The sequence below is a fragment of the Asanoa iriomotensis genome (assembly GCF_016862515.1).
GTDB lineage: Bacteria > Actinomycetota > Actinomycetes > Mycobacteriales > Micromonosporaceae > Asanoa > Asanoa iriomotensis.
On record NZ_BONC01000060.1, the window covers coordinates 1 to 49882 of the forward strand.

A 49882-nucleotide genomic window follows, 5' to 3' on the forward strand; every position below is an offset into this window, starting at 1 on the left:
TCCGCCGCAGCCCGGCCAGGACTTCGACACAGATCCTAGGGTGGGGGTGAGGGGGTGTTTACATGCCGAAGACCTGGCTTGTCACCGGGAGTTCGCGCGGGATCGGGCGGGCGATCTGCCGAGCCGCGCTCGACAACGGCGACAACGTGGTGGCCACCGCCCGCCGACCGGCAGGTCTGCGCGATCTGGTCATGGAGGATCCCGATCGGGTACGCGCGGTCGCGCTGGACGTCACCGACCCGGTCGCGGCCGAGAATGCCGTAGGTGCGGCGGTCGAGGCGTTCGGCCGCATCGACGTAGTGGTCAACAACGCCGGCAACGCGAACACCGCACCGATCGAGCACACCTCGCTCGACGAGTTCCGCAGCCAGATCGACGCCAACCTGTTCGGCGTCATCCACGTCTCCAAGGCCGCCCTGCCCTATTTCAAGGCCCAGCGTTCCGGCCATTACCTCCAGTTCTCGTCGATCGGCGGCCGGGTGGGCGGCACACCGGGCATCGCGCCGTACCAGGCGGCGAAGTTCGGTGTCGAAGGTTTCTCCCTGGTGCTGGGCGCGGAACTGGGGCCGTTCGGCGTCAGGGTGACGATCGTCGAACCGGGCAGCTTCCGCACCGACTGGGCGGGTTCGTCGATGCGGATGGACGACGGCGGGCCGGACTACGCGGAGACCGTGGGTTTCATGGTGCGGTACCGCGACGAGAACGCGGGCCGCGCGGCCGGTGACCCGGCCAGGGCCGCACAGGTGCTCGTCGACGTCGTCGGCCTCGATGAGCCGCCTCAGCGGTTGCTGCTCGGCTCCGACGCCCTCGGGATCGCTGAGCGACACAACACCGCGCTCGCCGAGGAGACCGCGACCTGGGCCGAGGTGTCCCGCTCCACCGACTTCTGAAACAGTCGTTTCGCAAGAGCTGTTGCGCAACATCTCTTGCCGTGCCACGCTGTCCGCATGACAGAACGTCAGGTCCGCCAGGTCACGGACTCCCGCGTGCTCGCCGCGATGTCGCACCCGCTGCGCCGGCGGCTGCTCGACGTCCTCGCCGTCTACGGCCCGCAGCCGGTCGGCGCGCTCGCCGAGCGGACCGGCCAGGCGCCGGCCAACATCAGCCACCACATGAAGGTCCTCCGCGACTGCGGCCTGGTCGAGGAGGCACCCGAGCGGGCCCGCGACAAGCGCGAGCGGTGGTGGCGGCCGGTCTCGGCCGGGTTGCGCTGGTCCGGCCGGGACTTCGCCGACGACCCCGCCGAGTCCGCCGTCCTGCAGGCCGCCGAGTCGCTCAACCTCGACCGCCAGGTCGCGCTGGTCCGGGAGTGGTACGCCGCCGGCGACGACGAACAGGCCGTCTGGGGTGAGTCCGCGTTCGCCGCCGACCGCTGGCTGCACCTGACCCCGGAGGAACTGGCGGAGCTCAACCGCGAGATCCTCGCCGTCTTCGACCGCTGGTCGGCACGGGACGCACCGGACGGGCCCGAGCGCCGCCCGGTCTTCGTGTTCGCACACGGCGTGCCGGCCCAGCCATGACCGTCACGCGGGCGAGAAGCGCACCGGCCGCCACCGGCGGTCGCGACTTCCGCCTCTTCTGGCTCGGCCAGACCACTTCCAAGGTTGGCAGCAGCGTGACCGCGGTGGCCCTGCCGCTGGTCGCGGTGGCCACATTGGACGCCAGCACGTTCCAGGTAGCCGCGCTGGCCGCGTGCTCCTGGCTGCCCTGGCTGCTGATCGGCCTCCCGGCCGGCGCGTGGGTGGACCGGCTACCCCGCCGCCCGTTGATGATCGTCTGCGACCTGCTCTGCCTCGCGGTCTTCACCAGCGTCCCGCTGGCCTGGTGGCTCGGCACGCTGACGCTCACCCACCTGTTCGCCGCCGCCCTGCTGACCGGCACCGCGGGCGTCTTCCTGCAGACCGCCTACCAGGTATACCTGCCGACGCTGCTGCCGCCGGCCGAGCTGCCCGCCGGCAACGCGCGGCTGCAGAGCACCGAGGCCGCGGCCAACGTGGCCGGGCCGGGCGTGGCCGGCCTGGTCACCCAGCTGGCCGGCGCGGTCATGGGCCTGCTGGTCGACGCGGCCAGCTTCCTGGTCTCGGCGCTCTGCCTGCTCCGCATCCGCACCCCGGAACGACTCCATCGTGGACCCCGCCGGCCGCTGGGCACCGAGGTGGCCGAGGGCCTGCGGTTCGTCGCCCGGGACCCGTACCTGCGGATAATGACGGTTTGGGGCGCGACCAGCAATCTGGCCCTGACCGGCTACCAGGCGGTGCTCGTCGTCTTCCTGGTTCGCGAGGTGGGTGTGGTGCCCGGTGTCGTGGGTGGACTGCTCGCGGCGACCAGCCTCGGTGGCGTGCTCGGCGCCGCCACCGCTGGCGCGCTCGCGCGGTCGCTCGGCAGCGCCCGCGCCCTGCTCGTCTGCGCCGCCCTGACGCCGCCGTTCGGTCTGCTGCTGCCACTGGCCGAGCGCGGGCCGCGGCTCGCGCTCGGCGTCGCCGGGCTCGCCGTTGTGTCCGCCGGCGTCAGCGCCGGCAACGTGATCAAGGGCAGCTTCCGCCAGGCGTACGCGCCGCATCAGCTCCTCGGCCGCGTGACCGTGAGCATGCAACTGCTCAACTACGGCACGATCCCGCTGGGCGCGCTCGTCGCGGGCGCGCTCGGTGCCGCCATCGGCGCGCGCCAGACGATCTGGCTGACCATGACGGCCGTGGTCGCCGCGGGTCTGATCCTCCTCGCGGGCCCGATCCGCCGCACCCGAGACCTGCCGACTCACCCCGGATAGGCGCTCGACACCGTGGCCGTTGACCGCCGGGCCACACCGACCCCGAGCGGACCCTGCCGACTCAGGCCGGATAGGCGTTCGTCTCGGTGGCCTTGACCGCTGCCCAGACCCGTTGGCCGGCCGTCAGGCCGAGCTCCGCCGCCGCTGGCGGGGTGATGTCGGCGGCGGCTTCGATCGGGCCTTGCAAGCCCACCCGCAGGTTGTCGCCGTGCCGTTGGACCCCGGCCACCGTCGCCTGCCACACGTTGCGCGGGCTGCCCTCCGGCCGTTCGCTGAAGATCGCGACAGCGGACGGCCGGAACGCCACGAAGGCCTCGCCGCTGACCCGGTCCGTCACCGCCAGGGTGAGCCCGTCCGCGACCCGGACGCCGCCGTCGGCCGCGTGACCTCGGTAGAGGTTGAGCCCGACGAGGCGGGCCACGTAGTCGGTGCGCGGCCGGGCGGTCACCGCCGCCGCGTCGCCCTCCTGCACCACCGCGCCGTGCTCGATGACGACCAGCCGGTCCGCGAGCACCAGGGCGTCGAGCGGGTCGTGGGTCACGAGCAGGGTCGCACCGGGGTGCTCGGCCAGGTGGCGTTGCAGCTCGACGCGGGTGTCGAGGCGGGTACGCGCGTCCAGCGCCGCCAGCGGCTCGTCAAGCAACAGCAACTCCGGGTGGGTGGCCAGCGCCCGGGCCAGCGCCACCCGCTGGGCCTGGCCCCCGGAGAGCTGGCGCGGCTTGCGCTTGGCGAACTCGGCGAGGCCCACCCGGGCCAGCCAGTCGGCCGCCTCGGCCCGGGCCTTGCGCTTGTCGACGCCGTGCCGGCGCGGCCCGAAGGCCACGTTGTCGAGGGCCGACAGGTGCGGGAAGAGCAGGTAGTCCTGGAACACCACGCCGATCGGGCGGCGTTCCGTCGGCGTCCACACCCGAGCGTCGGGGCGGTCCAGCTCGCGCTCGCCGAGCCGGACGTGCCCGGCGGTCAGCGGCTCCAGGCCGGCCAGCGCGCGCATCGCCGTGGTCTTGCCGGCGCCGTTGGGCCCGAGCAGCGCGAGCACCTCGCCGGCCGCGATGCGCAGGTGCACGTCGAGCCGGAAGGTGCCTCGGTCGACGACGAGCCGGGCGTCGAGCAGGTCGGTCATGCGCTCGAGATCCATTTGTCGCGCAGGCTGGCCAGGATCACGACGGAGACGAAGAGCAGCAGCAGGCTCAGCACGATCGCCGCCTGGAGATCGGTCTCGAGCGCCAGGTAGACGGCGAGCGGCATCGTCTGCGTCTTGCCCGGGAAGTTGCCGGCGAACGTGATCGTCGCGCCGAACTCACCGAGCGCCCGCGCCCAGCAGAGCACGGCTCCGGCCGCCACGCCCGGTGCCACCAGCGGCAGCGTCACGCGGGTGAACGTGGTCCACCGCCCCGCGCCCAGCGTCGCGGCCGCCTCCTCGTAGCGGGCGTCCGCGCCGCGCAGCGCGCCCTCGACCGCGATGATCAGGAACGGCATCGCGACGAACGCCTCGGCGACGATCACCCCGGCCGTGGTGAACGGCAGCGTGATGCCGAAGGTGCTGTCGAGCCACTCACCGATCAAACCGCGCCGCCCGAACACGAGCAGCAGCGCGACACCGCCGACCACCGGCGGCAGCACGAGCGGCACCGTCACCAGCGCCCGCACCAGCCGCCGGCCCGGGAAGGAGACCCGGGCCAGCAGCCAGGCCAGCGGCACGCCCAGCACCAGGCAGCCCAGCGTCGCGACGGTCGCGGTGAGCAGCGACAGGCGCAGCGCGGTCAGGATGCCCGGCTCGGTGAGCCGGCTGGGCAGCGTGGTCCACGGTGTGCGGTAGAGCAGGCCCACCAGCGGAAGGATCAGGAAGAGCAGCCCCAGCAGGGCGGGCACGATCAGCGCCAGGGGAGCCCGGCGGCGTCTCACGGTTTCTGGAAGCCGGCGTTCGTCAGCACCTGCTCTGCCGCGGGAGACAGCACGTAGTTGACGAACGCCTGCGCGCCCGCCTGGTTGGGTGCGTTCTTGAGGACCACGATCGGGTACTCGTTGACGGCGCTGGCCGACTCGGGGAACTCCACCGCGTCGACGTCGTTGGCCGCGGCCTTCGCGTCGGTGCGGTAGACCAGCGCCGCGTCGACCTCGCCGAGGGTCACCTTGGACAGGGCGGCCTTCACGTCCTGCTCCTGGGTGACCGGAGTGACCTGGACGTTGGCGGCCTGCAGCGCCTTCTGCGCGGCGGCGCCGCAGGGCACCTGCGGCGCGCAGAGCGCGACCTTCACGCCGGGCTGGGCGAGCCCGGAGAGCGAGGTGATGTTCTTCGGGTTGCCCTTCGGCACCGCGATCACGAGCTGGTTCTTGGCGAAGTTCTGGGGGGTGCCGTCGGCGTTGCCGGCGTCGGTGACCGTCTTCATGTTGGCCGGCGCCGCCGAGGCGAACACGTCGGCCGGCGCGCCCTGGTTGATCTGCGTCGCCAGGGCCGAGCTGCCGGCGAAGCTGAACGTCACGGTCGTGCCGGGGTTGGCCGCTTCGAAGTCCTTGCCGATCTGGGTGAAGGACTCGGTGAGCGACGCGGCGGCGAACACCGTGATCGGGCCGCTGACCCCGCTGCCGCTGGTGCTGCCCGCGGTCGGGGCGGTGTTGGCGGTGTTGGCGCTGTCGCTGCCGCAGGCGGTGAGACTCGCGGCCGTGACGGCGGCCAGGACGATGCTGATCCAACGTGCTCTCACGGGCGCACCCTTTATCTCAGGCCCTCGCAGCTGCGATGGCGATCCAGGCATCAGGATGGCATTTTCCCCAGCCACTGGTCAGGATAGGCCAGCAATTGCAGGATAGAGTAGTGACCAGGTGGGACGAGATGATCGACAACCTCGTCGATCTGCTCCCGGCGGCGGCGACCGTGGTCGTCGATGGGGCCGGCGAGCGCAACGGGCTGGTGGCCGACCGACTGGCGGCGCAGCGGGTCTCGGTGACCTCAGGCCCCTGCTGGCGCGAGTCCCGCCCCGACGTGCTGGTCTGGTTGCGCGTCCCGCCCGCCTCCGTCGACAGCCCCGAGCACCAGGCCGACGTCGTGATCGACCTGCACGATCCGCAGTGGCCGGTCATCCGGCACGTGGACCCTCGGCTGGCCGACCGCACCCGGTGGTACCTGCCGGAGAGCCGCGCCTTCTTCGCGACAAGGGCGGCGACCTGGGACGCCAAGTTCGGCGACGACCTGCCCGCCTACGCGGCGGCGGTCGCCGAGGCCGCACTGGCGGCCGGCGGCGTCGCGGTCGACGTCGGCTGCGGCACCGGCCGGGCGCTGCCCGCGCTGCGCGCCGCGGTCGGGCCGACCGGTCGGGTGCTGGGCATCGACATCACGCCCGAGATGCTGGCGGTGGCCGCCGAGCGCGCCGGCTCGCTGCGGGCGTTGCTGCTGCTGGCGGACGCCCGCCGGCTGCCGCTGCCCGACGGCGCGGTCGACGGGATCTTCGCCGCCGGTCTGGTCGCCCACCTGCCTGACCCGACCGCCGGCCTGCGCGAACTGGCCCGCGTCACCCGGCCCGGCGGTCGGCTGGTGATCTTCCACCCGTCCGGTCGCGCGGCCCTCGCTGCCCGGCACGGCCGCCCGTTGCGCGCTGACGAGCCACTTTCACCAGGCCCGCTGGCGGCGTCGACCCACGCCAGCGGCTGGCGCCTCGACACCTACTGCGACGACGAGCACCGGTTCCTGGCGCTGGCCACCCGGGACTGACTCAGCGGCCGGGGGTGCCCGCCAGGGTGGTCAGCAACGCGTCGAGCGGCTGCGGCCGGCCGACGTAGAACCCTTGTGCATAGTGGACACCGAGGTCGAGCAGGGCGGCGACCTGGGTCGCGGACTCGACCCCCTCGGCCGTCACGCTGATGCCCAGGCCCGCCGCGAGGTCGGCGAGCAGCTTGACCACCGTGTGGTCACCGGCGTTGTGCGGCAGACCGACGACGAACGCCCGGTCGATCTTGAGCCCCTGCAGCGGGAGCTGGGACAGGTAGCGCAGGCTCGTCGAGCCGGTGCCCATGTCGTCGAGGACCAGACCGACGCCGGCCCGCCGCAGCGCGTCCAGCCGGGGCATCGCCTGCGACAACGTGCCCAGGTCGGCGTCCTCGGAGATCTCCACCGCCAGCCGCTCGCCGGGCAGGCCCGCCGCGGCCAGCGCGGCGGTCACGGAGTCGTCGACCGACAGCGCGAGCGTCGCGGCGGAGACGTTGACGTAGACGCGCCGCGGCGCGGTGTCACCGTGCCTGCCCAGCAGCGTGGCCATGTCGGCACAGGCATGATCGAGGACCCAACGATCGAGATCGGGTACGTGGCCCGCACGGTTGGCGTCCGCGAGGAACCGCCCGGGCTGCAGCAGGCCGAACCGCGGATGCAGCCAGCGCACCAACGCCTCGACGCCGACCACGCGGCGGTCCCGCAGGTCGACGATCGGCTGGTAGAACAGCCGCAGCTCGTCGTCGCGGATGGCGTCGAGCACCGAACGATCGCTCTTGGCGGGGCGCATGGCCAGCTCGGCGCCGACCCCGGTGACCACGGCCGTGCGCCCGCCACCGGTCTGCTTCGCCTGGTACATCGCCATGTCGGCCTCGCTGAGCAGGCTGTGCGAGTCGGCCGTCGGGCCCGACGCCGCCACGCCCACGCTCGCCGACACGGTGGTGCCCCGGGGCAGGTGACCGTCGCGGGCCGTCACCGCGAGCACGAAGCGGTGGCCGAGGGCGTACGCGGCGGACTCCGCGGGTTCGTTGCCCGACAGCCGCGACAGCACGGCGAACTCGTCGCCACCGAGCCGGGCGACCAGCTCGCCGGGCAGCGCGGCCCGGGCCATCCGCTGCGCGGTCACCACCAGCACGGCGTCGCCGAGCTCGTGGCCGTGCGTGTCGTTGATGCGCTTCAGGCCGTCGAGATCGACGTACGCGAGCAGCACACGCTCACCGCCCCGACCGGCCTCGGTGCACGCCGCGGCCAGCCGGTCGAGCAGGTGGGAACGGTTCGCCAGGCCGGTGAGCTCGTCGTGGGTGGCCCGGTGCGAATACAGGCGGGCGAGGCCGTCGAAGATCTCGGCGGCCGACACGCGCCCGGCGACCTCGCCGTCCTCGTCGACCAGCACGTCGTCGTAGGTCTGGTGCGCGGACCGGGCGCGGGCCATGAAAGCGGCCGTCTCCACCGGAGTGTCAGCCGGAAGCCGGAGCGGTCGCCAGTCGGCGGCCTCGACGATCGGCTGGCGGGACCGCAGTGCCCGGCCGAACCCGAACGGGCCGGCCATCATCGTGCCGAACGGCTCCCGCATGATCAGACCGCGGTGCGGGCCGTCGACCACCACCACGCAACGCAGAAGCGGGTCGGCCCGGAACAGGTCGTCGACCTGGCCGCAGGTGTGGTCAGCCGACACTGTCGAGACCGCTCGCGCGAGGCCCCGCAGCGTAGCCGATGGTGGGGGAGCGCCCCCGAAGCCGTCCACCGAGGCAATTTGTAACACCTCGCGGGTGCGACACGCTAGCGACTCTCACCTCAACCAGCGGCGCGATTTGCGGCGGCGGGCCTTGGCCTGCGCGGCGGGCAGCTTGGCGACCAAAGAACGGCCATGCGCGGCCTGCTCGGCATAGAGGACCCCGTAGGTGAACGCGTTCGCCCGACGCGCATAGGCCCGCTCGCCCAGGTCCCGCAGCACCTGCCGGGTGATCACCGAGTCCTGGTGGTCGCCGAGCAGATCCTGCAGGCCTTTGAGACCGCGGACCAGCCGCTTCGCGCCCTTGTCGCCTGAGCGCTGGCGCACCTCGACCGCGTACCGGCCACGCTTGTAGGCCTTGCGCGCTTCGTGCAATGCCGGGTCGTCGTCACCGACGCCCCCGTCCGACTGGCGCTCGAGCGCGGTGTCGAGCAGACCGTCGGCACGCCGCACGGCCCGGTGGATGCGCTTGTTGACCCAGCGCGGGCCGACCTCGGTCGCCGGCGGCGCCTCGACCACATCGTCCAATGTCGACAGCAGCTCGACGTAACGCGGTGAGCTCAGCGCCCGGCGCAGGCGGGTCAACGCGGCGGACTCGTCGGCGGCGAAGTGCTCGGCGAGGTCCGCGGCGACCGGCCCGAGCACCAGGTCGTCCGGTTCCAGGCGCACCGCCCTGGCCAGTCGCGGCCCCATCACCTGTGCGTCCCGCACGCCGCCGAGCTGCTCGCCGAGCCACTTGAGCTCCGCCCGTACACCCTCGATCCGGTCCTGGTCCCAGAGAGCGCGGAACGAGCGGAACGTGCTGCGCAGCCGGCGCACCGCGACGCGCATGTCGTGCACGCCGTCGACGTCGCCCGCCCGCGCGGCCGGCTCGTGCGCGACCAGGCTGTCCCGGGTCGCGGCGGCGTAGGCGAACACCGGTGTCGCCGCCCCCGCGTCGATCGCCGTGAGGTCGCGGAGCCGGTCGTCCAGCACCCGGCGAATCTTCGCCGGTGAGCCGGGCACGGCGCCGGCCGCGCGCAACCGCCGCTCGACCTCGTCCAGCACCTCCTCGTCACCGTCGACCAGCTCGACCTCGATCTCGTGCCAGGCCGTCCGGCCGCCGTCGACCAGGTCGTGCCCGACCACCGCGTCGTCGGCGAGCGAGGCCAGCACCACACCGTCGGCGTCGCGCAGTTGCCACTCGCGGCGGCGGGTCTCGACCCGGGCCACCGGCTCGACCGGCTCGCCGCGGGACGCGCCGCGGACCAACCGCATCAGGTCGGCCGGCGGCTGGCGGCCCCGGGTCAGCGCGCGCTGGTGCTCGGTGCGGGCACCACCGGCGGCGCCCACCTTGAGGTGCCAACCCTGGTCGGCTCCGCCGGTGCGCCGGCGCAGCGCCAGGGCACCGCGGGTCAGCCGCAACCGCGGGGTGTCGTAGTAGGTGGCGTCGAGCTTGATCACGACCGGGTCGCCGAGTGCGGCGATGCCGTCTCCCAGCAGGTCCGGCACCTGGAAGTCCGCGGGGCACTCGAACTTGCGCTCACGCTCCACCACCGTCCGCATACCCCACTCGTACCCCATCGTGGGGCCGGTATGCGGGTCAGACGCGGGCGGCGGTGCTGACCTGGGCGCGGGGCAGTCCGGCCACCAGGAGCTCCTCGGCCACCAGCGGTGCCGCGTCACGCACCGTCATCGATACGCCGCTGTCGCTGGCCACGTCGGCGCCGGCGACCACGGCGCCGATGCCTTCGGACTCGATGTGGCCCGCGCCGCGCAGGTCGACGACGACCCGGGTGGGGTCGAGGTGACGGATCGCACGGACCAAGGCCGATCGCAGCGCGGCTGCGTCGGTGGGATCGACGTCGCCGCGCACCTCGATGACGACGACGCCTAGCTTGTCGCGCTCCGTGACGAGCACGGTACCCACGGGGATACCTCCGGGTCGGCCCGCTGTTTCGGCGCCTTTACGGTATCCGTGCCGGCAAGCTCGCACCACCCACCGGTTCGCCGTCCGTTCAGCTACGAAAGCATGGCTCTAGCGTCCACCGCTTCGGGCAAGCCAACGTTCGGCCTCGGCGCGCCGGCGGGCCATGATCCGCAGCGCCACGCCGCCCCCGGTGACCGCCGCGCCGATCAGCGCGATCGTGCCCACCGCGGCGCCCGTCCGGGGCAGGTCTCCCCCGCCGCCCGGATCGTCGTCGTCGGGGGTCGGCCGCGTCGTGGTGGGGCTGGGGGTGGGTGTCGGACTCGACGGCCCGCCCGGTCCCGGCTCGATCCGCACGGTGAGGTCGACCGACACGGGTCCCGGTGACGGGTCCGCCGCGGCCGCGACCGCCGGCAGGATGACCGCGGCGGCGACCCCGATGCCGAGCGCGGCTGCCAGCGCCCGCCGGTTCACGGCGCCGGGACCGGTGTGGGACCGGCCTCGTCGAGGAACGTCGGCGCGGGCCGGCGACGCGCGCGGAGCAGGAGGATCCGGTACACGACCAGACCGAGGATCACGACCAGCAGAGCGAGGATCAGCCAGGGTACGGCGGTCGTCCCGGCCGCACCCGACACCGACGGCAGCGTCTCCCGGTTGGTCGCGGGGTTGAAGTCGACGCGGGTGTTCAGCCGCCCGGCCGGGAAGACGGAGGAGAACTCCTGCTTCAGCCGCAACTCCGAGCCGGGCAGCAACTCGTCGACGGTGATCGCGTCACCACCGGCGAGGCGCATGCCCAGCGGGCCGTCGACGCCCACCCGCACGGTGCCGGAGAGCCGCACGTTGCCCTGGTTGGCGACGCGGTAGGTGACCGCCATCCTGCCGCCGGGCACCGGGATGATCGGGTTCTCGTAGTCGACCTCGACCGCGGTGATCGCCGCGACCGGATGCAGCGGCCCGGCGACCCGCAGGTAGATCCGCGCGGCCACCCGGCGCTCGACGTCGACGCGCTGGCCCTTCTCGTTGACCTGCTGCTCGGTGATCGAGGCGATGATGCCGCCGATGTGGTCGCCCGGCGCCGCGTCGGCCGGCACCGTCACCGTGAACGGCATGTCGGAACGCTTGCCCACGGGCAGTGTGGTCCGCGCCTTGGGCAGCTTGACCCACGCGCCGACACCGTCGGGCTTGGCGCTGCGCGGCAGCAGGGCGAAACCGCCGTCGGCGGCCGTGAACGCGTCGGTCGCGTACAGGTCGACGGAGATGGGCTTGTCGCCGAGGTTGCTCACCGAGATCCAGTCGGTGATGGCCTCTTTGGTGTTCAGCTCGTAGTCGAACTGCTTGCGCCCCTTGGGTCCGGTCGGGCTCGACGGCACGATCGTCCACGTAGGACTCTCGTCGGCGCGCGCCACGGCGGCCGCCGGTGCGACGCCGGTCGAGAGCAGCATCGCCGCCACAGCGACGAACGCCCCGGCACGCCAGGCGCGACGGGGAAGTCTGACAGTTATGGGTTTCATGTGGCGGCTCCGGGTTCGACGTGGAACGTGGGGCGGCGGAGGTGCCGCGATCGCGGCACCTCCGCCAGACGACTCCAGCCGGATCAGGCCAGCGTCAGGGTCAGGGTCGCCGCGTACTCACCCGGGGCGACGTTGTCAGGGATGGTGAGCTCCAGGCCGGCGTCGCAGGTGAACGTGCCGGCGCTGGCGCCCGAGGCGGCCGAGCAGAGGGTGCGGGCGTCGCCGAGGTCGGCACCGGCGCCAGCGGTCACCGCACCGGAACCCGAGACCTTGGCGGCCGACGGGGTCCAGGAGAGGTTGCTGTTGGCGATGGTGTTGGTGCCCTGGGCGAAGTCCTCCAGCTGGCCGGTCAGGGCCCAGCCGGTGTTGGTGCCGCGGAGGTCGACCACGGTCGCCTTCGGCAGCGCGCCGTTGGCCTTGCCACCGACGACACCGCCGGTCAGCGAGGCGGTCGGCGCCGCGACGGCCAGGCTGAACGCGCCCGGGTCGATCGGAGCCAGGATCTCGACGTCCGCCGTCGGGCCGGCAGCCGTGCCCGGCGTGATGGTGAACGACGACGCGGTCGACACGGACGGCTTGAACGCGGTGGCGTCCGTCGGCGTGAAGGCCGCGGTGAACTGGTAGGTGCCCACCGGCAGCGCGGTGGTGGCGAAGGTGGCGACGCCGCCGGTCACCGGCGCCGAGCCGATCACCGTCGAGCCGCGCTTGAACTCCACCGTGCCGGCGGCGGTGTTGGGGGTCACGTTCGCGGTGAAGGTGGCCTCCTGGCCGCGCTCGATGCCGCCAGCCGGGGCGACGGTCAGCGCGGTGGTGGTGTCCTCCGCGACCGGGACCCGCCACTGGTCGCCGGTGACGACGATCGCGGTCTGGAACTCGTCGACGTGGCGACCCTCGGTCAGCGAGTAGCACTCGACGATGACCCACCACTCACCGGCGGCCGGCGCGGTGCCGCCCAGCGCGGTGGTGAAGGACCGGTTGGGTGCGATCGTGACCGGCGCCTCGTCGTACCCACCGCCACCCAGCGGGACAGCCAGGTTGCTGTAGGGGCCGCCGGGACGACCGACCCGCAGACCCGCGTTCTCGCCGAAGCCGGCGGGGCACGCGGCGCTGGAGCCGCTCGCGAACATCGGGGTGTCGTTCACGCTGCCGCTCTGCTGCGACAACGTGACGCCGCCCAGCGAGGCCGCCTGCGCGGGGCTGGCGATACCCGCCAGCACGCCGGCCGACAGCGTCACCGCGCCCAGCAGCGCGGCCGCGCGAGCGAACACACGCTTGCTCATGGATCACTTCCTCTCAGAAGTTCAAGCCGGGTCCGGTGATCCGGCCCGATCAGGCTTTACAGCGGCTATGACCCGGTAATCAGGCCGATCTCTCCGCCGGACGTGCGATAGGGAAACAATTGGTGTTACGGCCTCGTCCGTTTCGCTCATCCGAACCGACCATTGACGTAGTCGTTGGTCCGTTCGTCGCGCGGCGCGTCGAACATGACGTCGGTCGGCCCGTGTTCGACAATCACGCCCGGCGTGCCGTGCGCGGCGAGGAAAAACGCGCACAGATCCGAGACGCGCGCCGCTTGTTGCATGTTGTGCGTGACGATGACGATGGTCACTTCGCCCGCCAACTCCGCGATGGTCTCCTCGATCCGCCGCGTCGACGTGGGGTCGAGCGCCGAGCAGGGTTCGTCCATCAGCAAAACCCGCGGGCGCACGGCCAACGAACGCGCGATGCAGAGCCGTTGCTGCTGGCCGCCGGAGAGCGCGCCGCCCGGCGAACGGAGCCGGTCGCGCACCTCTTTCCAGAGACCCGCACGGGTCAGCGTCTCCTCGACGATGCCGTCCCTGGCCGAACGGGAGGCGCGGGTGCCGGTCAGTTTGAGGCCCGCCAGAACGTTGTCGTAAATGGACATCGCCGGAAACGGGTTGGGCTTCTGGAAAACCATGCCGACCTGGCGCCGCACGTCGGTGACCCGGCGCTCGGCCGAGTAGAGGTCGCGGTCGTCGAGGAGCACCTCGCCGGCCAGCGACGCGGTCGGCACCAACTCGTGCATCCGGTTGAGAATGCGCAGGAACGTCGACTTGCCACAGCCCGACGGTCCGATGAGGGCGGTCACCTTGCCCGCGGGCATGGCCAGCGACACGCGGTCGAGCACCTTGTGGTCGCCGAACCAGGCCGAGATCGCCCGGGCGTCGAGGGTTCCGCCCAAGGGTGGGGCGATCTGCGTTTCGGTGAGCGTCATGGTTCTTTCCTTCAGAGCAGGTTGGGCAACAGGCGCGCGGCCTGGTCGGCGGTCGCGAGACCGAGGAACGCGAGGACGGGCACGCCGATGATCCAGGCGTGCCAACCGCTCAACCGGGTACGCAGCCAGGTGACGGCGACCGCGCCGATCAGCAACGCCTGGCCCCACAACATCGTCCAGACCCAGCCGATCGGGTCGGTGCCACCCAGCCGCTCCTCCGCGGGCAGGGCGGACTCGCCAAACCGGCGGGCCGGCGTCGCCTTGGCCGGCGAGGTCAGGTCCGCGTCGACGTAGAGCACGCCGGTGGGGTCGAACTGCCGCCCCTGCGCGGTGATCAGCGTCAGCCGGCCGGAGCCGCTCGCGGGAGGCGCGGGCTCCGGGTCGCCCGGGCGGCGCAGGCCTGTGACGCGGTACTCGGACTCGCCCTGGCCCGTCGTCGCCAGCACCTTGTCGCCGGGGATCAGCGTCTCGAGGTCGCGGAACGGGGCGCCGTACGCCGCCTGCCGTCCCATCAGGACACTGGTCCCCTGCTGTCCAGGCAGGACGGTGTCCCGCCGGTGACCGGGCCCGGCGCGCAGGACGTCGCCGCTGGTGCCCTCGACCACGACGGAGTCGAGCCCGATCGCCGGGATCCGCAGGATGGCGACCGCGCTGCCGGGCGCGACCAGTTGCTCCGGAAGCGGGTTGCCCTGGGAGTCGAACGACACCCGGTACTGCCCGACCGGCGCTACGCCGAGGACGAGCTCCGCCCGGAAGTCCGCGAACAGGGTCTGCTGGTCACGCTGGTACTGCAGCCAGGAGACCGCGGTCAGGTGCGCGACGAGGCCGATGGCCAGCACCGCCACGAGCGTCAGCGCGGTGCCGGTGATCTGCAGCGATCCGTTGGGCCGGCGCGGCGGCGCCGCCGGCCCGTCCGGGGCCGACGGCGCCGGAGGCGCCGGTAGCTCAGTCGTCGTCATCGGAACGGTCCAGCCAGGGCACGGCCGGGAACAGCCGGCGCCGCCGGCCCGCGGTCATCGCCAGCACGCCGATCCCGATCAGGCCGGCACCGACCATGGACACACCGACGATCGGCGCGCCCGTGAGCGCGAGGCCGCCACCGCCGGAGCCGTCGTCGTCCCCGCCCGGATCGTCGCCGCCCGAGTCGTCCGCCACCTCGACGACCCGGACCGTCTTGACGGGCGAGGTCGACCCCTCGAACTGTGCCGTGTCGGTCGGGACGAACTCCGCCGTGAGCTGGTGGCTGCCCAGCGCCAGGTTGTTGACCGAGATGGCCGCCTGGGCCTGGGCGACCTCCGTCGGCACGCCGAGCACCGTGCTGCCGTCGCGGAAGGTGACCCTGCCGCCGGCACCGGTCGGCGTGATCTTGCCGGTCAGGATCAGCGTCGTGCCGACCGCCACGTCGCCCTGAGTGCTCAGCGTCAGCTCGACCGAGGTCTTCGTCTTGTTCGGATCTTCCCCGCCACCGCCGGTGACCTCGTAGTCGGTGACCGTGACAGTGGACAGCCCGAACCCGGTATCCGACGCGAATGCGGCCTGGATGTCCAGCTTCCCGCCCGGCAGCGTCGTGGTCTTGGTGCTCGCCGCGTGGTCGGCCACCGGCACCGCGGCGCCGATCGGGGTGGGCGCGTCGGCCGACCCGCGCCGGTAGGAGAACGTGACCGTGCCCGCCGCGTCCGCGGGTTCGAGCGTCGCCGTGAGGGTGACCTCGGTGCCGTGCGCGACCGGGCTCGCCGGTGTGATCGAGAGCTTGATCTCGGTCGGCACCGGATCGGTTGCCTGGCGCACGTTGAGCTTGACCGGCGTCGCGCTCGACGGGAAGAACTTCCCCGGTGGGCCGTACAGGGCGGTAAGCAGGTGCGACTGGCCGCTGAGGTTGGGTGGGATCTCGCTGGTCCGCAGCTCGGCCCGGCCGTCCGCCACGGTCGCCGTGCCCAGCGACCTGTCCTCTGTTTCGCCGGGCGCCGTGTAGACGAACTCGACGACGCCGCCCGCGGTGGCCGGCGTGACCGTCGCGGTCAGCGTCACCTCTTCACCTGCCACTGCCGACCAGGCAGGCGAGGTGGTCAGCGCCACCGAGCTGGCGGTGAACCCGTCCGGGCAGTCGGGGCCCACGGCCCACTTGTCGCCGCAGACGGTGATCCGCGTCTGGAACTCGTCGTTGTTGCGTCCCTCGGTGAGGCTGTAGCACTCCATGATCACCAACCAGTCGCCGTCGCCAGGAGGCGTACCGCCGAGGGCGGTGGTGAATGACCGGTTGGGCCGGACGGTGATCGGCGCTTCGTCGAAGCCACCGCCGCCCAGGGGAACCGCGATGTTGCTGTAGGGGCCGCCCGGCTTGCCGACCCGCAACCCGGCGTTCTCGCCGTAGCCGGCCGGACACTTCGGCGTCGTCGCCCGGCGGAACATCGGTGTGTCGTTGACGGTGCCGGTGCTCTGCGACAGCGTGACGTCGCCGAGGGAGGCGGCGCTGGCGGCGCTGGAGGCGATCACCACGGTGCCGCCCGCGATGCTCGTGATCGCGGCCGCGAGCACGCAGGCACGCGCGATCAGTCGGGACGTACGACGCCTGGACATCGCTGGCAACTCCTTGACATTCGAGGGTCCGGGCGGCCTTGTGGGCCGCCCGGACCGGGTTGTGCTCGGTTACGCGTTGGCCTTCAGGTCGGTCGCGCCGCAGGCGGCGTTGAGCAGGTCGATCCCGACGGTGCGCTTGCCGAAGCCGAACAGCTCGATGACGCTGCGGGGGGTGCCGCCGACGTTGACGCTGGCGGTGCAGACCGCCGAGTTGGGGCCGACGAACGTGTTGGCAACCGCCTGGACAGCCAGGTCGGCGGTCGGCACCACGTTGTAGACGTCCCGCCGGAGCGGGAAGTTGTTGTTCAGCACGCCGCCCACGACGGGCTGCTGGATGGCGCCGGTGCCCTGCCGCATGCCGGTCAGCACGGCCTGGCCGCGCCGGTCGGTCACGGTCACACCGGTCGCGGCCTGGATCGCGGCGACGTTGCTCTGGGCGATGTACTGGCCGGCCGAGAACGGCACGATCTGGTTCAGGTTGCCGTTCAGGACGGTGCCGTCGTGCTCCTGGACGCGCTCGAAGTTCGGCGCGGCCGGGGTGGCCGGGTTGCTGTCGGTGTCCCGGGCCAGGCAGGGGTAGTCACCGAGGTTGATCTCGGCCTCGGTGATCTGCATCTTGCCGGTCCAGAACTGCCAGGTGCCGGAAGCGGCCTGGATCAACCGCGGGGTGACCGGCGAGCCGGCGACCGCGGTGTCGAAGCACTTGTAGACCCGCTGCACCTGCGCGAACGACAGGTTCGCGGGCACGTCGCCGCCGACGTTACGAGCCAGCGCCACGGCGTCCACACCGAACGGGATGTAGGTGTAGTTGCCCGCGGTCGTCGGCGGCGTCGGGCCGCCGTAGGACGACGAACGGGCGAAGTCGACGCAGTTGCGCACGTCGACGCCGTTGAAGAAGCCCGGCCCGCCGTGGGTGCCACCGAGGTTCTCACCCTCGGAGGCGCGCAGCGCCTGCCGGCCCGCACCCGAACCGTCGGGACGGCTGAACGTGCAGTTGGTGGCCTTCGTCTTGATCGGCGAGGTGCCACGGGCGTCCCACGATGCGATGACCTCGTTGCCGCCCGACACGATCACGGTGCCGAAGCCGTTCATCACGTCCTGGGTGGTGTCCGAGCCGACACCGGCCAGGGTCCGGAAGTCGGTCGCCGGGTTCGGGTCCGCCATGGCCGGCGCGGCCACGACGGTTGCTCCAAGCGCGGCGGCCAGGAGGACGGCGCCCACCCGGCCGACGTTCTTGACCTTCATGTGTGCTCCCTTTCTGCGGGGCATGTGACTCGTAGCCGCCCTGCTGACGGACGAGGCACGGTCATCGTCGCCAGCACCGGACCTGCCTCGATACCGCGTGCGGGCGAACGTTTCGCGCGGGTGCGTTCCGCCAACACGTAGGCCGGATGAACGCCGACCTACGGCCGCGTTCACTCCACTGTGGTGGCTCATGAACGCCCCGCTCCGATCCGCTTGAGGATGGGGCCGACGATGCCGCCGGCCAGGCCGACGATCAGGATGATCAGCATCAGGTTGCCGAACATCCCGAGTGGACCGCCCGGGGTGATGTCGGCGGCCCGCACGACCGGTGCGGTGGGCGAGGGTGCCACCGGCGCGATCGACGGCAGCGCGCCGGCGGTCGGCACGGCGGCCGGCGGCGGGGGTGGCGTCGCCGGAGGCGAGGTGGGCGGCGCGCCGCGCTCGAGGAGGTCCGCCGCCCGCATGGTCTGCGCGCGCATCGCCTGCGGCAGGGGCACGTAGCCCTCCGGCAGCTGGCCCCTCGCGAGGCCCGGCTGCTGGCCGTCGCCGGCGATCTGCCGGAGCAGGGTGGCGTAGTCCTTGCGCGCGTCCGGCGCCTCCAGGAGGTTGCCGACCGCGTAGTTGATCATTGCCAGCGGGTACGCCGTCTTGCTCTTCGTCCAGGCGGTCGCCGCGTCGATCACCTTCACGCCGGACACGTCGGAGTTCTTCGCGAGAGCGGCGGCGGCGAGTAGGCCGTCGTCGTCCGGCGTCCGGCACTCCACGGTGCCGACGAGCACCTTGTTCTCCCGCTTCGGCTTGCACAGCTGCGCCGAGTAGAGCCCGTAGCGCGCCGCCGACGCCGAGTCCGTGATGGACATCGCCATCCTGGCGCCCGGCGGCTTCCGCGGGATCGGATCGTAGTTCGGCGGCAGCAGGTTGAAGTTGAACGTCGGCTGGCGGCCCTTGGGGTCGGCCCGCAGCGTCTGCAGCGCGGCCTCGGAAAGGCTGCCCATGTAGGGCCGCATGTTCTGCGTGCAGTGCGGGTAGATCACGTTGTCCCAGATCGCCTCGGTGCACTTGCCGTCGGCCTTGGGGAACGTGTCCAGCGCGGCGTTCGCCACGTTGCGGTAGTTCGGGTTGACCGTCATGCCGTGCTCGTCGGGCGTGCCCGCGAGAAACGCCTTGGCCTCGGCGTCGGACAGCAGCCACTGCCAGACCTGCCGCGAACCGGCGGAGTTGCCGAGCGAGACCACTAGGCCGTCGAGGGTGGCCGACCGCGTGCGGTCCCACCATTCGAAGATCGGGTTGATGGTCAGGAACTCCGGGTCCTCGCGGATGTTGTCGAAGTTCGCCGTCGCGAGCTTCTCCGTGTCCTTCGCGTCCCGGCGGTAGCTCTGGGTCAGCAGCTTGGCGATCAACCGCGGCGTGAGCTTGATGTCGTTCAACGCGGTGCCCGTGCGCGCCAGCACGTCGGGCGGCACCTGGCCGGAAGCCTGGCTGGGATCGACGATGTTGGCGTCGATGTTGATCGCGATCTCCATGCCGCTCAACGTCGCCGGCGCGTGGACGACCGGTGGTTGCCCGGGACCCGGGCGCACCGGGTCGGCGGTGAACACCATCCCGGGCGCGCCCACGCCGGTCAGGAGCACCTGCCGGGACGCCTCGGCGTCGCCGATCGCGGAGTAGCCGATCACCGGGCCCTGGTTGGCGCAGACGCCGGGCTGCCAGGCGGTGACCGCCTCGGCCACCATCTCGGTGCCCGCGGTGCGCCGCTCGGCCTGGTTGAGCGGGCAGAGACCGGTCACCGGGCGGAACTCCAGCGGTACGACGATGCGGTTGACCCAGTTGGCCGGCAGGAACGGGCTGCCGTGCACCGCCTCCAGCGCCGGATCCACGGGCGTTCCGTCGTACGGGTTCAGGTGCCCGCGCGGCACGATCACGAGCGAGCACTTCGGGCCGTCCACCAACTGGCCCGCCCGCTCGACCTTCGGCGCGCCGCAACCGAGGTCCGGCGCCCGGCCCGCGTCCTGCAGCTCGAAGATCGCCCGCCCGGTGCCGTCGGCGGAGGTGAGCGCCCAGGGGATCTCGTTGGTCGAGGCTTCCGCGAACGACTCGCGAAGCACGTCGACGTCGGTCTCCTGGATGAACTGGCCCTCGACCGCGGGGTTCTCGATCATCCTGAACGGCCTGACCGCGCTGCCGTCCCGGAACCGGACGCCCTGGACGGTGCGGAACGGGATCATCTTGGCGTCCGGCTGCAGGGTGCCCGGCTTGTCGGGCTCGTTTGCCGGCGGCAGCACCTCGGCCCCGTCGCGCAGCGGGTAGTCCGCGAGCCCGGCGGTGAGCGAGCGCGAATTCGCCGCCTGCGACGTCGTTCCGGAGCGGCCGGTGAACGGCGAACCGATGTTCATGCCGAACTGGCAGGTCTCCCGGAAAGCCAGCGCGTCGGCAGGATCGCCCCAGCACTGCATGATCTGCAGGTAGTCGATGCCCAGCGCGCGGGTGCGCGGGCTGGGTACGCCGCCGGTCCAGGTGACCTCGATCGCCTGGTTGGTCAGGTCGCGGGTCTGCGAGACGGTGACCGCGAGGCTGGTGAAGTCTTCTTCGCCGTCGAAGCGACCGTGCACGGTCACGGCGGAGCCGCCGCTGCCTCCGGCCGAGATGGTGTCCTGCGCGGCCAGGGTCGGCGCCGGCCCGGGCAGCACCACCAGCGCGATCCCGGCGGCCAGGAGCAGTGCCAGGCCGCCCGCGCGCAGCCGCCTCACGGCCGGTGCTCCCGGTCCGAGCGGGACCGCCAGCGCTGCGCGAGCAGCGGCGGGATCAGCACCAGACCGAGCGCCAACAGGCCGGCCAGCAGCATCGTGGTCTGCTGCAGGCCCCAGCCCGGCCGCCCGGCCAGGTTGACCGGCTCGGCACCGACTAGCTCGGAGTCACCGCCGGCCAACCCTTCCTGTGGACCCGCGCTGGCCGAGGCTGACGGCCCGGCCGTGGGCCCGCCCGCACCCGCGTTGTTGGTGTTGCCGCCGGCGGCCTGTCCCGAGGAGGTGCACTGTGCGGCGGCGAGCACCGGCGTCTTGGCCTGCGCGCCGGCCGTACCGTCGCCGCTCTGCTTGGATCCGCGCTTGTCGCACGGCGACGGCTGTTTCGCTGTCCTGGCCAGCGTGTTGGACCCGTCCCGCGAGAACGTGGGGTTGTTGCACTGTGCCAGCGGCGCGGCGTGCTTGACCGCGCCGGGGATGCGCGCGACCTGTGCGAACCCGGCCTGCACCAGGTTCACCGGCAGCGGCGAGTAGCCGAGCACGTCGGCCTGCTGCTGCCCTTCGCAGAGGAAGTAGTTGGCGAACTCGCCGAGCGTGAAGCCCTTGTCCTCGTTGATGCCGCGACCGGTCTCGGTCGGAATGATCATGTAGGAGTACGACGACAGCGGGTACACCCGCGGGTCGGTGAAGCGGTAGACGTCGTCGAGGATCTGCGTCAGGTAGTCCTGCGAGCGCGTGTTGGTGTTGATCCGCGCCTTCGTCAACGCCACGGCCACGTTCGACGCGGTCGGCTCGACGTAGTAGTCGGCGGCGTTGCGCAGCTTCACCACCGGGAACCGGGCGCCGATCGCGTACGAGTACTCGACGTAGGTGATCGCGCCTTCCGCGTTGGCCTGCGCGACGTAGCCCGTGACACCGGTCGAGCCCTGCTGACCGACGAAGCCGTCTGACGAGCGGTACGGGTACGCCGAGGTGATCCCGCACGGCGCCGGCTTGCCGAACCTGCGGCAGTAGGCGTTCCAGATGCTCGGGTACTGCTTGCTCATCCAGAGCGTGAACTGCGCGCTCGTGCCCGAGCCGTCCTGCCGCACCACCGGCACGATCCGCCGGTTCGGCAGTGCCAGCCCCGGGTTGTCGGCCTTGATCCGCGGGTCGTTCCACTGCTTGATGACTCCGGTGAAGATGCCCGCCACCACGTCGCCGGAGAGCCGCAGGTTGGTCACCTGCCGGCCGCCGATCTTCAGGTTGTACATGAACGCGGTGCCGCCGGCCACGATCGGCATGTACGCGAACTTCCGCGGTGGCAGGGTGTCCACACCGCCGAACGCGTCCCGCAGGCCGTACGGGATCTCGGAGACGCCGAAGTCCACAGTGGCGTTCCGGAACTGGTTGCGGCCGTCGGTGGAGCCGGTCGGGTTGTAGTTGACGTAGAGCTGGCGCTGCAGGACGTTCCGCCGCCAGTTGTCGATGGCGTTGGAGCTCCACGTCGAACCCGCCCCGTTGATCGGTACGCGCCGGGGTGCGGCGGCAGCGGGTGCGGGCACCAGGGCCGCGATGGCGACCGCGGTGGCGGCGGCGATCAGGGCTCGGACTTTCATGTGCTGACCTCGGTGTCGTCGCTGGTGTCACGGATCGGCTCCGGCGGCGCCGAAGCCAGTCGGGCTCGTTCGCGGCGGGAGAAGCGCACCGCGTCGCGGTAGGACCGGCCGGCCCGGCGGCGGCGCTGGCCCCGGCCGAGCTGCCCGGCCGGCTTGCCGCCGATCACCCGGGCGATCGCGAACAGGATCAGCACGAGGAACATCAGCACGGCGGCCGCGCCGAAGCCGCGCGCGATCATCCCCGCGTCGGGCCGGGTGACGGAGGTGAAGACGTACAGCGGAAGGGAGATCTGCGGTTCGTGCAGCGGGTTGGCGTTCGTGTACGCGGTGACGCCCGAGGTGAGCAGCACGGGCGAGGTCTCGCCGATGCCGCGCGCCGTACCCAGGATGATCGCGGTCATCAGGCCGGACCGCGCGGTCGGCAGCACCACGTGCCAGACCGTCCGCCACTGCGAACCGCCCAGCGCCAGCGACGCCTCCCGCAACGTGCCCGGCACCAGTCGGATGACCACGTCCGCGGCCCGGATCACGATCGGCAGCATCATCACGCTGATCGCCAGCGACGCGGCGAAGCCGGACTTGCCGACCGCGAGCCAGTGCAGGCTCTCCGGCAGCCGCCCGCTCTCCCGCCACTGGTTCAGCAGCAGGATCACGGAGGAGTAGATGAACAGGCCGGCCACCACCGACGGCAGCGCGGTCATCGCCTCGACGATCGTGCGGACGAACCGGCTGAACCGGCCCGGCAGCTCGGCGAGGAAGACCGCGGCGACGACACCCATCGGCACGGTGAAGGCGAGCGCGATCCCGATCTGCTCGAGCGTGCCGATCACCGCGTGCCGGATGCCGCCCACCGACAGGGGTTGCAGCGGACCGGCGTCGCGCATGTCCTGCGTGTAGAAGTTGCGGTGGCCCAGCGCGTCCAGGCCGCGGTAGAAGGTGAACACCACCACGACCACGAGCGCGATCAGCATGAGTACGGCCAGCCCGTGCACGAGGACGGCGGCGATCCGGTCGCGCACGGTCGGTCCGCGCTCGTCCAGGCCGGTCAGCAGTCCGTAGATCGCGACGAACAGCACGAACGTCACCACGACGAAGCCCAGAGCACCGTCGAACGGGGTGAGCCGGGTGAACAGCAGCGCGGTCAGCGACAGGGCGGCCCAGGCGGCGCCGAGCGCGACGAACACGTCGGTGCGGCGCATGGACCCGGTCGTCCGGCGCACCTCGACGCCCGGGTCCGCGGCGCGCTCGGGCAGCGTCGTCGTCGTGGTCGGTGCTTCCATGGTTGTCGTCATCGCTATGCCTCGCTCGACGCGCCCGACCGGCTGCGGCTGATGATCACGCCGGCGAGCATGTTGACCACCAACGTCATGCCGAACAGCACGAGGCCGGCACCCATCAGCGCGGCCACGCCGAGCTCGGTGGACTCCTGGTAGCGCGATGCGATCAACGACGAGATCGACCCGCCGCCGTTCTGCAGGATGTGCGGCTGTATGACGAAGCCGATCGAGATGATCAGGACGACGCCGATCGTCTCGCCGAGTGCCCGGCCCAGGCCGAGCATGGTGGCGCCGATCATGCCACCCCGGCCGAACGGGAAGACGACCGAGCGGATCATGCCCCACTTCGTGGCGCCCAGCGCGTACGCGCCCTCCCGCTCGCCGGGCGGCGCCTGCGCGAACACCTCGCGCATCACCGACGCGATGATCGGGGTGACCATCATCGCCACGACGATCCCGGCGATGAACGTCGAGGACGTCAGCCGGCTGGCGCTGGCCTCCGGGTCGCGCGGCTGGTACTCGTCGACCGCGAACAGCGGGATCCAGCCGAAGTACGTGGTGAGCCAGCGCGGCAGGCCCTCACCCTGGTTGCCGACGACCAGCAGGTGCGGCTGCAGGAGGAAGAAGCCCCAGATGCCGTAGACCACGCTCGGCACGGCGGCCATGAGGTCGACCAGGTTCACCAGGACCGGTGCGATCCGGCGCGGCGCGTACTCGGAGATGTAGAGCGCGGCCCCGATCGCCAGCGGCAGCGCGATCGTGATCGCCACGAGCGCGATCAGGATCGTGCCGACCAGCACGCCGGCCACGCCGAAGTGGTTGCCCTCGGTGTCCCAGTCCTGTGTGGTCAGAAAGCCCCAGCCGGCGCGGCGCACCGCGGGCCAGGCCTGGACGCTCAGGAAGATGCCGACCAGCAGCATGATGACCAGCACCATCGAGCCGGCCACCCGAGCCACGGTGCGGAACACGTGGTCGCTGGCCAGCAGCCTGGTGCGCACCGCGCGCGGTCGGTCCGCCGGCCCGTCCGGAGTGGACGGTGTGACGGTCGCGCGCGGTTCGTCGACGAGCACCATCAGCCGGCCAGCCCGCCACGTAGTCGCTCGCCCCGGCGCCAGCCGACCGACGGCTCGACCCGCGCGCGCCCGCGCCGAGCACTGCGCGTGCCGGCCACGATGTCGGCCGTCGGCAGCGCCTCCAGGAACTTGGTCAGGTTGTAGGCGCATTCCCGGGTACGCAGGTACGAGCGGCTGGAGGCCGCCACGGGCGCGCCGTCGAGCTCGATCCGCCAGGTCCACTGCCCGGTGCGCTCGACGGTGGTCTCGACCGGCACGACCCGGTGCGCGTTCGCCTTGATGTGCTCCACCGAACTCCGGCATTCGGCATAGGCCTCGTGATACGTCGTGCCGCGGCCCAACGGTCGGTTGTTCGGCGAAACAAGCATCCACAGGATCCCTTCGACCGGCGCCCGATCGGCGTCGGTCGCATTGCCCTCCGGCATAGGCAGGGCCAGAAAGACGAATCGGGAACGCTGCACTGTCGGTCCCTCCTGTGTTCCGCGTGCGTCGTCGCACGCCAGCCGCGTCTCCCCGCTCGGCGAGCTGGTGGCTCGCGACGCGACCGGCATCAGATTCCGCAGGGACCATGACTCCGCGCGACGACTCGTGCGCACGCCAGACATGCGGGAGATGAACAGCACGTATTGACGTATCCACCGTTCAGCTATCGACCTGCGCCAGTGGGATGAACGTGCCCGGATTCAGCGGGATTTGCCGGGGCTACGGCGGGTCAACAGGAAAACCAGTCCGAATACGCAAAGAACACCGACGAGTCCGGCGATCCACCACGCGTTGCCGAAGGAGGCTTTGCCGGTGCGGTTGTTCGCGGCGAGCCGGGCGTCGAGCTCGGCCTGGTCGGCGCCGCTGACGTCGGGCGGGCCGGAGCTCGCGCCGGCCGACGGCGGCTGCCCGGAGGCGCTCGGCGAGGCCCCGCCGGCGGACGGGTCCGCGGGGGCGCCGGCGGGGCGGCCGGTGCGCCAGCGGGCGCCGGAGACCGTGATCGGGGTGACGAACCGCTCCGGGTGCATCCCCTGGGCCACGCTGTAGCACTCGACCACGACCTGCCACTCGCCGTCGGTCGGCCGCACGTTGCCCAGCGCCATGGCGAACGACCGGTTCGGCTTGGCGGTCACGGCCTTCGTGTCGTAGCCGCCGTCCCGCAGCGGCGTGGCCACGTTGGCGTACGGGCCGCCGACCGGGCCGATCCGGACCGCCGCGTCGGAGCCGTACCCGGCCGGGCAGGGCGCGCTCGCGGCGGCGGAGGCGAAGATCGGGTTCGTGTCGACCGAGCCGGAGGTCTGCGACAGCCGCACCTGGCCGAGCGGCGCCGCCAAGGCCGGCGCGGGCAGGGCGAGGGCGGTGACGGCAAGTGTGCCGGCGGCCGCCACGGCGGCCGCGATGCGGCGAAGGTGTCGGTTCACACCGCCGGTCTAGTCAGCGCCGACGACCGCCGGCGATCGGGCCGGCGCGCGCCAGACGGCGCGGAGGTGAACAGGACGGAGCGCCTGCCAGCAAGAGGCGGGCGCTCCAGGTGACGGTCAGGGCTGGAGCCACCACGGGCTCGAGTAGGCCACGCCGAAGTCGTTGCACGGGTGGCCGGCCGGGCCGGGCGACGGGTTGGGCCGGCTCGGGTCGGAGACCCGCAGCACGACCCAGTTGCCGTCGGCCACGTTCAGCGGCACGGTGAACGTGGCGACGGAGCCGGCGGTCGTCTCGATCACGTCGACCACCCGCGGCGCCCGGGTGTCGGGGCGCAGCACCTGGATGTGCAGCGGCTTGCCGACCCACTCCGGGCCACGGTCGAGGTCGACCTGGAACTGCACGGCGCCCGAGGTGATGCCGAGGACTCCGCCCATCCGGATACCGCCGGCGGTGGCGTCGAGGCGGAAGCCGCTCTCCCGGGTGGCGAAGAAGCGCCGGGCCCGCATGGCGGCCAGCACCTCGTTGCGGGTGTTGCCGGTGACCCACAGGCCGGCCCGGCCCAGGCCCTCCTGGAAGCCCCAGTTGGTGCCGTGCTCGTCGGTGACGCCGATCAGCCCGGTGCGCCAACCCGCGTTGAGACAGGCGACCAGCGGCGAGGAGCCGGTGCTGGACCAGCCGTCGAACAGGTAGTCGTCGCCGCGGTTGAAGATCTCCATGCTGACCATCTGCTCGCGGGCGCCGCTGTTGAAGCTGAAGTTGTCGAAGCGCAGGATCTCGCGGCCCGGGTGGTTGAAGCCGGCGACGCCGCCGCGCCCGGCCAGCCAACCGAAGAACCGGCTCATGCTGCTCGCGCCGGCCAGGTCGACGAAGTCGTTGGTGAACCAGACGTTGGCGTGGCCGAGCAGCGGGTGGGTCCACTCGAAGCCGCGCAGCGCGGTGTAGCTGCCCGGCACGTTGGCGGCGTCGGCCAGCGCGCCGGCCCGGTTCCACTCGGACCGACTCAGCCCCTCGATCGCGAAGAGCGTGGCGTGGTCGGTGAGGGCGGCGACGTCGAGGCCGGCGTCGCGCATCGAGCCGAAGACGAGGTCGGGGTTGCCGTCGCCGTCGGACATCAGGCTGTGGTTGTGCAGGTCGCCGTGCACCAGCGTGGTGCCCTGGGTGATCCGGGAGGCCCGGTCCGCGCCGGCGGCGAGGCCGGGCGCGACCTGGACCCGTGCGGCCTGTGCGGCGCCGGGCGCGGCACCGAGCAGGATCAGGCCGCCCGCGCCGGCCAGCAGGCCGCGCCGGCTCAGGTTGCCGTGGTCGTCGTGTCCGTGGGTGTGGTGGTGTCCGTGGTGTCCGCTCACGGATCCCAGTCGACCCGACCATCCACAACGCGTCGATACATGTAGATGTCTTGGTGGCGAACTCCGGCTACATCGCAGCGCGGGCGAGGAGCACGTCGCGCTCCTTGGCGTTGCGGGCCAGCGTGGCGGCGCGGGCGAACTCGGCCCGGGCCTCCGCGTCGCGGCCGAGGCGCCGCAGCAGGTCACCGCGGACGGCCGGGAGCAGGTGGTAGTCGCGCAGCTCGCCGTCGAGCCCGTCGACGATCGCCAGCCCGCGCTCGGGGCCGAACGCCATCGCCACGGCGACCGCGCGGTTGAGCTCGACCACGGGCGTCGGGGTCTGGCGGACCAGGAGCTCGTAGAGGCCGGCGATCTGCACCCAGTCGGTGTCGTCGGGGTCGCCCGCCCGCGCGTGGGTGGCGGCGATCGCGGCCTGCAGCACGTAGGGCCCGGGCGCTTCGGTGGAGCGCTGTGCGTTGAGCAGGGCGGCGAAACCGCTGCGGATCAGCTCCCGGTCCCACCGGTCGCGGTCCTGCTCGAGCAGCGGCACCGGCTCGCCGCCGGGACCGAGCCGCGCGGCCATCCGCGAGGCGTGCAGCTCCATCAGGGCGACCAGACCGTGCACCTCGGGCTCGTCGGGGGCCAGCCCGGCCAGCATCCGGCCGAGCCGGACGGCCTCCATGGCCAGGGCAGGCCGCATCCAGTCGTCGCCCGCCGTCGCGGCGTACCCCTCATTGAAGATCAGATAAATGGTTTCGAGGACGGCGGCCAGCCGCGCCGTGCGTTCCTCGGGCGGCGGCACCTCGAACGGGATCTTGCGGTCGCCGAGGGTGCGCTTGGCGCGGGAGATCCGCTGCCCGATCGTCGGCTCGGGCACGAGGAACGCGCGGGCGATCTCGGCGGTGGTCAGGCCACCGATCATCCGGAGTGTGAGCGCGACGCTGGCCTCGCGGGACAGCGCGGGATGACAGGCGATGAAGATCAGCCGGAGTACGTCGTCGCCGATGTCGGTCTCGTCGGGGATGTCGTCGACGTGGTGCTGCTGCTGCTCGGCGGCGCGGCCCAGCTCGGCCAGGTTGGCACGCAGCCGGTCGTCGCGGCGCAGCCGGTCGATCGCCCGGTGCTTGGCGGTGAGCATCAGCCAACCGCCGGGGTTGGCCGGCACGCCTTTGCCGGGCCACTCCTCGAGCGCGGCGAGCAGGGCATCCTGGGCCAGGTCTTCGGCGAGCCCGACGTCGCGGACGAGCCGGGTCAGGGCGGCGACGATCCGCGCGGACTCGTCCTTCCAGACCGCCGCGACGGTGGCCCGCGGGTCCATCGGGCTACTCCGGGCCGTAGACCTGGCGCAGGTCGCCCTCGCCGTCGCCCTGGATGGCGAAGAACCGCCGGCTGAGCGCGATGGCCTCGTCCTTGGACCCGACGTCGACCAGCGCGAAGCTGATGATCGTCTCCTTGGTCTCGGGAAAGGGCCCGTCGACCACGGTCACCTTGCCGTTCCGGGCGCTGACATGGGTGCCGTCCATGGCGAGCCCGCCGGTGGCGATCAGGATGCCGGCCTTGGACATCTCTTCGACGAACTTGCCCATCTCGGCGTAAAGCTCCTGGTCGGGCGGCCGGACGGGAGCGTTGAGCGTCATCAGGTAGCGCACCTGAGAAATCTAGCCGAGGGGTGTGTCGAAATCCGCCCGGCCCGTTCGCGGCACAGGTGTGGAGGCGGACAGGCCGCCGCCCGGTGGTGTCGAGGAGGCACGGAAATGCGCACGATCACGGTGGGTCAGTTCATCTCCCTGGACGGCGTGGTGGAGTCGCCGGAGAAGTGGCACATGCCGTACGTGGACCAGGAGATGATGTCCGCCATCTTTTCCGACCCGGCGGACACGCTCCTGCTGGGCCGGGTGACCTACGAGAGCTTCGCGGGCGCGTTCGCCAACCTGGCGGACGACGACCCGATCGGCGGCCCGATGAACCGGCCGGAGAAGGTCGTGGTCTCCCGCAGCCTGTCGTCGTTGGCCTGGCGCAACTCCCGCCTGCTGCCGGACGGCGACGTGGCGACGCGGGTGGCGGACCTCAAGGCGGGCCCGGGCGGCCCGATCTCGGTGACCGGCAGCACCACCCTGGTCCGCACGCTGTTGCGCGCGGGCCTGATCGACCGCCTGAGCCTCCTGATCCACCCGATCGTCGTGGGCGCGGGCACCCGCCTCTTCGAGGACGACGGTCCCCAGGTCCGCCTGACGCTCGAGAAGTGCGACGTGTTCGCCTCGGGGGTGACGCACCAGACCTACAAAGTGGGCTGAGGCCGGCAGCGGTGTCCGCTAAGGTCCGTGGCCGATGCGTGCATTGCTTGCTGATCGACCGTTCGCACTGTTGTTCACCGCCCGCACGATCTCCGTGCTGGGCACCGGCTTCGGCCGGGTCGCCCTCGCCTTCGCGGTGTTGGCGCTGCCCGGCGCGTCGCCGACGAAGCTCTCCGTCGTACTCGCCTGCCAGGCCCTCCCCCAGCTCGTGCTGATCCTGGCCGGCGGCGTGATCGGCGACCGGTTCCCGCGCCGCCGCGTGCTGCTGGCCGCCGAACTCTTCGCCGGCGTCGCCTGGACGGGCCTGGCCCTGATGTTCCTCACCGGCCAGGCGCCGCTCACGGCGGTCTGCGTGTTCGCGGCACTGGCCGGGGTCGCCAGTGCCGCGTTCCTGCCGGCGTACGACGGCGTCGTGCCCGACCTGGTGCCGCCCGAGCGCCGCCAGGACGCCAACGGGCTGCTCCGGATCGGCTTCAACCTCGGGCTGATCCTCGGCCTGTCGCTGGCCGGCACGACGGTGGCGCTGTTCGGCGCGGGCTGGGCGGTCACGCTCAACGCCGCGTCGTTCTTCGTGTCCGCGGCGTTGATCGCCGGCATCCGCCGCACCGGGTCCGCCGCGCCGCGCCCGCCGGCCTCCGTCTGGTCGGAACTGCGCCGCGGCTGGCGCGAGTTCTCCTCGCGCCAATGGCTGTGGGCGGTCGTGGCGCAGTACGCGTTCGTGGTGGCGGCGATCAACGCCTACGTCGGTGTGTTCGGCCCGCTGCTCACGGTCGAGGGCCTCGGCGGCGCCCAGGCCTGGTCGGCGATCACGGCGGCCCAGGCGGCGGGCACGTTCCTGGGCGTCGGCATCGCGGTCCGCATCCACCCGCGCCGCCCGGTGCTGGTCGCGGCCCTGGTGACGGCGGTGGCCGCGCTGCCGATGGCCCTGCTGGCGGCCGCGACCCCGCTCCCGGTGGTGGTGGCCGCCGCGTTCCTAGCCGGCGTCGCCGGCGACATCTTCGGCGTCCTGTGGTCGACCACCATGCAGCGCGAGGTGCCGGCCGAGGCCCTGTCCCGGGTCAGCTCCTGGGACCTGTTGGGTTCGCTCTCCTTCGCGCCGCTCGGCCTGCTGGTCGCCGGGCCGATCGCGGGCCTGACCGGCACACCGGCGGCCCTGTGGGGCTGCGCCGCCCTGGTCGTGCTGGCAACCGCGGGCGCGGCACTCGCCCCGGGCGTCCGCGGCCTGCGCGCTCCAGCCCACCAACCGGTGCAACGCGAAACGGCCCGAGAACAGGCCGAAATCTCCTGACGACCCTCAGCGATCCCGGATGTTGGCGCGCCGCGTTACCGGCGCGAACCATCCGCGGCGGCCGGCGTCAGCCCCGTGGGCGTGCCGGCGCAGTCCGCGGGTTGGCAATCCGAGTGGCGGCCGGCGGTGAGGTGGGGCATTCTGCTCGCCATGGTGGATCTTCGCGTGTTGGCCGAGGACGATTGGAAGCTCTGGCGCGAGTTGCGGCTGGCCGCGCTCGCGGAGGCGCCCTACGCGTTCGGGTCCACGCTCGCCGGCTGGCAGGACGCCGTGGAGGAGCAGTGGCGTCAGCGGTTGCGCATCCCGGGGGCGCGCGACCTGGTCGCCTTTCTCGGCGACCAACCCGTCGGCATGGCCAGCGGCGTGCCCACCGGCGACGGTGCGGTCGAGGTCATCTCCGTCTGGGTGAGCCCGGCCGGGCGCGGTCGCGGTGTCGGTGACGCCCTGCTCGACGGCATCGTGCGCTGGGCCGCCGAGTCCGGGGCGTCCGCGGTGCGGCTCTCGGTCAAGGCCGACAACGCCGCCGCGACGAAGCTCTACGAGCGCGCCGGGTTCGTCCATGTCGGACCGAACCCGGCGGATCCCGACGAGGTGCTGATGGAGCGCGCCTGATCAGCGGTGCCGCGGTCGGTAGCGGGTGCCGTCGACGTCCCGCGCCGACATCCGGCGGCGGCGCACCAGCACCAGGAGAGCCAGAGCCGCGACCAGCACCGCCCCGATGATCGGGCCGACCCAGGTCCACCAGTTCTCGACCACCTTGGCGACCATGCTCAGGCCCGGCGCCGCGATGACCACCGCGAAGTCGCGCTGGTGCTTGACCGTGCCGCTGGCCAGCGACAGGTCCAGCCGCCACTCGCCGTCCGGCAGCTTCGCGTCCAGGGCCGCCACCACGATCCCGCTCGCGCCCGGTGCGAGGGTCGCCGCGGTGGCCAACCGGTAGGGGCCCGCCCGCATGTTGCCCGGCCCGGACGAGAGGTTGAGCGTGCCGCTGATGTCCAGGGCCCGCTCGCCCGTGTTGCGCACCAGCGCCGAGATCCGCGGCACCCCGTCCGCCCCCCGGGCAGCGGTGACCTCGCCGATGTCGAAGCTGGAGACCGGCTCGCCACCGGGACCGACGCTGAGATAGACCCGGATCCCGGCCCGCCGGACCGCACCGATGTTGCCGTGCTTGTCGGGCGCGGCCCGCGTCTCGGCCCAGAGCACCGCGTACCGCTCGCCCCGCGACGCCTGCTTCGGCACCGTGATCGTCGCCTCGACCTCCAGGCTCTCGCCCGGGCCCAGGGTGCCCTTGGACGTGGACAGCGTCGTCCACGACGTCAGTTCGTTGCCCTCGCGTTCGCTGCCGAACGCGAACTCGTTGTCCCGGATGTCGGCCGCACCGGGATAGATCTCGAACTCCCGGGTCTCGTCCGTGCGGTTGACCACCTCGAAGTGCCGGCTGATCCGCGTGCCGGGCGACAGGTGGTCCACGATGTACATGTGCGCCCGCGGGTCGTCGCGGCGTGCCACGGGCGCTTCGAGCAGCCGGATGCCCACCTGGTTGTCGTCCGCGGCGGCCGAGGACGACGGAACGACGACCGCGGCCACGAGGGCCGCGATCGCCACTGCCAGGTGCAACCGGTCACGCCACCGAATGGGTCACCGTTCCCGAGTACGTGCCGGCCACCGCGGCCGCGGGCACGGCAATCGAGAGGGTCGGGTTCCAGGTGGCCGAGTTGGAGCCGACCGCCGTGGCGGTGTAGGCGGTGCGCGGTGCGCCGAGGGTGCCGGGAACGCCCGTCACCGGCACCGGCACGCCCGTGGTCGCGGTCGGCGTGCCAGCGGTGTACGTCGCGTCGACAGCCGGGATCGTCTCGGCCGCGGTCCCACCGCCGGTCGTGTAGGCGGTCGACGAGACGGTGGCGGTCCACGTGGCCGCGAGCAGACCGCGCTGGTCGGTGACCGTCACGGGGCCGATCGACCCGCTGACCGTGCCGCCGGAGACGCCGGTGCCGAGGTTGACGGTGACCGGCGCGGTGATGCCCAGGCCGGCGGCGGTGATCTGGAAGGTGATGCCGGTCGTGGCGGTCGGGCTCGGTGCGACCGCCACAGCGGGCGCGGCGCCGATCGCCATCACGGCAGCGACCGCCGCGATGGATGCCATGGTGACGCGTTTGCGCATGGAGCTACTCCTCACGAATCACGCCCGGCACGGGCGTCACGATGGAAGCTGCTCAATCACCATAAGAAACGCGCATATCACTAAACCGATGATTCACCAAAAAACCCCAGGTCACAGGCCACCGACCAGCAAGATCAAGATCACGCGGGCTTGGCGAACACACCGTCGGGGTCGTAGCGCCAACGGACCTCGCCCAGCCGGGTGTTGGCGCCCTCGCTCCACATGGTCGCCAACCGCTCGGCCGTCACCGGCAGCCCCATCAGGTTGGGGTTGCAGTCGGTGCGCACCCAGCGGGCCACCGCCTCGCGCGCGTCCCACGCCGTGTCGGGCAGGACCTTGTCGAACAGGTCGGGCCGCAAGCCGATCATCCCGAACGAGAAGCTGCCCGCCCGGCCCGCGACCGCCGAGCCACCCTCGACGTCGCGCGCCACCGCGCCGCCCAGGTGTCGCAGCTCCGCCACGACGAACGGCGACTCGACAGCGGGACCGAAGAAAGACAGGAACGTGGTGGCGAAGTCCTGGTCGATCGGGTCGAGCAACATGCCGTAGAGCTGGCTCGCGGCCGGCTCGGTCGGGTCGTTGTGGATCTTCGCGATCTGGCCCGCCGGCAGCTCGCCGAGCAGGTCGAGGTAGACCGGCGCGGCCGCGCGCAACGGTGCGGCCAGCCGCGCACCCTCGTCGACCGGGCCCGGGTAGGCGAACCGCACCGTCAGCAGCGTGCGCCCGCGCAGCGCCTCGGGAATCGCTTCGAACGGCGGCATCCGGATGATCGCAGCGCTGGTGGTGACCTGGTCGTCGGCGCCGGCCGTGTAGTCGACCCACGCCCGCAGCGCCGGCTCGATGTCGGCCCCGTCGAAGAACAGCGCACCGCCGTAGAGCTGCCGCAGCGGGACCAGGCGGATCACCATCTCGGTGACGATGCCGAGGCCCCACTTGCCGCCGCGCAGCGCCCAGAACAGGTCAGGGTGGTCGGTGCGGCTGGCCGAGACGATCTCGCCGGCCCCGGTGACCACCGTGAAGCTCTCGACGTAGTCGGACGCGGCGCCGTGGCTGCGCGCCAGCGGGCCCACGCCGCCGCCGGTCACCAGGCCGACGACGCCCACGGTGGACGCGGCGCCGGCGATCGGCAGCAGCCCGTGCTCGGCCGCGGCGGCCACCACGGCACCCCAGCGCTGGCCGGCGCCGACGGTGGCGGTGCGGGTCGCCGGATCGACGGTCAGCCGGTCGAGCCGCTTGGTGCTGATCATGAGCCCCGAGGTGATCGAGGACTCGGCACCGTGGCCGGTGCTCTGGACGGTGACGTGCAGGCCGTGGTCGCCGGCGTAGCGGACGGCGGCGGCGACGTCGGCCGCGGACGTCGCGCCGACCACGAGCTGTGGCGTGTGCGTGGCGGCCAGGTTGAAGGCGGAGACCTCGTCGGCGTAGCCCTCGTCGTAAGGGGCCAGCACCGGGCCCGATACCTGAGCCGACAGGGTGGAAGTCATGGCGCTCCTCCGTTGGCGGGTGTGTGTCCTGTCCGTTCTATCCGCCGGGTGCGACATTCCCACTACCATCGTGACCGGCGGCGGGGGGAGAGTCATGAGGTTTACAGAGCCCGAGCCGGGGCTGCCCACCGACTCCGACATCGACCTCGAAATCCCCAGCCAGCGCACCGAAACACACTGGCCGGTGATAGGAGCGATCTCCGCGGGCGGAGTGCTCGGCGCCCTGGCGCGCTACGGCATCAGCCAGGCCTGGCCCACGCCGACCGGCGGTTTCCCCTGGGCCACGTTCGTGATCAACGTCACCGGCAGCCTGCTGATCGGCGCGCTGATGGTGGTCGTCACCGACATCTTCACCCGGCAGCGCCTGCTCCGCCCGTTCCTCGGCGTCGGCGTCCTCGGCGGTTACACCACCTTCAGCACGTACGCGGTGGAGATCCGGAACCTGATCGCGGCCGGCGCGCCCGGCATGGCCGCGTTCTACCTGGTGACCACGTTGGCCGCCGCGTGCGTGGCGGTGTTCGTCGGCATGACCGCCGCCCGCGCCGTGACCTGGCTGGTCACCGCGTGACCCTGCTGTTCGTCGCCATCGGCGCCGCGCTCGGCGCGCCGGCCCGCTACCTCACCGACCGCGCGATCCAGCGCCTGCACAGCGGCCACTTCCCGTTCGGCACGCTCACCGTCAACGTCGCGGGCAGCCTCGTCCTGGGCCTCGTGGCCGGGGGCACGACCACCACCACGGGGGTGTACGCCCTGGTCGGCACCGGTTTCTGCGGCGCGCTGACCACCTACTCGACGTTCGGCTACGAGACCGTGCGCCTGCTCGAACAGGATGCGCCGCGGCGCGCCCTAGCCAACGCGGTCGTGAGCATCGCCGCTGGTCTCGGCGCGGCCGCGGCCGGTGTCGCCATCGGCGCCGCGCTCTGGCAGTGACCGGGCGGCCGCCACCCCGAACACGAGCGTCACGAGACCGAGCAGGACCAGCGCGAGGTACGGCAACCGGAAGCCGCCGGTCACGTCGTGCAGGAATCCCACGCCGACCGGGCCGGCCGAGGCCAGCAGGTACCCGACGAAGAACGCCATCCCGGACGCCTTCGGCGTGTCCGCCGGTGTCGGCGCGATCTGGCCCACGACGGTCAACGCGAGCGAGAAGTTCGCGCCGACCCCGATGCCGAGCAGCCCCACCCACAGCTCCGGCGCGCTGCGCGGCGCGACCGCGATCAGCCCGAGACATCCGACGGCGATCACCAGGGCGGCCACGATCGCGGGCAGCGGATCCCGGCGGGCCAGTGCCGGCGCGACGAGCGCGGACACTACCTGCGTGGCGCTGAACAGCGCGAGCAGGCCGCCGGCCCGCGCGGGCGACCAGCCCAACTCGGTGTAGCGCGCGGCCAACCAGGCCAGCGGCGCGTAGTACAGCAGCGACTGCCCGCCCATGTAGAGCGTGACCAGCCACGCGGTCCGGTCCCGCCACGGCGACCACCCGCTCGGGGCGGTCATGGCCGCACCCGGAGCGCGACCCGCCGGCCGCGCGGACAACCACACCACCAGCGCCAAAGCGGCCGGCACGGCCCAGACCGCCAACGCCGCCTGCCAGGAGCCGAGCAGCGCGCGCAGCGGCTCCGTGCCGCCGGCGCTGATCAGCGCGCCCGAGATCAGCGCCGTCGTGTAGAGCCCGGTGACCGGACCGACCCGCTCGGGAAACCGGGCCCGGACCAGCGCCGGCATCAGCGCCCCACCGACCGCGATCGCCACACCGGCCAGCACGGTCGCGCCGTAGAGCAGGCTCACCCCACCGAACGGCCGCACCGCCGTCGCGACGGTCAGCAGGGCCAGCGCGAGCGCCATCGTCCGCCCGGTGCCCCACCGCGCCGCCGCCCATGCCGCGGCCGGCGCGAAGAGCCCCATGCAGACCACGGGCACCGACGTGAGCACCCCGGCGGCCGAGGCGGACAGCCCGAGCGACCCGCGCACCGCGTCGACGATCGGCGGCACGGACGCGATGGCCGGGCGGAGGTTGACGGCGGCGAGCAGCACGGCCACGAGCCAGGCGGCCGTGGACCAGCGGAACCTCACGGGAACGGGAAGCCGACGTAGTTCTCGGCCAGCGACGTCGCCGCCGCCCGCGACGAGGTGACGTAGCGCAGTTGCGCGAGCTGCAGCGCCAGGTCGAACGGGTCGTCCCCGGTCGGGTGCAGCATCGACGTCATCCACCAGGAGAAGTGCTGAACCCGCCAGACCCGTTGCAAACACGTCGACGAGTACGCGTCGAGCCCGGCCGAATCCCCTGTCGCGTAGAAGGACGACAGCGCGTCGGCGAGCACCTTCACGTCGGCCACGGCCAGGTTGAGCCCCTTGGCACCGGTCGGCGGCACGATGTGCGCCGCGTCCCCGGCCAGGAACAGCCGCCCGTACCGCATCGGCGACACGACGAAGCTACGCATCGCCGCGACCGAGCGTTCCAGGATGGGGCCGTCGGCCAACGACCACGTTGATTCGGACCGGTCGAGACGTGCCCGCAGCTCGCTCCAGATGCGCTCGTCGGGCCAGAGCGACAGGTCCTCGTCGGGCCGCACCTGGAGATACATCCGGGTCACGGTCGGGGAGCGCATGCTGTGCAGCGCGAAACCCCGGGAGCTGTGCGCGTAGATCAGCTCCTCGGACGACGGCGGCGCCTGCGCGAGGATCCCCAGCCAGGCGTGCGGGTAGTCACGCTGGTAGACGCGAAGCACCGACGGCGGGATCGACGCCCGCGAAACGCCGTGGAACCCGTCGCATCCCGCGATCACGTCGCACCGCAGCACCTGAGGCACACCCGAGGAATCCACATAGGATACGACCGGCGCGGAGTCGAGAGACGAGAGCGCGACCGACGACACCGAGAAGTGCAACGGCCCGTCCCAGGCCGCGATCAGGTCCTTCACCACCTCGTGCTGCCCGTAGATGGAGATCTCGTGCCCGGCCAGCTCGGTCAGCGGGATCCGATGCGCTGACCGCTCGAACAGCAGCTCGATGCCGTGGTGCACCATCCGCTCGCGGTGCAGCCGGTCGGCCAGCCCCAGCGAGGTCAGCAGGTCGACCGTGCCGTGCTCAAGGACACCGGCCCGGATCCGTGCTTCCACATAGGACCGGGACTGCCGCTCCAGCACCACACAGTCGATCCCGCGTTGCCGGAGCAGGTGGGCGAGCACCAGGCCGGCCGGCCCGGCCCCGATGATGCCCACCTGCGTCCGCGTCTCCACGGTCAGCCCCACACCTCGTCGGCGGTCTCGACGATCAGGCGCAGCTTGGCCACCTCGTCGTCGTAGCTGAGTACGTTGCCCTCGACCGTCGACGAGAAACCGCACTGCGGCGAGAGGCAGAGCTGCTCGAGCGGCACATATTTCGCCGCCTCGTCGATGCGCCGCTTCAGCGCGTCCTTGGACTCCAGCTCGCCCCGCTTGGTGGTGACCAGACCAAGAACGACCATCTTCCCCGGGGGTACGAACCGCAGGGGCGCGAAGCCGCCGGAGCGCTCGTCGTCGAACTCCAGGAAGAACCCGTCGACCGCGAGCTCGGAGAAGAGCGCCTCGGCGACGAAGTCGTAGCCGCCCTCGGCCGCCCACGACGACCGGAAGTTGCCCCGGCACATGTGTGTCGTCACCGAAAGCCCCGCCGGCCGGTCCTGGATCGCCGCGTTGATCTGCTTGATGTAGCGCAGGTGCTGGTGCTCGGCGTCGTCACCCCGCTCGTCGAGCTGCCGCCGCTGTTCGGGGTCGTTCAGGTAGGCCAGACTGGTGTCGTCGAGCTGGAGATAACGACAGCCGAGCGACGCGACCGCCGCGACCTGTGCCGCGTACGCCGCCGACAGGTCGGCCCAGAACTGCTCCTCGTCGGGATAGACGGCCGGATCGATGGACGCCTTGCCACCCCGGTAATGCACCATGCTCGGCGACGGGATCGTCAGCTTCGCGGTCACATCAGAGTCCACGGTGGACGAGAGGAAGGCGAAGTCCGGGCCGAAGATGGTCTTCTCCAGCCGGACCGGCCCGTCCACGGCCAGCGCCGCCGACGTGAAGTCGAGGTCGCCCTCCTTGTTGTGGAAGTGCACCCGGATCTTCTCGTCGGTGCTGTGTATGCCGCCGAGCTGGTAGATGAAGTCCATGTGCCACGACGTGCGCCGGAACTCGCCGTCGGTGGCCGACCGCAGCCCGACGTCGCGCTGCATCCGCACCACCTCGCGGATCGCGTCGTCCTCCACGGCTCGCAGCTCGTCGGCCGAGATCGTGCCCGCGGCCCGGTCGGCACGCGCCTTCAGCAGCCGTTCCGGGCGCAGCAGGCTGCCCACATGGTCGGCCCGGAACGGCGGCGTGTCGCGCAACGTCATCTCTCGCACCTCACTCGGAGAAAGGATCAGAACGGGTAAGCCGGGATGTCACCGCGCAGCGTGATCCATCGCTGCTCGGTGAACGCGTCGAGGTTGCCGGCGCCGCCGAACCGCGCGCCGGTGCCGGAGTCGAGGACCCCGCCGAACGGGGCCACCGCCTCGTCGTTGACGGTCTGGTCGTTGATGTGCACGATGCCGCTCGGGATCCGCTCGGCGAGGGCGAGGCCGCGCATGGCGTCGCCGGTCAGGATGCTCAGCGACAGGCCATAGCTGGAGTCGGCGGCCAACGCCACGGCCTCGTCGTCCGAGGAGAACCGCACCACGGGAGCGACCGGGCCGAACACCTCCTCCGCGTACGCCGGCATGTCCGTGCGCACCTCGTCGAGCACCGTCGGCCGGTAGAACAGCCCCTCGTGCTTGCCGCCCGCCGCGAGCCGCGCGCCCGCGTCGACGGTCGCGGTGACGAGCGCGTGCACCTTGTCGCGCTGCCCCTCGTCGACCAGCGGCCCGAGCGCCACCTGACCGGTGAACGGGTCGCCGACCGGCAGGTGGTCGGCGTGCTCGGCGAGCGCCGCGACGTAGTCGTCGGCGATCCGCTCGTGCACCAGGTGCCGCCCGGCGGTCATGCAGATCTGCCCCTGGTGCAGGAACGAACCCCAGGCGCCGGCGGAGACCGCCCGCTCCAGGTCGGCGTCGTCGAGCACGACCAGCGCCGAGTTGCCGCCCAGCTCCAGGTGCACCCGCTTGAGGTGGCGGGCGGCCAGCTCGGCGACCCGCCGGCCGGTCGCGCTGGAGCCGGTGAACGAGACCGCCCGGATCGCGGGTTCGGTGACCAGCGCGGAGCCGGCTTCGGCACCGCCGGGCAGCACGTGCAGCAGCCCCGCTGGCAGGCCGGCCTCGGCGAACACCCGGGCGATCGCGAAACCACCGCTGACCGGGGTACGCAGGTCGGGCTTGAGCACGACGGCGTTGCCCAGCGCCAGCGCGGGTGCCACCGAGCGGATCGACAGGATCAGCGGCACGTTGAACGGCGAGATCACCCCGACCACGCCGACCGGGACCCGCTTGAGCAGGCTCAGCCGCGGCTGGTTGCTCTGCAGGATCTCGCCGGCCGGCCGGTGTGCCAGCCCCGCCGCCTCGTAACACTCCTGTGTGGCCACACCGACCGCGAAGTCGCCGAGCCCCGGCACCGCGCCGGTCTCGCGGACGACCCAGTCCCGCAGCTCCGCCGCGTTGGCCTCGATCAGCGCGCCGGCCCGCCGCAGCACCGCCGCGCGCTCCTCGAACGAGGTCGCCGCCCAGGCCCGCTGTGCCGCGCCGGCGGCAGCCGCCGAAGCCGCCACGTCGCCGGGGGAAGCCACGCCGGTGCGGCCCAGCGCCGCGCCGGTCGCCTTCTCGACGATCTCCGTGGCCCCGCCTGCCGGCGTGACCCAGTCCCCCGTGAACACCTTGCCGTCCCACACCTGTGGGTCGAAGAACGTCATGCCGATGCTCCTTCCGCAGCCGGTGCGCGCTTTACCTGCTGAATGCGGGCGTAGACCTGACCGCGCAGCTCCGTGAACCGCGGGTCGGACCGGGTGGCGAGCTGGTCCCGCTCGGCGGGCAGGTCGATGGCCAGGTCCTCGGCCACCGTCGTGGGCGACGCGGACAGCACGATCACCCGCTGGCCGAGGTAGACGGCCTCGTCGATGTCGTGCGTGACGAACAGCAGCGTCACGCCCAGCCGCTGCCAGACCGACCGCACCAGGTCTTCGAGGTCCGCGCGGGTCTGCGCGTCGACGGCCGCGAACGGCTCGTCCATCAGCAGCACCTTGGGTTGGTAGGCGATGGCCCGCGCGATCGCGACCCGCTGCTGCATGCCGCCGGAGAGCTGCCAGGGGTACGCGTTGTCGACATCGGACAGTCCGACCGCCTCGAGCGCCTCGGAGGCGAGCTCGCGGCGTTGCGCCCGGCCCATCCCCTGCGCCTTCAACGGCAGCTCGACGTTGGCGCGCACCCGCAGCCACGGGAACAGGCTCCGGCCGTACTCCTGGAACACCACCGCGAGGTCCGGCGGCGGCGCCGTGACCGGCGTGCCGCGCACCGTGACCTCCCCGGAGGTGGCCGGCAGCAGGCCGGCGAGCACCCGCAGGAGGGTGGTCTTGCCACAGCCGGACGGTCCGACCACGCAGGCGAACTGTCCTTCAGGGACGGTGAACGTGAGGTCCCCGACCGCGGTCACCCGCCGCCCGTGCCCGTCGTACACCTTGTGCAGGTTCTTGACCTCAAGCATCAGAACTCCCGTTGTCCCGCGCGCTGGCCGTGGTACCAGCCGAGCAGCGAGCGCTCGGCGACTCTGAACAGCAGGGAGAGCACGATGCCGATCAGCCCGAGCAGGAGCACGCCGCTCCACATCTCGGGGATCTGGAATCCCCGCTGGAACTGGAGGACCGTGAAACCGAGGCCCTCGTTGGCGGCCATGATCTCGCTGATCACCATCAGGATGATGGCCAGCGGCAGGGCCTGCCGGGCGCCGGTGACGATCTGCGGGCTGGCGGCGCGCAGCACCAGGTGGCGCAGGCGGAGCAGCCCCGTGACGCGGTAGGTGCGGCAGGTGTCGCTGAGCACCTCGTCGCGGCCGCGGACACCTTCGATGGTGTTGAGCAGCACCGGCCAGACGCAGCCGAAGACGATCACGAGGATCTTGGTGCGGTCGCCGATGCCGGAGAGCAGGATCGCCGCCGGCACCAGCACGGGCGGCGGGAACGCGCGCAGGAACTCGAGCACGGGCTCCAGGAGCGCGCGCACCGAGCCGTAGGTGCCGATCAGCACGCCCAGCGCGACACCGACCACGACCGCGATGAGGTAGCCGGCGAGCAGGCGCCAGAGCGACGGGAACACCTGCTCCTGGAACATCTCCCAGGTCCAGGTGCGGCCGAAGGCGTCCACGATGGTCGACAGCGACGGCCAGTAGAAGTCCTGGCTGCCGGCCGACCCGAACCACCAGGCCGCGACCAGCACGACCGGCAGGCCGAGCGCGAGCAGCACGCGCCGGAGGAACCTCATCGCACGCCCACCCCCTCGACCGTCTCGGCCCGCGTGGCCGGGTGCCAGGCCAGCACCCGGCGCTCGACCTGCCGGATGAGGACGTTGATCAGGACGCCGAGGATGCCGGTGACGACGATCAGCGCGTACACGATGCGCACCGCGTTGCTCTGCTGTGCGTTGTCGATCTCCTTGCCCAGGCCGGGCGAGCCGATCACCAGCTCGCCGGTGATGGTCAGGATCAGCGCGACGGCGGCAGCCAGGCGCAGACCGGTCATCACGTACGGCAGCGCGCTCGGCCAGATCACGTAGCGCACGGTCCCCCAGGGCCCGAGCCGGAACGAGCGGGCCGTGTCGCGGGCGACCGGGTCGACGTCGACGACGCCGTGCACGACCTGGATCAGCATCTGCCAGAAGGCCGCGTAGACGACCAGCACCAGGGTCGACCGGACGGTCGGCCCGTAGAGCACGATCACGAGCGGGATCAGCGCGACCGACGGGATCGGCCGCAGGAACTCGACGGTCGTCGCGGTCGCGGCGCGCAGGACGGGCAACGATCCCAGCAGCACGCCGACGACGGTGCCGGCGACCACGGCGATCAACAGCCCGTTGGCCCAGGTGAGCAGGGTCCGCAGCAGCGCCGTCCAGAACGACGGCTGGCCGAGCTGCTCGCCGAGGGTGACCAGGATCTGGCTGGTGGGCGGCGCGAAGTCGATCGGCACGATGCCGACCCGCGGCGCCACCTCGAGCACCAGCGCGAATCCGAGAAGGCCGAGCACGCCCAGGGTGACCGACCGGAACCGCCGGCCGGTCACCCGGGACGTGCGCGCCGCGACGGCGACCATCAGGGAAGCAACCCCGCGACGTCCGGCTTCTCCTTGAGCAGGCCGTCGGCGACGGCGGCGTCGGCCAGGGCGTTCACCGCGTCAGTGTTGATCTCGGTCGGCCACTTGGGCAGCACCATCTTTTCCCGCACCGGCTCCTCGATCTTGGTGTAGGTGCCGATGATGTCGCGCACCTCGGCGCTGTTCGCGTCCGCGTACGCCAGCGACTCCTTCATCGCCTCGGTGAAGCGGGCGACCAGGTCGGGGTTCTCGCCGGCCAGCTTGGTCGAGGTGAAGTACATCGCGACGGTCAGGTTCGGCGCCGCGTCGACGTAGCTGGAAGCGATCTTGCGCATGCCGGCGGCCACCGCGGCCTGCTGGAACGGCTCGACCACGAAGATCGCGTCGACCCGGCCCGCCTGCAGCGCGCCCACCTGCTCCGGGAACGGCAACTCGGTGAACTTGACCTGGCTCGGGTCGCCGCCGTCCTTCTTCACCGAGGCGCGCACGCTGGTGTCCACGATGTTCTTCAGCGTGTTGGCCGCGACCGTCTTGCCCACGAGGTCCTTGGGCGACTGGATCGGGCTGTCCGGCTTGACGTAGAGGCCCGCGAAGTCGTCGGCGACACCGGTCGAGTTGTTGCCGTTGCACACCACCTTGAGCGGCGCGTTCTGCGACTTGGCCAGCAGCAGCGAGACCGCGTTGCTGAAACCGAACTGGTATTGACCCGAGAGCACGGCCGGCACGATCGCGGCGCCGCCCTGCGCGGTGGTCAGGGTCAGGTCGATGTTGCGCTTGCTGAAGAAGCCCTTTTCCTTGCCGAGGTAGATCGGCGCGACGTCGAGGATCGCGATGACCCCGGCGTTCACCTTGTCGGGCTGGGTGGCACCGCCGGACTGGCCGGCGCTGGGTTGTTCGGACGAGTCACCGCAGGCGGCCGTGGCCAACAGCGCCACCGCGGTGAAGAGGGCGAGCAGGGGGCGTCGCATCGGAACTCCATCCGCTGAGGGGTGACGGAGAAGAGACGGGTGTTCGGATAGCGCACAGATGTACACCGGGAAACCTAGAACCGGGCAACACCGGAAGTCAATGCTTGTCATTGTTGACGCGCAAAGCGCGCCAGTGTTGACGCGCGAAGCGTGCGGTTCCTAGGCTGGCCGTTGAACGATTGTTCGTATAGCGCACAGAGCGGGAGCCGCATGGCCGAACTCGTCAGCCTCGCCGAGGGTGTGGCGGAGCTGGTCCACGACGGGGACACGGTCGCGTTGGAGGGCTTCACCCACCTCATCCCGGTCGCCGCCGGGCAGGAGATCATCCGGCAGGGGCGGCGCGGGCTCACGCTCGTCCGGATGACGCCTGACATCGTCTACGACCAGCTCATCGGTGCGGGTTGCGCGGCAAGGCTGGTGTTCTCGTGGGGCGGCAACCCGGGCGTCGGTTCGCTGCACCGGTTCCGTGACGCGGTCGAGAACGCCTGGCCCGGGCCGATCGAGATCGAGGAGCACAGCCACGCCGGCATGGCCAACCGCTACGTGGCCGGCGCGTCGGGGCTGCCGTTCGCGGTGCTGCGCGGCTACGTCGGCACCGACATCGCCAAGCACACCACCACGGTCTCCACGGTCACCTGCCCGTTCACCGGCGAGGTGCTCACCGCGGTCGCCGCGCTCAACCCGGACGTCGCCGTGATCCACGCACAGCGCGCCGACCGCCGTGGCAACGTGCAGATGTGGGGGATCACCGGCGTGCAGAAGGAGGCGGTGCTGGCCGCCCGCCGCTCGCTGGTCACCGTCGAGGAGATCGTCGACGAGCTCGACCCCCGGCCCGACGCCGTGGTGCTGCCCGGCTGGGTGGTCAGCGCGGTCGCGCACGTGCCGCGCGGTGCGCACCCGTCCTACGCGCAGGGCTACTACGACCGCGACAACGACTACTACCAGGCCTGGGACCCGATCAGCCGCGACCGCGAAGCGTTCGCGAAGTGGCTCGACGAGGTGACGGCATGACCGAGCCTTGGCGAGGGCATCATCAGCTCAGACCGCCCGGGCAGGGCGGGTCACCACGGAGTGGGGACCCGTCATGACCTGGGACGCCGACGAGATCATGACGGTCACCGCGGCCCGGTCGCTGGCCGGCCGCACCTCGTGCTTCGTGGGCATCGGCCTGCCGAGCACCGCGGCCAACCTCGCCCGCCGCACCAGCAACCCCGACCTGGCGCTGATCTACGAGTCGGGCGCCATCGGCGCGAAGCCGACCGTGCTGCCACTGTCCATCGGCGACGGTGAGCTCGGCGAGACCGCCGACGCGGTGGTCAGCGTGCCGGAGATCTTCAACTACTGGTTGCAGCCCGGCCGGGTCGACGTCGGGTTCCTGGGCGCGGCACAGGTCGACCGGCTCGGCAACATCAACACCACGGTGATCGGCGACTACGCCGCGCCGGCGGTGCGGCTGCCGGGCGCCGGTGGCGCACCGGAGATCGCCGCCTCCTGCCGCGAGACGATCGTGATCGTCCGGCACCGGCCGCGGATCCTGGTCGACCGCCTCGCGTTCGTCACCTCGCTCGGCTTCGGCGACGGCCCCGGCCATCGGGCCGCGCTCGGCCTGCGCGGCCGCGGCCCGATCCGGCTGATCACCGACCTGGGCGTCCTCGAACCCGACCCCGAGACCTGCGAGCTGACCCTCGCGAGCATCCACCCCGGCGTGACCGTCGACGAGGTGCGCGCGGCCACCGGCTGGCCGCTGGCCGTGCGCGCCGATCTGGCGGTCACCGCACCACCCACCCCCGCGGAACTGACAGCGCTGCGGTCACTGACGAGAGGAGGCAGCGTTGCCTGACTGGAAGCCACCGGCGCCCTACCGGAGCCACGCGGAAGCCGACCAACCCCCACTGGCCGCGCCGGGCTACGGCTCGACCCGGCTGCGCAGCCCGCACCACCCGCTGCTGGTGCTGCCGCAGGGGCTGACCGAGCTGACCGGTCCGGCGCTCGGCGAGCGCGACTTCGGCGCCCTCGACAACGACCTGACCCGCCAGCACGACGGCGAGCCGCAGGGCGAGCGGATCGAGGTGTTCGGTCGCGTGCTCGACGGCGACGGCCGGCCGGTCCGGGACACGCTGGTGGAGATCTGGCAGACCAACGCGGCCGGACGCTACAACCACGTCGGCGACCAGCACCCGGCGCCGCTGGACCCGAACTTCACCGGTGCGGGCCGGACGATGACCGACAGCGACGGTCGCTACCGGTTCATGACCATCAAGCCGGGCGCGTACCCGTGGCGAAACCACCCCAACGCCTGGCGGCCCGCGCACATCCACTTCTCGCTGTTCGGCCGGGCGTTCACCCAGCGCCTGGTCACGCAGATGTATTTCCCGAACGACCCGCTCTTCGGCCAGGACCCGATCTTCAACTCGGTCCGCGACGACGCGGCCCGCCAGCGCATGGTCGCCGCGTTCGACCTCGACGCCACGACGCCCGAATGGTCGCTCGCCTACCGGTGGGACATCGTGCTGCGCGGCCGCGACGCGACCCCGATGGAGGACTCATGACTACTCCGTCGCAGACCGTCGGGCCGTTCTTCGCGCTCGGGTTGCCGTTCGCGGGTGGCCCGCTCGCCGTCGCCGACGGCACGCCCGGCGCGTTCTGGCTGCGCGGCGTCGTCCTCGACGGTGCCGGCGACCCGGTGCCGGACGCGCTGATCGAGACCTGGCAGGCCGACCCGGACGGTCGGTTCGACCACCCCGACGACCCGCGCGGCGCGGTCGCCACGCCCGGGTTCCGCGGCTTCGCCCGCTGCCCGACCGACCCGCAGGGCCGGTACGCGATCCGCACGGTGCGCCCCGGCCCGGTGCCCGGCCCCGACGGCGTGCTCCAGGCGCCGCACATCGACGTCTCGGTGCTCGCCCGCGGGCTGCTCGACCGGGTCGTCACCCGGATCTACTTCCCCGACGCGGCGGCCAACGCCGGCGACCCCGTGCTGGCCACGGTCGACCCGATCCGCCGGCAGACGCTGATCGCGAAGGAGACCGACGACGGGTACGCGTTCGACATCACCTTGCAGGGCGACCATGAGACCGTCTTCTTCACCTTCTGACGGTCTGTTCGCGGGCATCCTCGCCCGCGGCCCGGTGCCGGCCGCGGTGGCCGACGACGCCTGGCTGCGGGCGATGCTCGACACCGAGGCGGCACTGGCCGCCGCCTCGGCCGAGGCCGGCGTGATCCCGGCCGACGCCGGCGCGGCGATCGTCGCCGCCTGCGCCGCACTGGCACCCGACCCGGCCGCGCTGGGCCGCGCGGCCGCCGCGCACGCCACCCCGGTCGTCCCCCTCGTGGCGGCGATCCGGGACGCCGTCCCCGAGGCCGCCCGGGCACACGTGCACACCGGCGCCACCAGCCAGGACGTGCTCGACACGGCAACCATGCTGGTGACCCGGCGGGCACTGGCCGCCCTGCTGTCCGATGTGGAGGGAGCAGCCGCCGCCGCCGCCGATCTGGCCAAGGCACACCGGGACACCCCGATGGCCGGCCGGACCCTGCTGCAGCAGGCCGTGCCGACCACCTTCGGGCTGACGGCGGCGGGCTGGCTGGCAGGGCTCGACGCGGCGGCGACCGACCTGCACTCGTTTGCGCCCACCGCACAGCTCGGCGGCGCCGCCGGCACGCTGGCCGGGCTCGGGCCGGCCGGTCCCGCGGTGCTAGCCGGGTTCGCCGCCCGGCTCGGCCTGGCCGCGCCCGAGCTGCCGTGGCACACCGAACGCAGCCGGATCGGCCGGCTCGCGGGCGCGCTCGGCGTCACGGCCGGCGCGCTCGGCAAGCCGGCACGCGACGTGACGCTGCTTGCTCAGAGCGAGGTCGGCGAGGTCGAGGAGGGCGCGCCGGGCGGCTCCAGCGCGATGCCGCACAAGCACAACCCGGTGGCCGCCGTCAGCACGCTGGCCGCCACCGCACAGGCGCCCGGCCTGGTGGCCACCCTGCTGGCCAGCGCGGTGCAGGAGCACCAGCGGGGCGCGGGCAGTTGGCAGGCCGAGTGGCAGCCCCTGCGGTCGCTGCTGGTCGCGGTGGGCTCTGCGGCGGCCTGGTCGCGGGCCTGCCTGGGAGGCTTGGTCGTGCACGCCGATGTGATGCGCGCCAACCTCGATCGGGCCGGCTTGCGCTCCGAGCGCGGCGCCACCGACCCTGTGGGCAGCGCCGGCCACTTCGTCGACCGCGCCCTGGCCTACCATTCCGCCCGGAGGGACGATGGCTGACGACGGTGTCCACGCGCGCCGCGGTGCCGACGTGCGCCGCGCCGTGCTCGGTGACGCCCACGTCGACCGCGCCGCCGCGGCCGCGACCGCGTTCAGCGCGCCCTGGCAGGAGCACGTGACGGAGCACGCCTGGGGTGCGGTCTGGACCCGGCCGGAGCTCGACCGGCGCACCCGCTGCCTGGTCACGATCGCCCTGCTGGCCAGCCAGCACGCCGCGACCGAGCTGGCGATGCACGTCCGGGCCGCGATCGGCCAGGGCGTCACGCCGACGGAGATCCGCGAGGTGCTGCTGCACACGGCGGTCTACGCCGGCGCACCGGCCGCGAACACCGCGTTCGCGACCGCACAGCGGGTGCTTTCCGAGCTCGGCATCGAGGAGGCGTCGTGACGACCGTGCGCTCGGCGGACTTCGTCCAGTCGCTGGAACGCGGGCTCGCGGTGATTCGCGCGTTCGACCGCTCGCACCCCGAGCTGACGCTCAGCGAGGTCGCCGCGGCCACCGGCGTCACCCGGGCCGCCGCGCGCCGGTTCCTGCTGACCCTGATGGACCTCGGCTACGTGCGCAGCGACGGCCGGTTCTTCTCGCTGAGCCCGCGGGTGCTGGAGCTCGGCTACGCGTACCTGTCGAGCCTGTCCCTGCCCGAGGTCGCCGAGGTGCATCTCGAGGCGCTGGTCGCCGAGGTCAACGAGTCGTCGTCGGTGTCGGTCCTGGACGGCCCGGACGTCGTCTACGTGGCCCGCGTGCCCACCTCGCGGATCATGCGGGTGGCGATCAACGTCGGGACCCGCTTCCCCGCGTACGCGACGTCGATGGGCCGGGTCCTGCTGGCCGGCCTGCCCGACGACGAGCTGGCCGCCTACCTCGACAGCGTGTCCATCGACCGGCTGACCGGCCGCACGATCGGCGGCGTCGCCGCGCTGCGCACCGAGCTGCAACGGGTACGCGCACAGGGCTGGTCGCTGGTCGACCAGGAGCTGGAGGAGGGCCTGCGCGCGGTGGCGGCCCCGATCCGCGACCGCGCGGGCCGCACGGTGGCGGCGGTCAACGTCTCAACCGCCGCCAGCCGCACGACCCTGGAAGCGATCCGCCGCGACCTCGTGCCGCCACTGCTCGCCACCGCCGCCCGCATCTCGGCGGACCTGCCCGCCGCCGCCCGGCGCGTCTCCTAGTCGACCACGCCGCCGACCGTCAGGTTGAGCTTCGTGGCCGTCAGCGCCCGGGCCCAGTCGGACGCGGCGAACACCGCGGCGTTGGCGACGTCGTCCAACGTGGCCGCGCGGCCGAGCATGGTCGGCTCGACCAGCCCGCGCGCGATCTCTGCGCGCGTCTCCTCGGGCATGTCCTCGGGCAGCGACTCCGGCACCCCGCCGGTCTGCAGCGTGAGCACCCGGATGCCGTGCCCGCCCAGCTCGCGGGCCAGCACCCGGCGCAGCACCTCGACCGCGCCGAGGGAGACCTGCAGGCCGCCGAGCGCGGCCTGCGGCGGCCCGTCGCCGCCGAAGGTCAGCACCACGCCGGAGCCCTGCCGGACCATGTGCGGCGCGGCAGCCTTCGTGGACAGCCAGAACGCCCGCAGCCGGCTGGTCACGTCGCGCTCCAGGTCGGCGTAGTCCATCTCGACCACGGGCGTGCCGAACGCGTGCGGGTGGCCGATCGCGTTGAACGAGACGTCGAGGCTGCCGAACCGCTCGGCGACCGCGGCCGCGTGCGCGTCGACCGCCGCCTCGTCGAACGCGTCGAACGCGGCGACCTCGGCCGCACCGCCGGCCGACCGGATGTCCCCGGCGACCTTGTCCAAGGCCGCCGGCGTGCGGCCGACCAGGTGCACGGTTGCTCCCGCGCGACCGAAGCCGCGGGCCACCGCGCCGCCGATGGCGCCGGCGGCGCCGTACACGATGGTGTTCTTCCCTTGCAGCATCATTCAGGTCTCCTCCGTGTCCGACAGTTCGGCCAGCACCTCGCCCAGCCGGTCGTAGCGCTGCTCCCAGTGCTCCCGGTAGAACTCCAGCCAGCTCGTCGCGGCCCGCAGCGGCGCGGCTTCGAGGTGGCTCAGGCGCATCGTCGCTTTGCGGCTCCGCGAGATCAGGCCGGCCTGTTCCAGCACCTTGAGGTGCC

The 49882-nt window shown here is 72.3% G+C and carries 50 protein-coding genes and 1 pseudogene; 16 read left to right on the forward strand and 35 right to left on the reverse strand.

Annotated features, from left to right (window positions below):
- Positions 1–62: 62 nt before the first annotated feature.
- From Air01nite_RS31045 to Air01nite_RS31055, 3 genes are read left to right on the forward strand one after another with little or no spacing between them, the layout of a single operon-like run.
- Positions 63–890 carry an oxidoreductase gene (locus Air01nite_RS31045; RefSeq protein WP_203706900.1) on the forward strand — a complete coding sequence of 276 codons (828 nt, stop codon included), beginning with the start codon at positions 63–65 and terminating at the stop codon, positions 888–890.
- A 57-nt stretch (positions 891–947) separates the two neighbouring features.
- Positions 948–1520 carry an ArsR/SmtB family transcription factor gene (locus tag Air01nite_RS31050; protein WP_203706901.1) on the forward strand — a complete coding sequence of 191 codons (573 nt, stop codon included), beginning with the start codon at positions 948–950 and terminating at the stop codon, positions 1518–1520.
- Positions 1517–2767 carry an MFS transporter gene (locus Air01nite_RS31055; protein ID WP_203706902.1) on the forward strand — a complete coding sequence of 417 codons (1251 nt, stop codon included), beginning with the start codon at positions 1517–1519 and terminating at the stop codon, positions 2765–2767. Before Air01nite_RS31050 ends, Air01nite_RS31055 begins: the two co-directional genes overlap by 4 nt.
- Before the next feature lie 61 nt (positions 2768–2828).
- On the opposite strand, the gene Air01nite_RS31060 is transcribed toward Air01nite_RS31055, so the two are convergent.
- The 3 genes from Air01nite_RS31060 to modA are packed head-to-tail and all read right to left on the reverse strand — an operon-like array spanning position 2829 to position 5469.
- The gene (locus Air01nite_RS31060) at positions 2829–3902 is read right to left on the reverse strand and encodes an ABC transporter ATP-binding protein (protein ID WP_373310506.1); all 1074 of its coding nucleotides are present in this window, start codon (positions 3900–3902) and stop codon (positions 2829–2831) included.
- Positions 3884–4669, reverse strand: coding sequence for an ABC transporter permease (locus tag Air01nite_RS31065; protein ID WP_203706903.1), 786 nt, complete (start codon positions 4667–4669; stop codon positions 3884–3886). Before Air01nite_RS31065 ends, Air01nite_RS31060 begins: the two co-directional genes overlap by 19 nt.
- The gene (gene modA / locus Air01nite_RS31070) at positions 4666–5469 is read right to left on the reverse strand and encodes a molybdate ABC transporter substrate-binding protein (RefSeq protein ID WP_239091090.1); all 804 of its coding nucleotides are present in this window, start codon (positions 5467–5469) and stop codon (positions 4666–4668) included. Before modA ends, Air01nite_RS31065 begins: the two co-directional genes overlap by 4 nt.
- A gap of 110 nt (positions 5470–5579) precedes the next feature.
- Between modA and Air01nite_RS31075 the strand changes: the two genes are divergently transcribed.
- A complete protein-coding gene (locus Air01nite_RS31075) occupies positions 5580–6473 on the forward strand; it encodes a class I SAM-dependent methyltransferase (RefSeq protein ID WP_239091091.1) in 894 nt (297 codons plus the stop codon).
- Between the two features lies 1 nt (position 6474).
- Here the strand turns inward: Air01nite_RS31075 and Air01nite_RS31080 are convergent, their stop codons facing one another.
- From Air01nite_RS31080 to Air01nite_RS31170, 19 genes are all read right to left on the reverse strand, one after another.
- Positions 6475–8142 (reverse strand): putative bifunctional diguanylate cyclase/phosphodiesterase, encoded by a 1668-nt coding sequence (locus Air01nite_RS31080; RefSeq protein ID WP_203706906.1) that lies wholly within the window; start codon positions 8140–8142, stop codon positions 6475–6477.
- Positions 8143–8256: 114 nt separating this feature from the next.
- Positions 8257–9744: a CYTH and CHAD domain-containing protein gene (locus Air01nite_RS31085; protein WP_203706907.1), complete on the reverse strand. Its 1488-nt coding sequence runs from the start codon at positions 9742–9744 to the stop codon at positions 8257–8259.
- Positions 9745–9781: 37 nt separating this feature from the next.
- Positions 9782–10108 (reverse strand): STAS domain-containing protein, encoded by a 327-nt coding sequence (locus Air01nite_RS31090; protein WP_203706908.1) that lies wholly within the window; start codon positions 10106–10108, stop codon positions 9782–9784.
- Positions 10109–10216: 108 nt separating this feature from the next.
- Entirely contained in the window at positions 10217–10579 is a 363-nt protein-coding gene (locus tag Air01nite_RS31095; protein ID WP_203706909.1) for a hypothetical protein, read from the reverse strand.
- Positions 10576–11547, reverse strand: coding sequence for a WxL protein peptidoglycan domain-containing protein (locus tag Air01nite_RS31100; RefSeq protein ID WP_203706910.1), 972 nt, complete (start codon positions 11545–11547; stop codon positions 10576–10578). Before Air01nite_RS31100 ends, Air01nite_RS31095 begins: the two co-directional genes overlap by 4 nt.
- A gap of 152 nt (positions 11548–11699) precedes the next feature.
- Positions 11700–12896, reverse strand: coding sequence for an Ig-like domain repeat protein (locus tag Air01nite_RS31105; RefSeq protein WP_203706911.1), 1197 nt, complete (start codon positions 12894–12896; stop codon positions 11700–11702).
- A gap of 146 nt (positions 12897–13042) precedes the next feature.
- The gene (locus Air01nite_RS31110) at positions 13043–13819 is read right to left on the reverse strand and encodes a phosphate ABC transporter ATP-binding protein (protein WP_239091094.1); all 777 of its coding nucleotides are present in this window, start codon (positions 13817–13819) and stop codon (positions 13043–13045) included.
- A 44-nt stretch (positions 13820–13863) separates the two neighbouring features.
- Complete coding sequence (locus Air01nite_RS31115) at positions 13864–14811, reverse strand: sortase (RefSeq protein ID WP_203706912.1); 948 nt, start codon at positions 14809–14811, stop codon at positions 13864–13866.
- Positions 14798–16429, reverse strand: coding sequence for an Ig-like domain-containing protein (locus Air01nite_RS31120; protein ID WP_203706913.1), 1632 nt, complete (start codon positions 16427–16429; stop codon positions 14798–14800). Before Air01nite_RS31120 ends, Air01nite_RS31115 begins: the two co-directional genes overlap by 14 nt.
- Before the next feature lie 69 nt (positions 16430–16498).
- Positions 16499–17674, reverse strand: a complete 1176-nt coding sequence (locus Air01nite_RS31125; protein WP_203706914.1) for a hypothetical protein — start codon at positions 17672–17674, stop codon at positions 16499–16501.
- A 188-nt stretch (positions 17675–17862) separates the two neighbouring features.
- Positions 17863–20421, reverse strand: a complete 2559-nt coding sequence (locus tag Air01nite_RS31130) for a hypothetical protein (RefSeq protein ID WP_203706915.1) — start codon at positions 20419–20421, stop codon at positions 17863–17865.
- A complete protein-coding gene (locus Air01nite_RS31135; protein WP_203706916.1) occupies positions 20418–22013 on the reverse strand; it encodes a phosphate ABC transporter substrate-binding protein PstS in 1596 nt (531 codons plus the stop codon). Before Air01nite_RS31135 ends, Air01nite_RS31130 begins: the two co-directional genes overlap by 4 nt.
- Positions 22010–23305 (reverse strand): PstA family ABC transporter permease, encoded by a 1296-nt coding sequence (locus Air01nite_RS31140; RefSeq protein ID WP_239091092.1) that lies wholly within the window; start codon positions 23303–23305, stop codon positions 22010–22012. The genes Air01nite_RS31135 and Air01nite_RS31140 overlap by 4 nt, the downstream gene beginning before the upstream one ends.
- A 2-nt stretch (positions 23306–23307) precedes the next feature.
- A complete protein-coding gene (gene pstC / locus Air01nite_RS31145) occupies positions 23308–24363 on the reverse strand; it encodes a phosphate ABC transporter permease subunit PstC (protein ID WP_203706917.1) in 1056 nt (351 codons plus the stop codon).
- Positions 24363–24986: a hypothetical protein gene (locus Air01nite_RS31150; RefSeq protein ID WP_203706918.1), complete on the reverse strand. Its 624-nt coding sequence runs from the start codon at positions 24984–24986 to the stop codon at positions 24363–24365. Before Air01nite_RS31150 ends, pstC begins: the two co-directional genes overlap by 1 nt.
- A 60-nt stretch (positions 24987–25046) precedes the next feature.
- Entirely contained in the window at positions 25047–25766 is a 720-nt protein-coding gene (locus tag Air01nite_RS31155; RefSeq protein WP_203706919.1) for a hypothetical protein, read from the reverse strand.
- Between the two features lie 117 nt (positions 25767–25883).
- Positions 25884–27113 (reverse strand): CehA/McbA family metallohydrolase, encoded by a 1230-nt coding sequence (locus Air01nite_RS31160; protein ID WP_203706920.1) that lies wholly within the window; start codon positions 27111–27113, stop codon positions 25884–25886.
- A gap of 67 nt (positions 27114–27180) precedes the next feature.
- Complete coding sequence (locus Air01nite_RS31165) at positions 27181–28410, reverse strand: RNA polymerase sigma factor (RefSeq protein WP_203706921.1); 1230 nt, start codon at positions 28408–28410, stop codon at positions 27181–27183.
- 4 nt (positions 28411–28414) lie between these two features.
- Complete coding sequence (locus tag Air01nite_RS31170; RefSeq protein ID WP_239091093.1) at positions 28415–28741, reverse strand: YciI family protein; 327 nt, start codon at positions 28739–28741, stop codon at positions 28415–28417.
- A gap of 105 nt (positions 28742–28846) precedes the next feature.
- Here Air01nite_RS31170 and Air01nite_RS31175 point away from each other — a divergent pair, with 105 nt between their 5' ends.
- From Air01nite_RS31175 to Air01nite_RS31185, 3 genes are all read left to right on the forward strand, one after another.
- A complete protein-coding gene (locus Air01nite_RS31175; RefSeq protein WP_203706922.1) occupies positions 28847–29386 on the forward strand; it encodes a dihydrofolate reductase family protein in 540 nt (179 codons plus the stop codon).
- Between the two features lie 34 nt (positions 29387–29420).
- Positions 29421–30674 (forward strand): MFS transporter, encoded by a 1254-nt coding sequence (locus tag Air01nite_RS31180; protein WP_203706923.1) that lies wholly within the window; start codon positions 29421–29423, stop codon positions 30672–30674.
- A 150-nt stretch (positions 30675–30824) separates the two neighbouring features.
- Positions 30825–31286, forward strand: coding sequence for a GNAT family N-acetyltransferase (locus Air01nite_RS31185; protein ID WP_203706924.1), 462 nt, complete (start codon positions 30825–30827; stop codon positions 31284–31286).
- Here the strand turns inward: Air01nite_RS31185 and Air01nite_RS31190 are convergent, their stop codons facing one another.
- The 3 genes from Air01nite_RS31190 to Air01nite_RS31200 all read right to left on the reverse strand — a co-directional run bounded on the left by Air01nite_RS31190 (position 31287) and on the right by Air01nite_RS31200 (position 34319).
- Positions 31287–32291 (reverse strand): COG1361 family protein, encoded by a 1005-nt coding sequence (locus Air01nite_RS31190; RefSeq protein ID WP_203706925.1) that lies wholly within the window; start codon positions 32289–32291, stop codon positions 31287–31289.
- Between the two features lie 4 nt (positions 32292–32295).
- Positions 32296–32835, reverse strand: a complete 540-nt coding sequence (locus tag Air01nite_RS31195) for a hypothetical protein (protein WP_203706926.1) — start codon at positions 32833–32835, stop codon at positions 32296–32298.
- 140 nt (positions 32836–32975) lie between these two features.
- On the reverse strand, positions 32976–34319 hold the full coding sequence (locus tag Air01nite_RS31200; protein ID WP_203706927.1) for an FAD-binding oxidoreductase: 1344 nt from the start codon (positions 34317–34319) through the stop codon (positions 32976–32978).
- 94 nt (positions 34320–34413) lie between these two features.
- Between Air01nite_RS31200 and Air01nite_RS31205 the strand changes: the two genes are divergently transcribed.
- Both Air01nite_RS31205 and crcB read left to right on the forward strand, forming a co-directional pair.
- Positions 34414–34887 (forward strand): fluoride efflux transporter FluC, encoded by a 474-nt coding sequence (locus tag Air01nite_RS31205; protein WP_203706928.1) that lies wholly within the window; start codon positions 34414–34416, stop codon positions 34885–34887.
- Positions 34884–35249 (forward strand): fluoride efflux transporter CrcB, encoded by a 366-nt coding sequence (gene crcB / locus Air01nite_RS31210; RefSeq protein WP_203706929.1) that lies wholly within the window; start codon positions 34884–34886, stop codon positions 35247–35249. Before Air01nite_RS31205 ends, crcB begins: the two co-directional genes overlap by 4 nt.
- Here the strand turns inward: crcB and Air01nite_RS31215 are convergent.
- From Air01nite_RS31215 to Air01nite_RS31250, 8 genes are read right to left on the reverse strand one after another with little or no spacing between them, the layout of a single operon-like run.
- Complete coding sequence (locus tag Air01nite_RS31215; RefSeq protein ID WP_203706930.1) at positions 35166–36392, reverse strand: MFS transporter; 1227 nt, start codon at positions 36390–36392, stop codon at positions 35166–35168. The genes crcB and Air01nite_RS31215 overlap by 84 nt on opposite strands.
- Positions 36389–37558, reverse strand: coding sequence for a 4-hydroxybenzoate 3-monooxygenase (locus Air01nite_RS31220; RefSeq protein ID WP_203706931.1), 1170 nt, complete (start codon positions 37556–37558; stop codon positions 36389–36391). Before Air01nite_RS31220 ends, Air01nite_RS31215 begins: the two co-directional genes overlap by 4 nt.
- A 2-nt stretch (positions 37559–37560) precedes the next feature.
- Positions 37561–38682 (reverse strand): 5-methyltetrahydropteroyltriglutamate--homocysteine S-methyltransferase, encoded by a 1122-nt coding sequence (locus Air01nite_RS31225; RefSeq protein WP_203706932.1) that lies wholly within the window; start codon positions 38680–38682, stop codon positions 37561–37563.
- A gap of 26 nt (positions 38683–38708) precedes the next feature.
- Positions 38709–40166: a benzaldehyde dehydrogenase gene (locus Air01nite_RS31230; RefSeq protein ID WP_203706933.1), complete on the reverse strand. Its 1458-nt coding sequence runs from the start codon at positions 40164–40166 to the stop codon at positions 38709–38711.
- On the reverse strand, positions 40163–40954 hold the full coding sequence (locus Air01nite_RS31235) for an ABC transporter ATP-binding protein (protein WP_203706934.1): 792 nt from the start codon (positions 40952–40954) through the stop codon (positions 40163–40165). Before Air01nite_RS31235 ends, Air01nite_RS31230 begins: the two co-directional genes overlap by 4 nt.
- Positions 40954–41727, reverse strand: coding sequence for an ABC transporter permease (locus Air01nite_RS31240; RefSeq protein ID WP_203706935.1), 774 nt, complete (start codon positions 41725–41727; stop codon positions 40954–40956). The genes Air01nite_RS31235 and Air01nite_RS31240 overlap by 1 nt, the downstream gene beginning before the upstream one ends.
- Complete coding sequence (locus Air01nite_RS31245; protein ID WP_203706936.1) at positions 41724–42551, reverse strand: ABC transporter permease; 828 nt, start codon at positions 42549–42551, stop codon at positions 41724–41726. Before Air01nite_RS31245 ends, Air01nite_RS31240 begins: the two co-directional genes overlap by 4 nt.
- Positions 42551–43519, reverse strand: coding sequence for an ABC transporter substrate-binding protein (locus Air01nite_RS31250; protein WP_203706937.1), 969 nt, complete (start codon positions 43517–43519; stop codon positions 42551–42553). The genes Air01nite_RS31245 and Air01nite_RS31250 overlap by 1 nt, the downstream gene beginning before the upstream one ends.
- 210 nt (positions 43520–43729) lie before the next feature.
- On the opposite strand from Air01nite_RS31250, the gene Air01nite_RS31255 reads away from it, so the two are divergent.
- The 7 genes from Air01nite_RS31255 (at position 43730) to Air01nite_RS31285 (ending at position 48936) form a co-directional block, all read left to right on the forward strand.
- Positions 43730–44530 carry a CoA transferase subunit A gene (locus Air01nite_RS31255; RefSeq protein WP_203706938.1) on the forward strand — a complete coding sequence of 267 codons (801 nt, stop codon included), beginning with the start codon at positions 43730–43732 and terminating at the stop codon, positions 44528–44530.
- Positions 44531–44603: 73 nt separating this feature from the next.
- Positions 44604–45359: a CoA-transferase subunit beta gene (locus Air01nite_RS31260; RefSeq protein WP_203706939.1), complete on the forward strand. Its 756-nt coding sequence runs from the start codon at positions 44604–44606 to the stop codon at positions 45357–45359.
- Positions 45352–46068: a protocatechuate 3,4-dioxygenase subunit beta gene (gene pcaH, locus Air01nite_RS31265; protein WP_203706940.1), complete on the forward strand. Its 717-nt coding sequence runs from the start codon at positions 45352–45354 to the stop codon at positions 46066–46068. The genes Air01nite_RS31260 and pcaH overlap by 8 nt, the downstream gene beginning before the upstream one ends.
- Positions 46065–46613, forward strand: coding sequence for a protocatechuate 3,4-dioxygenase subunit alpha (pcaG, locus tag Air01nite_RS31270; RefSeq protein ID WP_203706941.1), 549 nt, complete (start codon positions 46065–46067; stop codon positions 46611–46613). The genes pcaH and pcaG overlap by 4 nt, the downstream gene beginning before the upstream one ends.
- On the forward strand, positions 46588–47766 hold the full coding sequence (gene pcaB, locus Air01nite_RS31275) for a 3-carboxy-cis,cis-muconate cycloisomerase (protein ID WP_203706942.1): 1179 nt from the start codon (positions 46588–46590) through the stop codon (positions 47764–47766). Before pcaG ends, pcaB begins: the two co-directional genes overlap by 26 nt.
- Positions 47759–48154, forward strand: a complete 396-nt coding sequence (locus tag Air01nite_RS31280) for a carboxymuconolactone decarboxylase family protein (protein ID WP_203706943.1) — start codon at positions 47759–47761, stop codon at positions 48152–48154. The genes pcaB and Air01nite_RS31280 overlap by 8 nt, the downstream gene beginning before the upstream one ends.
- Positions 48151–48936, forward strand: coding sequence for an IclR family transcriptional regulator domain-containing protein (locus Air01nite_RS31285; protein ID WP_203706944.1), 786 nt, complete (start codon positions 48151–48153; stop codon positions 48934–48936). Before Air01nite_RS31280 ends, Air01nite_RS31285 begins: the two co-directional genes overlap by 4 nt.
- Here the strand turns inward: Air01nite_RS31285 and Air01nite_RS31290 are convergent.
- Complete coding sequence (locus Air01nite_RS31290; protein ID WP_203706945.1) at positions 48933–49688, reverse strand: SDR family NAD(P)-dependent oxidoreductase; 756 nt, start codon at positions 49686–49688, stop codon at positions 48933–48935. The genes Air01nite_RS31285 and Air01nite_RS31290 overlap by 4 nt on opposite strands.
- Positions 49689–49882: pseudogene (locus Air01nite_RS31295) on the reverse strand (transcriptional regulator); the annotation flags it as partial. It lies immediately after the preceding gene.

Bases quoted from the DNA above. Each gene is read 5' to 3' on its own strand.
- Air01nite_RS31165 (WP_203706921.1), bottom strand. From the start codon at position 28,410: ATGGACCCGCGGGCCACCGTCGCGGCGGTCTGGAAGGACGAGTCCGCG.
- Air01nite_RS31225 (WP_203706932.1), bottom strand. From the start codon at position 38,682: ATGACGTTGCGCGACACGCCGCCGTTCCGGGCCGACCATGTGGGCAGC.
- Air01nite_RS31250 (WP_203706937.1), bottom strand. From the start codon at position 43,519: ATGCGACGCCCCCTGCTCGCCCTCTTCACCGCGGTGGCGCTGTTGGCC.
- Air01nite_RS31180 (WP_203706923.1), top strand. From the start codon at position 29,421: ATGCGTGCATTGCTTGCTGATCGACCGTTCGCACTGTTGTTCACCGCC.
- Air01nite_RS31245 (WP_203706936.1), bottom strand. From the start codon at position 42,551: ATGGTCGCCGTCGCGGCGCGCACGTCCCGGGTGACCGGCCGGCGGTTC.
- Air01nite_RS31140 (WP_239091092.1), bottom strand. From the start codon at position 23,305: ATGACGACAACCATGGAAGCACCGACCACGACGACGACGCTGCCCGAG.
- Air01nite_RS31115 (WP_203706912.1), bottom strand. From the start codon at position 14,811: ATGACGACGACTGAGCTACCGGCGCCTCCGGCGCCGTCGGCCCCGGAC.
- Air01nite_RS31055 (WP_203706902.1), top strand. From the start codon at position 1,517: ATGACCGTCACGCGGGCGAGAAGCGCACCGGCCGCCACCGGCGGTCGC.
- Air01nite_RS31050 (WP_203706901.1), top strand. From the start codon at position 948: ATGACAGAACGTCAGGTCCGCCAGGTCACGGACTCCCGCGTGCTCGCC.
- Air01nite_RS31240 (WP_203706935.1), bottom strand. From the start codon at position 41,727: ATGAGGTTCCTCCGGCGCGTGCTGCTCGCGCTCGGCCTGCCGGTCGTG.
- Air01nite_RS31260 (WP_203706939.1), top strand. From the start codon at position 44,604: ATGACCTGGGACGCCGACGAGATCATGACGGTCACCGCGGCCCGGTCG.
- Air01nite_RS31290 (WP_203706945.1), bottom strand. From the start codon at position 49,688: ATGATGCTGCAAGGGAAGAACACCATCGTGTACGGCGCCGCCGGCGCC.
- pcaB (WP_203706942.1), top strand. From the start codon at position 46,588: ATGAGACCGTCTTCTTCACCTTCTGACGGTCTGTTCGCGGGCATCCTC.
- pstC (WP_203706917.1), bottom strand. From the start codon at position 24,363: ATGGTGCTCGTCGACGAACCGCGCGCGACCGTCACACCGTCCACTCCG.
- Air01nite_RS31280 (WP_203706943.1), top strand. From the start codon at position 47,759: ATGGCTGACGACGGTGTCCACGCGCGCCGCGGTGCCGACGTGCGCCGC.
- Air01nite_RS31205 (WP_203706928.1), top strand. From the start codon at position 34,414: ATGAGGTTTACAGAGCCCGAGCCGGGGCTGCCCACCGACTCCGACATC.
- Air01nite_RS31235 (WP_203706934.1), bottom strand. From the start codon at position 40,954: ATGCTTGAGGTCAAGAACCTGCACAAGGTGTACGACGGGCACGGGCGG.
- Air01nite_RS31185 (WP_203706924.1), top strand. From the start codon at position 30,825: ATGGTGGATCTTCGCGTGTTGGCCGAGGACGATTGGAAGCTCTGGCGC.
- Air01nite_RS31125 (WP_203706914.1), bottom strand. From the start codon at position 17,674: ATGAAGGTCAAGAACGTCGGCCGGGTGGGCGCCGTCCTCCTGGCCGCC.
- Air01nite_RS31200 (WP_203706927.1), bottom strand. From the start codon at position 34,319: ATGACTTCCACCCTGTCGGCTCAGGTATCGGGCCCGGTGCTGGCCCCT.
- Air01nite_RS31230 (WP_203706933.1), bottom strand. From the start codon at position 40,166: ATGACGTTCTTCGACCCACAGGTGTGGGACGGCAAGGTGTTCACGGGG.
- Air01nite_RS31060 (WP_373310506.1), bottom strand. From the start codon at position 3,902: ATGGATCTCGAGCGCATGACCGACCTGCTCGACGCCCGGCTCGTCGTC.
- pcaG (WP_203706941.1), top strand. From the start codon at position 46,065: ATGACTACTCCGTCGCAGACCGTCGGGCCGTTCTTCGCGCTCGGGTTG.
- Air01nite_RS31105 (WP_203706911.1), bottom strand. From the start codon at position 12,896: ATGAGCAAGCGTGTGTTCGCTCGCGCGGCCGCGCTGCTGGGCGCGGTG.
- Air01nite_RS31120 (WP_203706913.1), bottom strand. From the start codon at position 16,429: ATGTCCAGGCGTCGTACGTCCCGACTGATCGCGCGTGCCTGCGTGCTC.
- Air01nite_RS31085 (WP_203706907.1), bottom strand. From the start codon at position 9,744: ATGCGGACGGTGGTGGAGCGTGAGCGCAAGTTCGAGTGCCCCGCGGAC.
- Air01nite_RS31175 (WP_203706922.1), top strand. From the start codon at position 28,847: ATGCGCACGATCACGGTGGGTCAGTTCATCTCCCTGGACGGCGTGGTG.
- Air01nite_RS31100 (WP_203706910.1), bottom strand. From the start codon at position 11,547: ATGCTGCTCTCGACCGGCGTCGCACCGGCGGCCGCCGTGGCGCGCGCC.
- Air01nite_RS31135 (WP_203706916.1), bottom strand. From the start codon at position 22,013: ATGAAAGTCCGAGCCCTGATCGCCGCCGCCACCGCGGTCGCCATCGCG.
- Air01nite_RS31195 (WP_203706926.1), bottom strand. From the start codon at position 32,835: ATGCGCAAACGCGTCACCATGGCATCCATCGCGGCGGTCGCTGCCGTG.
- Air01nite_RS31045 (WP_203706900.1), top strand. From the start codon at position 63: ATGCCGAAGACCTGGCTTGTCACCGGGAGTTCGCGCGGGATCGGGCGG.
- Air01nite_RS31255 (WP_203706938.1), top strand. From the start codon at position 43,730: ATGGCCGAACTCGTCAGCCTCGCCGAGGGTGTGGCGGAGCTGGTCCAC.